Annotated in this window: 53 protein-coding genes, 2 tRNA genes, 3 rRNA genes, 1 other RNA gene and 1 other annotated feature (1 of these 60 running past the window's edge); of the genes, 9 read left to right on the top strand and 50 right to left on the bottom strand. The window is 45.0% G+C overall.

The window, feature by feature from the left end; translation table 11 throughout:
* The 3 genes from ACJA3J_RS00295 to metG form a co-directional block, all read right to left on the bottom strand.
* A protein-coding gene (locus ACJA3J_RS00295; protein WP_115895237.1) for a G5 and 3D domain-containing protein crosses the window boundary here: on the bottom strand, positions 1 to 289 show its start. Its footprint begins 971 nt before the window's first position; 289 of the gene's 1,260 nt are visible here — the first part of the coding sequence; its start codon is at positions 287 to 289; its stop codon lies off the left edge, out of view.
* Positions 290 to 499: 210 nt separating this feature from the next.
* Positions 500 to 1,273 carry a TatD family hydrolase gene (locus ACJA3J_RS00290; protein WP_115895238.1) on the bottom strand — a complete coding sequence of 258 codons (774 nt, stop codon included), beginning with the start codon at positions 1,271 to 1,273 and terminating at the stop codon, positions 500 to 502.
* An 81-nt stretch (positions 1,274 to 1,354) separates the two neighbouring features.
* A complete protein-coding gene (metG, locus tag ACJA3J_RS00285) occupies positions 1,355 to 3,310 on the bottom strand; it encodes a methionine--tRNA ligase (RefSeq protein ID WP_115895239.1) in 1,956 nt (651 codons plus the stop codon).
* 415 nt (positions 3,311 to 3,725) lie between these two features.
* On the opposite strand from metG, the gene ACJA3J_RS00280 reads away from it, so the two are divergent.
* A complete protein-coding gene (locus tag ACJA3J_RS00280) occupies positions 3,726 to 4,001 on the top strand; it encodes an AbrB/MazE/SpoVT family DNA-binding domain-containing protein (protein WP_075038313.1) in 276 nt (91 codons plus the stop codon).
* 122 nt (positions 4,002 to 4,123) lie between these two features.
* Here the strand turns inward: ACJA3J_RS00280 and rsmI are convergent, their stop codons facing one another.
* The 21 genes from rsmI to tadA form a co-directional block, all read right to left on the bottom strand.
* Positions 4,124 to 4,999 (bottom strand): 16S rRNA (cytidine(1402)-2'-O)-methyltransferase, encoded by an 876-nt coding sequence (rsmI, locus tag ACJA3J_RS00275; RefSeq protein WP_406945251.1) that lies wholly within the window; start codon positions 4,997 to 4,999, stop codon positions 4,124 to 4,126.
* Positions 4,968 to 5,267, bottom strand: a complete 300-nt coding sequence (locus tag ACJA3J_RS00270; RefSeq protein ID WP_115824781.1) for a GIY-YIG nuclease family protein — start codon at positions 5,265 to 5,267, stop codon at positions 4,968 to 4,970. Before ACJA3J_RS00270 ends, rsmI begins: the two co-directional genes overlap by 32 nt.
* On the bottom strand, positions 5,257 to 6,000 hold the full coding sequence (locus ACJA3J_RS00265) for a tRNA1(Val) (adenine(37)-N6)-methyltransferase (RefSeq protein ID WP_115895241.1): 744 nt from the start codon (positions 5,998 to 6,000) through the stop codon (positions 5,257 to 5,259). Before ACJA3J_RS00265 ends, ACJA3J_RS00270 begins: the two co-directional genes overlap by 11 nt.
* 673 nt (positions 6,001 to 6,673) lie before the next feature.
* Positions 6,674 to 7,018 (bottom strand): DNA replication initiation control protein YabA, encoded by a 345-nt coding sequence (gene yabA / locus ACJA3J_RS00260; RefSeq protein ID WP_115824783.1) that lies wholly within the window; start codon positions 7,016 to 7,018, stop codon positions 6,674 to 6,676.
* 15 nt (positions 7,019 to 7,033) lie between these two features.
* Complete coding sequence (locus ACJA3J_RS00255) at positions 7,034 to 7,861, bottom strand: stage 0 sporulation family protein (protein ID WP_089654613.1); 828 nt, start codon at positions 7,859 to 7,861, stop codon at positions 7,034 to 7,036.
* Positions 7,862 to 7,868: 7 nt separating this feature from the next.
* Entirely contained in the window at positions 7,869 to 8,855 is a 987-nt protein-coding gene (holB, locus tag ACJA3J_RS00250; protein ID WP_406945250.1) for a DNA polymerase III subunit delta', read from the bottom strand.
* A 13-nt stretch (positions 8,856 to 8,868) separates the two neighbouring features.
* Positions 8,869 to 9,309, bottom strand: a complete 441-nt coding sequence (locus ACJA3J_RS00245) for a YaaR family protein (RefSeq protein ID WP_089654615.1) — start codon at positions 9,307 to 9,309, stop codon at positions 8,869 to 8,871.
* Between the two features lie 18 nt (positions 9,310 to 9,327).
* Positions 9,328 to 9,657: a cyclic-di-AMP receptor gene (locus tag ACJA3J_RS00240; protein WP_089654616.1), complete on the bottom strand. Its 330-nt coding sequence runs from the start codon at positions 9,655 to 9,657 to the stop codon at positions 9,328 to 9,330.
* Positions 9,658 to 9,711: 54 nt separating this feature from the next.
* Positions 9,712 to 10,341, bottom strand: coding sequence for a dTMP kinase (gene tmk / locus ACJA3J_RS00235; RefSeq protein ID WP_406945249.1), 630 nt, complete (start codon positions 10,339 to 10,341; stop codon positions 9,712 to 9,714).
* A gap of 2 nt (positions 10,342 to 10,343) precedes the next feature.
* Positions 10,344 to 11,759, bottom strand: coding sequence for an aminotransferase class I/II-fold pyridoxal phosphate-dependent enzyme (locus ACJA3J_RS00230; RefSeq protein ID WP_406945248.1), 1,416 nt, complete (start codon positions 11,757 to 11,759; stop codon positions 10,344 to 10,346).
* A gap of 271 nt (positions 11,760 to 12,030) precedes the next feature.
* Positions 12,031 to 12,213 (bottom strand): sigma factor G inhibitor Gin, encoded by a 183-nt coding sequence (locus ACJA3J_RS00225; RefSeq protein WP_089654619.1) that lies wholly within the window; start codon positions 12,211 to 12,213, stop codon positions 12,031 to 12,033.
* A gap of 177 nt (positions 12,214 to 12,390) precedes the next feature.
* Positions 12,391 to 12,504 (bottom strand): 5S ribosomal RNA (rrf, locus tag ACJA3J_RS00220).
* A 91-nt stretch (positions 12,505 to 12,595) separates the two neighbouring features.
* Positions 12,596 to 15,511: ribosomal RNA gene (locus ACJA3J_RS00215) — 23S ribosomal RNA — on the bottom strand.
* A gap of 171 nt (positions 15,512 to 15,682) precedes the next feature.
* Positions 15,683 to 17,249 (bottom strand): 16S ribosomal RNA (locus ACJA3J_RS00210).
* The 16S, 23S and 5S rRNA genes sit together here, the layout of an rRNA operon.
* Before the next feature lie 445 nt (positions 17,250 to 17,694).
* The gene (locus tag ACJA3J_RS00205) at positions 17,695 to 17,958 is read right to left on the bottom strand and encodes a pro-sigmaK processing inhibitor BofA family protein (RefSeq protein ID WP_089650776.1); all 264 of its coding nucleotides are present in this window, start codon (positions 17,956 to 17,958) and stop codon (positions 17,695 to 17,697) included.
* A 71-nt stretch (positions 17,959 to 18,029) separates the two neighbouring features.
* On the bottom strand, positions 18,030 to 18,245 hold the full coding sequence (locus ACJA3J_RS00200; protein WP_089650775.1) for a YaaL family protein: 216 nt from the start codon (positions 18,243 to 18,245) through the stop codon (positions 18,030 to 18,032).
* A 15-nt stretch (positions 18,246 to 18,260) separates the two neighbouring features.
* Positions 18,261 to 18,857 carry a recombination mediator RecR gene (gene recR / locus ACJA3J_RS00195; protein WP_406945247.1) on the bottom strand — a complete coding sequence of 199 codons (597 nt, stop codon included), beginning with the start codon at positions 18,855 to 18,857 and terminating at the stop codon, positions 18,261 to 18,263.
* 11 nt (positions 18,858 to 18,868) lie between these two features.
* The gene (locus ACJA3J_RS00190) at positions 18,869 to 19,186 is read right to left on the bottom strand and encodes a YbaB/EbfC family nucleoid-associated protein (protein ID WP_089650773.1); all 318 of its coding nucleotides are present in this window, start codon (positions 19,184 to 19,186) and stop codon (positions 18,869 to 18,871) included.
* Positions 19,187 to 19,211: 25 nt separating this feature from the next.
* A complete protein-coding gene (gene dnaX / locus ACJA3J_RS00185) occupies positions 19,212 to 20,939 on the bottom strand; it encodes a DNA polymerase III subunit gamma/tau (protein ID WP_089650772.1) in 1,728 nt (575 codons plus the stop codon).
* A gap of 135 nt (positions 20,940 to 21,074) precedes the next feature.
* An RNA gene (ffs, locus tag ACJA3J_RS00180) (signal recognition particle sRNA large type) lies at positions 21,075 to 21,340 on the bottom strand.
* Positions 21,341 to 21,390: 50 nt separating this feature from the next.
* Positions 21,391 to 21,873 (bottom strand): tRNA adenosine(34) deaminase TadA, encoded by a 483-nt coding sequence (gene tadA, locus ACJA3J_RS00175; RefSeq protein WP_089650771.1) that lies wholly within the window; start codon positions 21,871 to 21,873, stop codon positions 21,391 to 21,393.
* A gap of 81 nt (positions 21,874 to 21,954) precedes the next feature.
* Here tadA and ACJA3J_RS00170 point away from each other — a divergent pair, with 81 nt between their 5' ends.
* Positions 21,955 to 23,241, top strand: a complete 1,287-nt coding sequence (locus ACJA3J_RS00170; RefSeq protein WP_406945246.1) for a glycosyl hydrolase family 18 protein — start codon at positions 21,955 to 21,957, stop codon at positions 23,239 to 23,241.
* Between the two features lie 72 nt (positions 23,242 to 23,313).
* Here ACJA3J_RS00170 and ACJA3J_RS00165 read toward each other — a convergent pair whose 3' ends face one another.
* The 5 genes from ACJA3J_RS00165 to acsA form a co-directional block, all read right to left on the bottom strand.
* The gene (locus ACJA3J_RS00165; RefSeq protein WP_406945245.1) at positions 23,314 to 24,081 is read right to left on the bottom strand and encodes a DUF3891 family protein; all 768 of its coding nucleotides are present in this window, start codon (positions 24,079 to 24,081) and stop codon (positions 23,314 to 23,316) included.
* Between the two features lie 483 nt (positions 24,082 to 24,564).
* Positions 24,565 to 25,077, bottom strand: a complete 513-nt coding sequence (locus ACJA3J_RS00160; protein ID WP_089650799.1) for a type 1 glutamine amidotransferase domain-containing protein — start codon at positions 25,075 to 25,077, stop codon at positions 24,565 to 24,567.
* 94 nt (positions 25,078 to 25,171) lie between these two features.
* Complete coding sequence (locus ACJA3J_RS00155) at positions 25,172 to 26,491, bottom strand: lysine N(6)-hydroxylase/L-ornithine N(5)-oxygenase family protein (protein WP_406945244.1); 1,320 nt, start codon at positions 26,489 to 26,491, stop codon at positions 25,172 to 25,174.
* A gap of 30 nt (positions 26,492 to 26,521) precedes the next feature.
* On the bottom strand, positions 26,522 to 27,829 hold the full coding sequence (locus tag ACJA3J_RS00150) for a purine/pyrimidine permease (protein ID WP_406945243.1): 1,308 nt from the start codon (positions 27,827 to 27,829) through the stop codon (positions 26,522 to 26,524).
* 159 nt (positions 27,830 to 27,988) lie between these two features.
* Entirely contained in the window at positions 27,989 to 29,698 is a 1,710-nt protein-coding gene (gene acsA / locus ACJA3J_RS00145; RefSeq protein ID WP_089650766.1) for an acetate--CoA ligase, read from the bottom strand.
* A 368-nt stretch (positions 29,699 to 30,066) separates the two neighbouring features.
* Between acsA and queF the strand changes: the two genes are divergently transcribed.
* Positions 30,067 to 30,561: a preQ(1) synthase gene (queF, locus tag ACJA3J_RS00140; protein ID WP_089650765.1), complete on the top strand. Its 495-nt coding sequence runs from the start codon at positions 30,067 to 30,069 to the stop codon at positions 30,559 to 30,561.
* Between the two features lie 38 nt (positions 30,562 to 30,599).
* Here the strand turns inward: queF and aldA are convergent, their stop codons facing one another.
* The 4 genes from aldA to ACJA3J_RS00120 all read right to left on the bottom strand — a co-directional run bounded on the left by aldA (position 30,600) and on the right by ACJA3J_RS00120 (position 33,970).
* On the bottom strand, positions 30,600 to 32,051 hold the full coding sequence (gene aldA / locus ACJA3J_RS00135; RefSeq protein WP_089650764.1) for an aldehyde dehydrogenase: 1,452 nt from the start codon (positions 32,049 to 32,051) through the stop codon (positions 30,600 to 30,602).
* A 687-nt stretch (positions 32,052 to 32,738) separates the two neighbouring features.
* A complete protein-coding gene (locus ACJA3J_RS00130) occupies positions 32,739 to 32,990 on the bottom strand; it encodes a hypothetical protein (RefSeq protein WP_115822960.1) in 252 nt (83 codons plus the stop codon).
* Positions 32,991 to 33,098: 108 nt separating this feature from the next.
* Positions 33,099 to 33,209, bottom strand: a complete 111-nt coding sequence (locus ACJA3J_RS00125) for a YjcZ family sporulation protein (RefSeq protein WP_089650761.1) — start codon at positions 33,207 to 33,209, stop codon at positions 33,099 to 33,101.
* A gap of 104 nt (positions 33,210 to 33,313) precedes the next feature.
* Entirely contained in the window at positions 33,314 to 33,970 is a 657-nt protein-coding gene (locus ACJA3J_RS00120; protein WP_406945242.1) for a M50 family metallopeptidase, read from the bottom strand.
* A 95-nt stretch (positions 33,971 to 34,065) separates the two neighbouring features.
* Here ACJA3J_RS00120 and modA point away from each other — a divergent pair, with 95 nt between their 5' ends.
* Positions 34,066 to 34,851 (top strand): molybdate ABC transporter substrate-binding protein, encoded by a 786-nt coding sequence (gene modA / locus ACJA3J_RS00115; protein WP_406945241.1) that lies wholly within the window; start codon positions 34,066 to 34,068, stop codon positions 34,849 to 34,851.
* Positions 34,848 to 35,522: a molybdate ABC transporter permease subunit gene (modB, locus tag ACJA3J_RS00110; RefSeq protein WP_406945240.1), complete on the top strand. Its 675-nt coding sequence runs from the start codon at positions 34,848 to 34,850 to the stop codon at positions 35,520 to 35,522. Before modA ends, modB begins: the two co-directional genes overlap by 4 nt.
* 32 nt (positions 35,523 to 35,554) lie before the next feature.
* Here modB and ACJA3J_RS00105 read toward each other — a convergent pair.
* Positions 35,555 to 35,627 (bottom strand) — tRNA-Arg (locus tag ACJA3J_RS00105).
* A gap of 196 nt (positions 35,628 to 35,823) precedes the next feature.
* On the opposite strand from ACJA3J_RS00105, the gene ACJA3J_RS00100 reads away from it, so the two are divergent.
* Complete coding sequence (locus ACJA3J_RS00100) at positions 35,824 to 36,465, top strand: deoxynucleoside kinase (protein WP_089650757.1); 642 nt, start codon at positions 35,824 to 35,826, stop codon at positions 36,463 to 36,465.
* Entirely contained in the window at positions 36,462 to 37,145 is a 684-nt protein-coding gene (locus tag ACJA3J_RS00095) for a deoxynucleoside kinase (RefSeq protein ID WP_089650756.1), read from the top strand. The genes ACJA3J_RS00100 and ACJA3J_RS00095 overlap by 4 nt, the downstream gene beginning before the upstream one ends.
* 26 nt (positions 37,146 to 37,171) lie before the next feature.
* Here the strand turns inward: ACJA3J_RS00095 and ACJA3J_RS00090 are convergent, their stop codons facing one another.
* Together ACJA3J_RS00090 and ACJA3J_RS00085 are read right to left on the bottom strand one after the other, a co-directional pair.
* Positions 37,172 to 37,636: an NUDIX hydrolase gene (locus tag ACJA3J_RS00090; RefSeq protein WP_089650755.1), complete on the bottom strand. Its 465-nt coding sequence runs from the start codon at positions 37,634 to 37,636 to the stop codon at positions 37,172 to 37,174.
* A gap of 76 nt (positions 37,637 to 37,712) precedes the next feature.
* Positions 37,713 to 38,921, bottom strand: a complete 1,209-nt coding sequence (locus ACJA3J_RS00085; protein ID WP_406945239.1) for an MFS transporter — start codon at positions 38,919 to 38,921, stop codon at positions 37,713 to 37,715.
* A gap of 277 nt (positions 38,922 to 39,198) precedes the next feature.
* Here ACJA3J_RS00085 and ACJA3J_RS00080 point away from each other — a divergent pair, with 277 nt between their 5' ends.
* Positions 39,199 to 39,543, top strand: a complete 345-nt coding sequence (locus ACJA3J_RS00080; protein ID WP_089650753.1) for a helix-turn-helix domain-containing protein — start codon at positions 39,199 to 39,201, stop codon at positions 39,541 to 39,543.
* Positions 39,544 to 39,705: 162 nt separating this feature from the next.
* On the opposite strand, the gene ACJA3J_RS00075 is transcribed toward ACJA3J_RS00080, so the two are convergent.
* The 6 genes from ACJA3J_RS00075 to guaB all read right to left on the bottom strand — a co-directional run bounded on the left by ACJA3J_RS00075 (position 39,706) and on the right by guaB (position 46,161).
* A tRNA-Ser gene (locus tag ACJA3J_RS00075) sits at positions 39,706 to 39,798 on the bottom strand.
* 244 nt (positions 39,799 to 40,042) lie between these two features.
* Positions 40,043 to 41,317 carry a serine--tRNA ligase gene (gene serS, locus ACJA3J_RS00070; protein ID WP_089650752.1) on the bottom strand — a complete coding sequence of 425 codons (1,275 nt, stop codon included), beginning with the start codon at positions 41,315 to 41,317 and terminating at the stop codon, positions 40,043 to 40,045.
* Between the two features lie 67 nt (positions 41,318 to 41,384).
* Positions 41,385 to 41,606: a binding site (T-box leader), on the bottom strand.
* A 37-nt stretch (positions 41,607 to 41,643) separates the two neighbouring features.
* Complete coding sequence (gene pdxT, locus ACJA3J_RS00065) at positions 41,644 to 42,234, bottom strand: pyridoxal 5'-phosphate synthase glutaminase subunit PdxT (protein WP_089650751.1); 591 nt, start codon at positions 42,232 to 42,234, stop codon at positions 41,644 to 41,646.
* A gap of 17 nt (positions 42,235 to 42,251) precedes the next feature.
* Positions 42,252 to 43,136 carry a pyridoxal 5'-phosphate synthase lyase subunit PdxS gene (gene pdxS, locus ACJA3J_RS00060; RefSeq protein WP_089650750.1) on the bottom strand — a complete coding sequence of 295 codons (885 nt, stop codon included), beginning with the start codon at positions 43,134 to 43,136 and terminating at the stop codon, positions 42,252 to 42,254.
* 119 nt (positions 43,137 to 43,255) lie between these two features.
* On the bottom strand, positions 43,256 to 44,587 hold the full coding sequence (locus ACJA3J_RS00055; protein WP_374189702.1) for a serine hydrolase: 1,332 nt from the start codon (positions 44,585 to 44,587) through the stop codon (positions 43,256 to 43,258).
* Positions 44,588 to 44,691: 104 nt separating this feature from the next.
* Positions 44,692 to 46,161, bottom strand: coding sequence for an IMP dehydrogenase (gene guaB, locus ACJA3J_RS00050; protein ID WP_089650749.1), 1,470 nt, complete (start codon positions 46,159 to 46,161; stop codon positions 44,692 to 44,694).
* A gap of 173 nt (positions 46,162 to 46,334) precedes the next feature.
* Here guaB and ACJA3J_RS00045 point away from each other — a divergent pair, with 173 nt between their 5' ends.
* Positions 46,335 to 47,051 carry a YaaC family protein gene (locus tag ACJA3J_RS00045; protein WP_089650748.1) on the top strand — a complete coding sequence of 239 codons (717 nt, stop codon included), beginning with the start codon at positions 46,335 to 46,337 and terminating at the stop codon, positions 47,049 to 47,051.
* Between the two features lie 17 nt (positions 47,052 to 47,068).
* On the opposite strand, the gene ACJA3J_RS00040 is transcribed toward ACJA3J_RS00045, so the two are convergent.
* The 8 genes from ACJA3J_RS00040 to dnaA all read right to left on the bottom strand — a co-directional run bounded on the left by ACJA3J_RS00040 (position 47,069) and on the right by dnaA (position 57,671).
* Positions 47,069 to 48,166 (bottom strand): HD-GYP domain-containing protein, encoded by a 1,098-nt coding sequence (locus ACJA3J_RS00040; protein WP_406945238.1) that lies wholly within the window; start codon positions 48,164 to 48,166, stop codon positions 47,069 to 47,071.
* A 210-nt stretch (positions 48,167 to 48,376) separates the two neighbouring features.
* On the bottom strand, positions 48,377 to 50,932 hold the full coding sequence (gyrA, locus tag ACJA3J_RS00035; protein WP_089650746.1) for a DNA gyrase subunit A: 2,556 nt from the start codon (positions 50,930 to 50,932) through the stop codon (positions 48,377 to 48,379).
* 79 nt (positions 50,933 to 51,011) lie between these two features.
* Positions 51,012 to 52,934 (bottom strand): DNA topoisomerase (ATP-hydrolyzing) subunit B, encoded by a 1,923-nt coding sequence (gene gyrB / locus ACJA3J_RS00030; RefSeq protein WP_089650745.1) that lies wholly within the window; start codon positions 52,932 to 52,934, stop codon positions 51,012 to 51,014.
* A gap of 65 nt (positions 52,935 to 52,999) precedes the next feature.
* Complete coding sequence (remB, locus tag ACJA3J_RS00025; protein WP_089650744.1) at positions 53,000 to 53,284, bottom strand: extracellular matrix regulator RemB; 285 nt, start codon at positions 53,282 to 53,284, stop codon at positions 53,000 to 53,002.
* A gap of 9 nt (positions 53,285 to 53,293) precedes the next feature.
* Positions 53,294 to 54,412, bottom strand: a complete 1,119-nt coding sequence (gene recF, locus ACJA3J_RS00020) for a DNA replication/repair protein RecF (protein ID WP_115822970.1) — start codon at positions 54,410 to 54,412, stop codon at positions 53,294 to 53,296.
* A 15-nt stretch (positions 54,413 to 54,427) separates the two neighbouring features.
* Positions 54,428 to 54,649 (bottom strand): S4 domain-containing protein YaaA, encoded by a 222-nt coding sequence (gene yaaA, locus ACJA3J_RS00015; RefSeq protein WP_089650742.1) that lies wholly within the window; start codon positions 54,647 to 54,649, stop codon positions 54,428 to 54,430.
* A 352-nt stretch (positions 54,650 to 55,001) separates the two neighbouring features.
* Positions 55,002 to 56,141, bottom strand: a complete 1,140-nt coding sequence (gene dnaN, locus ACJA3J_RS00010; protein ID WP_089650741.1) for a DNA polymerase III subunit beta — start codon at positions 56,139 to 56,141, stop codon at positions 55,002 to 55,004.
* A 174-nt stretch (positions 56,142 to 56,315) separates the two neighbouring features.
* Positions 56,316 to 57,671 (bottom strand): chromosomal replication initiator protein DnaA, encoded by a 1,356-nt coding sequence (dnaA, locus tag ACJA3J_RS00005; RefSeq protein WP_089650740.1) that lies wholly within the window; start codon positions 57,669 to 57,671, stop codon positions 56,316 to 56,318.

Below are 57,671 nucleotides of genomic sequence, written 5' to 3'. Positions count from 1 at the left end.
ACTTAGATGCTATGTACGTGACATCCATTCCATATTCAACCGGATCGGATAAGTTATGCGATAATTCATCATGTTGTTGGACAGTGACATCGAGCTCTGATAATAATTCATCGATTGTATCAGCATGAGTGCGTATCAGTTCTTTTTGCCCATTTTGTGTCACTTGAACAGAAGCTTTAGTAGCTTCATACGAAACGGTTACTAAAAAGGCGATGCATAGGACGGCAATCACAGTTGCCCATACCATCATGTGACTAATGGCTGATTTTAACAGGTTTCCTATTTTCATCCTTTGGCCTCCTTTCTAAAGCACGCGTTTTATTGTAGTCAAGTGACAAACACATGTCAAACGGACCCTCTTTACACAAAAATAGAGGAGCCAGCGTGACCATCACTGACTCCTCTATTATGCTATTTTACCTAGACGATTAACATAACAAACATGTTACAGTTCCCATACAATTGGATGAGTTTTGTAATATACCTTCCAAGGTCCCCTTTATTGCGACTGGATTCCAAAGAATTCGAGGGCATTCGAGGTCGTGGTTTCGCTGACCTCTTCATAGGAAATCCCCTTCAATTCAGCGATTTGTTCCGCAACGAGCTTCACATATGCAGGTTCATTTCGCTTCCCGCGGTTCGGATGCGGAGCAAGGAACGGGCAGTCCGTTTCTACTAACAAATGCTCAAGGTTCACCGCTTTGGCCACTTCTTTTGGTAATTTTGCATTCTTGAAAGTGACAGGACCTCCTAAGGAAATCATAAAGTTCATATCAATGCATTCCTGCGCCGTTTCGACAGGCCCACTGTAACAGTGCATGATGCCGCCGACATCCGCCGCATTCTCTTCCTTAAGAATTTCAACGATATCATCGGTTGCCTCACGATTGTGGATGACAATCGGCATCTTCACTTTCTTTGCCAGACGGATCTGTTTACGGAACACTTCTTTTTGGACGTCTTTCGGTGATTTATCCCAATGATAATCCAGTCCCATTTCCCCGATCGCGACGACTTTAGGGTGCTGAGACAATTCCTCGATCCATTGAAGATCCTCATCCGTCATATCAATGGCATCGACTGGATGCCAGCCTACAGCGGCATAGATGTTCTCATACCGCTCGGCAATTTCCATAGCTTTCGGAATCGTTTTCCTGTCGAAGCCTACAACGGTCATATACTGGACACCAGCTTCTTGTGCTCTTTCAATTGTTTCTTCCATGTCCTCCTCGAACTGATCTGCATTCAAATGGACGTGCGTATCAAACAACATTCATTCTCCCACCTTCATCAAGTAATCATCATGTAAAAAAAGGGAAAGCACTATGGAGAGCTTTCCCTTTTTATTGGTGTGTTATTTCACTTTCGTGCCATTCTTCAACGTCTGGTCCACGGATGCTAAAGATAGGCCATTGTCATCTTCACCCGCAAGAATCATCCCTTCAGACAATTCTCCACGGAGTTTGACCGGCTTCAAGTTGGCTACACAAATGACTTTTCTTCCCACAAGATCTTCCGGAGTGTAATGTTCAGCGATGCCAGAAACGACTTGGCGCTGCTCATATCCGAGATCCAGTTGGATTTTCAGCAGCTTATCTGCTTTTTTCACCTTGTCGACTTTCAGGACTTCTGCGACACGGAAATCAAGCTTCATGAAATCATCAATCGTTACTTCTTCCGCTTCATCCTTTTTCTCCTCTTTCTTCTCTTCTTTTTGAGGACCTGATTTTTTCATCATGTCTTTAATGATTTGAGTCTCTTCTTCCGCATCAAGACGCGGGAAGATCGGCTGGTCTTTTTGAACCTTCGTTCCTGCTGGAAGGATGCCGAATTCGCTGAGGCTCTCCCATGCTTTATGCTCATCTGCTGTGACACCAAGCTGCTGGAAGATGCGCTCAGGCGTCTGCGTCAAGAACGGCTGAAGCATGACGGCGATTTGACGAAGAGATTCAGCCAGGTGAGCCATCACATTACCAAGGCGTTCTTTGTGGTTTTCATCTTTAGCCAGCACCCAAGGCTGTGTTTCATCAATATATTTATTCGTACGGCTGACGAATTTCCAAAGATCTGCAAGAGCCACAGAAAACTCCATGTTTTCGAGGGAATCTTCTACAGATATTCTCGTCTCTTGGGCAAGTTTTTCAAGGCTTTGGTCAAATTCATCTTCACCTAATGTCAGTGCTGGAATTTCACCATCGAAATATTTACTGATCATCGCGACCGTACGGTTCAACAGGTTCCCTAGATCATTCGCAAGGTCATAGTTCGTGCGCTCAACGAATGCTTCTGGTGTAAAGACTCCATCAGAACCGAACGGTACTTCACGAAGCAAGTAGTAACGCAGCGCATCCAGACCATAACGATCACTCAGTTGGACCGGGTCCACGACGTTTCCCTTGGATTTGGACATTTTTCCGTCTTTCATCAAAATCCAGCCATGGGCAAATACCTGCTTTGGTAAAGGGAGATCCAGAGCCATCAGCATGATCGGCCAATAGATCGTATGGAAACGTACAATTTCCTTCCCGACAAGCTGGACATCTGCCGGCCAGTATTTTCGGTATTTAGAATCATCACCACTATCGTAACCTAGCGCTGAAATGTAGTTACTCAAAGCATCGATCCAAACGTAAATGACGTGCTTTTCATTTCCTGGTACACCAATTCCCCAATCGAATGTGGTCCGGGATACCGCCAAGTCTTCAAGGCCTGGCTTAATAAAGTTGTTGATCATTTCATTCTTCCGGCTTTCCGGCTGGATGAATGTAGGGTTCTTATCGTAGAACTCAAGCAATTGATCCACATAGTTGCTCATCTTGAAAAAGTAGGATTCTTCTTTTACTTTTTCTACCTCCCCGCCACAATCCGGGCAGCGGCCGTCTTCCAGCTGACGCTCTGTGAAAAAGGATTCACAAGGAGTACAATACCAACCTTCGTACTCATCCAAATAAATGTCGCCCTTTTTCATTAAGTAATCGAAAATTTTCTCTACCACTACTTTGTGGCGATCCTGCGTTGTACGAATGAAGTCATCATAGGAAATATCGAGTTTATCCCATAATTGCTTAATTCCGCTCACAATATCATCAACGTAAGCTTGTGGGGACACTCCTTTCTCCTCTGCCTTTCGCTGGATCTTCTGTCCATGCTCATCCGTTCCGGTCAAATACATGACATCATAGCCCCGCAAACGTTTGTAGCGTGCCATCGCATCACCCGCTACGGTCGTGTAGGCATGTCCAATATGCAAATTACCACTAGGGTAATAAATAGGTGTCGTTATATAAAATGTCTTGTTTTCCTCAGGCATCCTGTTCCCTCCTCAAAATCTTCATACCATAAGTCATAAAAGGTCATGGTATCATTCTATCGATTTATCTCCTTTATTTCCATTCCTAACATTAAAATATACCGAATTTTACGTAAAACTGTCAAAAGAACCAAACATTATAATTTCACATCTGTAAATACTCTGGTAAAATAAAATGTATATAGACAGGTTGGATAAACCAACCAGATATGGGATGAAAGGGATGGGTTGAGTTGGAAAGAGGCCTGGATGAAACGCTACACTCACCCATTTTCAATACCTGCACCAGTATGTGGAGTTGGAAATTCTTATCCCTTTTTAAGTAATTGACACGTCTGGGAATGGTTGGTACTATATTGTCGAGACATATGTCGAAACATGACAGCTAAACTTTTGATTGAGGGGAGACAGAAATATGAAATCTACAGGTATTGTACGTAAAGTCGACGAGCTCGGTCGCGTGGTTATTCCGATCGAACTTCGCCGCACACTAGGAATTAACGAAAAGGACGCGTTGGAGATTTATGTGGACGATGACCGCATCGTTCTAAAAAAATATAAGCCCAACATGACTTGCCATGTCACAGGGGAAGTTTCAGATGAAAATATGAAACTGGCAAACGGCAACCTAGTCCTAAGTAAGGAAGGCGCGCAAATGCTCCTTTCAGAACTACAAGACAACCTAAAATAAATTAGATTTAGAGATAAATAGAAAAGAGACGATTGACTGGTAAAAGAGAGAAAAAAGACATATGTTAAAGCAACCCCTTACTGTTCACAGGCCTGACAGTAAGGGGTTTTTTGATGCTTTTTTTATTTTTCTTCTACATGATAAGCCTGATAGACATCCCGTTTCGGGAGCTTCCGGTCTAAAGCCGTCTGCTTGATCGCTTCTTTATTCCTCATTCCATCGTTTTCGATATAGTGCTCGACGTGATCGACGACCGATAAGCTGGCCCACCACTGGCCATCCGCAGATTCTACATCGTCGGCCCCTTCAATCACTACACAAAATTCCCCACGAACTTGTTCAGAATGAGACCAATCGACTAATTCTCCCAAATCCCCACGGACATATTCTTCATACCGTTTCGTCAGTTCCCGGACTAACGAGGCCTTTCTATCCCCAAGCACTTCATGGACATGGCTCAACATCTCTTTTAATCGGTGGGGGGATTCATAAAAGATCAGAGTAGCTTGAATGGATTGAAGCTGCTCTAAAACGGCAGCGCGATCTTTCTTTTTCCTAGGAAGAAATCCATGAAAATAAAACCCTTCTGTGGAAAGCCCTGATCCGGCGAGGGCAGGCAAGGCGGCATTCGCTCCAGGTAGAACAACGACTGGCACATCTGCTTCCACTGCTCTTTGGACGAGGTCTGTTCCAGGATCTGATATTCCCGGCATGCCGGCATCACTGACGATGGCGATATTTTGCCCATCGCGAAGTCTCTCCATCAACTCCGGCCCTTTCGTATGTTTGTTATGTTCGTGGTAACTAACAAGTGTTGTAGAGATCTCAAAGTGATTGAGCAATTTTCTAGAATTTCTCGTATCCTCAGCGCCAATCATATCCACTTCTTTTAAAGTGTGGACGGCACGGAAGGTCATATCTTCCAGGTTCCCAATGGGAGTGGGTACAATATAAAGCGTCCCTTGTTCATGATCCATGAAACTTTTTTGTACATTCATCCACGCTCACCCCTTCCTTTCTTTGTTCAATCCAGTATTCTTTCTCTTTCCTTGTCATCCGTTTCAGCCGATATTCTTGTTGTAAGGCTTCTGACTTCGTTTCATACACCTCATACGCTTCTAATACTAGTGGGCCCCTTCCTCTCGTGTACTTGGCTCCTTTGCCTCTCTGATGCTTATCTAGTCTAGCTTCCAAATTGTTGGTGTAACCGGTATAAAGGGTCCCATCTTTACATTTGAGCATATAGACGAAATGACTATTCTCCATAAAGAATTTCCCTTAGTTCCTGGGTATATTCGTCATCATTCGTAAGGGCGTACAATGGAGGTAAAAATTTCAGTCCTGGCTTTCCGTCCCGGACTCCTTCAACCAGCAGAATGTTCGCCTCTTTTCCTTCTTTCGGATATACGAGCCGCATCCGTTTCGGTTCCAACTTGTACTTCTTGAATAGTTGAATAATTTCTACCATGCGCTCAGGGCGATGAACCATAGATACTTTTCCCCCGGACTTGGCAAGCCTGCTGCAAGCCTCTACAACGTCTTCTAAACTGCAATGGATTTCATGCCTGGCAATCGCCAAATGCTCATTCAAGTTCTGTTCATCTGCTTTTGGAGTAGGAAAATAAGGAGGATTGCATGTGACAAGATCGAATTTGTCATTGCCGTAATGGCCGGGCATGTCCTTTAAATCCCCATGAATCATATCAAGTTGATCTCCGAGGTCATTCAGGTCTATATTACGGAGGGCCATGTCATAGAGCCGCTCCTGAATTTCCACCCCGGTAATTGGAACATTTGAGCGGGTGGAAAGAAAAAGAGGAACGACCCCATTCCCTGTACATAAATCAAGGATTTTCCCGCGCGTTTTTGGTACGTAAGTAAAGTCAGCGAGTAACACCGCATCCAACGAAAAAGCGAATACGCTCGGGCTTTGTATAATCCGCATATTTTCTTTTGCTAATAAAAAGTCAATTCTTTCATCTCCATATAATTGAACCATTTCCGCTTTCCTTTCTATTTCTCGCTTTATTTTCTATCACTATTAGCTCCCTATTCTGGAAGACTCAATTTGGTGATAACCGGGGTTCGTTTGCCGTATTTGGGGTCAGGGGTGGTTGGGAAGCCACTCGCTTTCCTGTGGGGGAGCGCCGAGCTTCCTCGGACTTCGTCCTGCGGGATCTCGTCTATCTCCTTCTCCCACGGGAGTCTCGCAGCTTCCCAACAACCCCATTCCATGTGGAAGAGAAACGAACCCCTATACCAAGATGGTGCGTCTTCCACACCCTCCTCAGAAGCAGGCATAAGGGGCTCTATTTCAGGCTTTCGAACTTGAAATGACTACTAGGTAGAGTATTATATTTGCTTGCAGCGTTTCCAGAAATCGTTTCGAGACAATTACATGGCAAAGGGGCGGAGGGGAAGGGAGAGACTCCTGCGGGAAAAAAGTGCATGGTGAGACCCCGCAGGACGAAGTCCGAGGAGGCTCACCGCGCTCCCGCGGAAAGCGAGCAATTCCCCGCAGCCCCCATCCACTCAACAAAAGTCTCGAAACTGAGTCTTCCACAATCCTGCCAGATTATTTAATAATGCTCTTATGAAAAAATCAACCGAACTCAGCCATGATATAAAGAGAGCCCTTCCTCGAACGAGCAAGGAAAGGCTTGGACCTGGAATTATTTCTTTTTGTTCAAGAAAGATAAGCAAAACAGACAATCTTCGTCTCTCGGGCTGCCAAAATGAAGATTACAAATATGAAAGCCTTCTTCGTATAGCCTCGCGAGGTTATCATAGCCTTCCCCGACGACCGCACCCTTGTCCTGTTTGGATCCTGAGGAGGATTGTTCTTTTTCATTCTCTTTCTCTAACCGTTGTCGCAAGTGATGATTTTCAAGCGATAAATGCTGGTTTTCTTCTAAGAGATAGGCCAGCTGTTTTTTTAAATCGCCGAGCTGTTCATAGAGCTCACCGATTTGACTTTCAAAATGGGATACTTGTTCAAATATGGCTTTCTTCTTCACGCTCGACTCCACCCTTTATTCTGAGGCTTCGGTTTGAAGAACTCCTTCATCGATCAGCTCTTGCAGAGAGTATTCAAGGACGCGCTCTTTGTCGCGGAATTCAATCTGCACCATACGCTCCAGCATATTAAGCCCGACGACTTTTCCTTTACCGAAGGAAGTCGCAATGCTTTCACCGAGGTCAGGAAGCTCTTTCTTCGCATTTTCGTAATCATCATTTTCGTACTTGAGACAACACATCAAGCGGCCGCAAAGCCCAGAAATTTTCGCTGGATTCAAGGATAAATTCTGGTCCTTGGCCATTTTTATAGAAACAGGTTCGAAATCACCTAAAAACGTTGAGCAACAAAGCATCCGTCCACATGGACCGATCCCCCCGAGCATTTTCGCTTCATCCCTGACACCGATTTGGCGCAGTTCGATCCTCGTCTTGAAGACTGACGCAAGATCTTTGACTAATGTACGGAAGTCCACACGGCCATCAGCCGTGAAGTAAAAAATGACTTTGTTACGATCAAACGTGTATTCGACATCCACAAGATTCATGTCCAATTTATGTTCACGGATTTTCTTTTCGCAAACCCGGTAAGCTTCTGCGGCGTTGTCTTTGTTTTCATCCACCGTCACTTTATCTTTATCATCTGCCATACGGATGACTTTTTTAAGAGGTAAAACAACGTCTTCTTCATCTATGGATTTATTAGCAATGACAACTTTTCCGAATTCGATCCCGCGTACGGTTTCGACGATGACATAATCATCCGTCGTCATCCGCAGTCCCCCCGGATCGAAATAATATACCTTACCCGCCTGCTTAAATCGGACACCTACAACTTCGATCATTCGATCATCACCTCTGTAGTTGAAGGGTAAGTTGTTCCATCACTAAATTAGGATGGACATTTTGATTTATCTTTCGTTTCGCCTCAAGAATATCCGTTAAGCTCCGCGCTGCTGACTGACGTGACCAACGCATCGCTGCCTGGTTCAAATTTTCTCTCTCTGTCGTAAAAATGATCGATTCTTCCCGGTCCAAAAGTTGGTTGATCACATCCTGGAACCAGAGCATCAATACATCCAGACCACGTTGCAGCTGCGTTCGCTCTTTGAAATGAGGCATCCACTGATGGTTGATAAACAAAAGTCCTTCATTTGGTTTATTTTGAAGCACTTCAATTAATTGTATCACTAGTTTTCGCACATTCGCAAACCACTCATCTTCATTCATCTCGAGGGCTTCTGTCAAGTTATTCGTTAACGATGACAAAAGTCTCGCATTCGATTCAGAGACGCCTTCTTCGACCAGTTTCTCCCGAACACGCAAGGGATTCAGAGGCTGAAAGGCGAGCAATTGACAGCGGGACCTGATGGTATCGAGAATGGTCGGACCGCTCTCTGTGAGTAGCATCGCTGTCGTCTGCTGGTTCGGTTCCTCTAAAAATTTCAATAACCGGTTCGAAGCGTTGACCGTCATTTTTTCTGCATCGACGATGATATAGACTTTCCGATTTGACTCCAGACCTGTGTACGTAAATTCTTTTTGCAAGTGAAGAATTTGTTCTTTTTTAATGGATTGCCCCTCAGGCTCTATCCAATGTAAGTCAGGATGGTTCCCTGAATCGATTCGGTGGCAGTCCCGACAACTCTGGCAAGGTTCCGCCCCTTCTCTGTTTTTGCAAAAAATGCTTTTCGCAAAAAGGATGCTCATCTCCCGTTTACCGGTTCCGCGATTCCCCTGAAATAAGTAAGCATGTGAAATCCGATCCTTTTTGAAACTGTTCATAAGCATTTGGGCAGCTAGAGGCTGGATGTCTTTCATTTGTGTCCAAGTCTGCATACTACTTCCGTCCTTACGTATATAAATTAATGAGCAAACCTTTGATTTCACCGATCAGCCCAAGCAGATCAACCGTACGCTTTTCTTGATCCATGACTGCCTCTGTCAGTTCAGAAAGCTTCTCATCGACTGATTCTACAATCGTCAACTTACGGGTCTGCCCATGTGCATTCCAACTGTGAGAATGCTTCAGATTCATCCCATATTGAACGGATTCTTTCATGAATTCTTTGATGAGACGCTTATATTTAGCCAAATCACGAAAGGACCGAGCCCTTGCCACCCGTTCCCCCTGTGCCGTTATACTATTCATCAGCCGGTTTAATTGGGCTTCTTGAAGCTGCCGTGATTGGGACTGCACCATCGCATCAAAACTAGGCTTCCCGTTCGTCTGATGAGAGGAATGTTTTTTTGCCGCATCCATCTGTGTCCGTATCTCTTGATTGATCTTCATTCTTGTACCCCTTCTAAGTTAAAACTGAAAAAAGGAATCGACCGGCAAAATAAATACAGTGGCTCCTCCTACCTCGACCTTTACTGGTTTTGGAATGTAAGAGTCCGCATTCCCCCCCATTGGTGAAATCGGTGCAACCATCTGTTCACGCTGGCTGCAATTATCTTTAATAATATCTAAAGCATCATCCACTTCATCATCATTACAACCGATCATGAACGTTGTATTTCCTTCTCGTAAAAATCCACCTGTCGTTGATAGTTTGGTCGTTTTAAAATCATTCTCCGCTAAGGCATCCGTCAAACGATTGCTATCCTTGTCCTGAACGACCGCAATGATCATCTTCATGCAATCATACCCTCCTGTTGGGTGTTTTCTCCTATTATAACAAATGGCTGGAAATTATGATGGCAAGTGACCACATAAAACGTGGTACGCATCTTTTTTGACCGACTCGAACTGCTGATCAGCATCAATCACCTTGATGCGGTCCTTACTTTGCGCAGCGAGTCGTTGGTAGGCATCATAAACTTTTTCGTGAAAATCGATATGTTCAAGGTCAAGACGGTTTTTCTCTCTTCCCTGGTTTGCAGCAATCCTCTCCAACCCTCGTTCAGGCTTAATATCAAACAACAAAGTCAAGTCCGGCATATGATCATCGATTGCGAATTCGTTAATTTTAAAAACTTCATCCATACCCAGGTCTCGGGCCACTCCCTGATAGGCAAGACTGGAATCCACAAACCGGTCACAAAGCACAATTCTCCCTTCGTTTAATGCTGGTATGACTTTTTCCACGAGATGCTGCCTGCGCGCAGCTGCATAAAGCAGAGCTTCTGTACGACCATCCATTTCTGTGTGAGAAGGATCAAGGATCACTTCTCTTATCTTTTCTGCGATGCGGATCCCGCCAGGCTCTCTCGTTTCCAGCACGGAATACCCTTGCTCTCTCAATTCTTTTCCAATCTCACGCAAGATGGAAGATTTACCAGCCCCATCGCCACCTTCGAATGTTACAAACAATCCTTTCACATCTATTCTCCTTTAAAAACAAGAACGCCTTGTTCCATACCTGTATTTTGAAAGCGTGCACCCTGACTCAGCAAGGCATGCACCTGAGCTATGTGTTGCTCATCCAACCGCTCCCCCTTCATGACTAAAGGAATGCCGGGTGGATAGGGGATAATCGCTTCTGCTGCGACATACCCTGCAGCTTCCTGCCAACCCACTCTCACCACATCCATTCTTTGCATGAGCGAATAGCTGTATTCCAGCTTTTGAACCGCTGGAAATTGGATTTGATTCTCTATTATTGTAGCACGGTTTGTTTGCTTTTTTAATTGGGAATCCAAGGTCTTGAGCCGTTCTTCCAATAGCAGCAGATCCACACTCGGAGCGAGCCCGAACACGAGTAAAACTTGATTCGTTGTTGCAAGTTCCGGTACGATTCCCACGGCATCCAGGGCATCCGCCCATTCAAACCCTGTACCGCTTAGAACCTCCAACGTAAGCTTCAACGGATCATCCGTAGCTTTCACATCCCAATAATTATACGACCTGAACAAGGACTTCACTTGTTCTAAGAAAGAAAATAGATCCTCCTTATCAGAGGCATTCCATGAAGCTAAATAAGCCCTTGCCACATCTAAACTCGCCATCAGTGGATAGGAAGGACTGCTCGACTGCAGCATTTGCAAATAATGACGGACCCGGTTCAGGTCAATTCTGTTTCCTTGTACGTGAAGGAACGAAGCCATGGTCATCGCAGGAGCCATTTTGTGCGCAGACTGGGCCACACCATCTGCGCCTGCAGTTAAGGCAGCCTGCGGGAAGGGGGGTCCGAGTTGAAAGTGAACCCCATGGGCCTCATCAATCAGTAAGGGTACACGGTAGCGATGAACGACTTCTGCGATTTTTTTCAAATCATACGTCCTTCCGAAGTAATCCGGGTAAGTCAAAAATACGGCTTTACTGTCAGCGTGGTCCTTCAAAGCTTGCTCGACGTCCTCTGCAGAAACGTGACTATGTCGCCCTGTTTCCCTTTCATACCTTGGAGAGATAAATACAGGAGATGCACCCGAAAGTTCGAGAGCATTCAGTACGGACTTATGACAATTTCTCTGTACAATAATTTCATCCCCAGGATGACAAACAGATAAGATCATTGCCATATTGCCGACCGTCGTACCATTTATCAAGAAAAAGGTATGATCACTATGAAAAAATTCACTCGCTAACTGCTGAGCTTCTTGGATCACACCTTCTGGAGCATGCAGATCATCTAGTCCTTCTACTTCAGTAGCATCCAACTGCAGGATTGATTGAAACTTTTCATAGGCCTGCTTCTCAAACACTTTTCCATACTTATGGCCAGGCACATGGAAAGATAAAGGTTTTTGTTCTATATTCCGTTTAAGCGCTTCGTACAGCGGTATATATGTAGAAACCATATGAATCACCTTCTTCCATGTTCAAGCTTACATAAATAGCCTCAGACAAGCAATACACCCTTCGGCATAGAACAAAGGCTCAGAGCCCCTGGTAGATACGAAATGTATATATAACGGCTGGATATAGGTGCCCTTCCGCAAGACGCATAGCTTTTGGCGCTAGTGTCTGACGTTGGATATCCGTATACGGGTTCCCGCGCCAATAAAAAAATCCATCCTACATACAAGGATGGATGTGTATTCTTCTTCATAGCTGCTACGCTCATTTATATTAAGACGGAATCATAGACCGATGGGCTTTGGCCATACGCTTCACAAAGTAATCATACTTTGGGTCATCGGCAGGTGTGTCGATCATTTCTTCCTCACAATCTTCACAAATAAAAACCCTTAATAGATAAATTCCCTTTTCTGTTTCTTTTTCACATATACTGCAATGATCTTTACGACTCACTCGTTCTCCCCCTCCCTTTAATCACTACGTCTTTACACTTAGTATCTCCGAATCTATCAACCTTATACATTAAATTTAAAGAAAGTAGATTTTCATGGAACAGAAGAGAATGGATGAGTTTTAATATTAAAGTACAAAAAAAACCTTCAGGAATCAATCCTGAAGGTTTTCTAAATGACGTGGCGGCGTCCTACTCTCACGGGGGTAAACCCGACTACCATCGGCGCTGAAGAGCTTAACTGCTGTGTTCGGCATGGGAACAGGTGTGACCTCTTCGCCTTCACCACCACATCAATATAAAGTTTGAGGTGAACCCTCAAAACTGGATAAGGAAACATCTTGTTTGAAAAAGGACGATCTTTTCACGAATGATTTTCATCAGATAGATAAGTCATCGATCCATTAGTATCCGTCAGCTCCACGTGTCACCACGCTTCCACCTCGGACCTATCAACCTCATCGTCTCTGAGGGATCTTATTTGCTTAAAGCAAAGGGAAATCTCATCTCAAGGGGGGCTTCATGCTTAGATGCTTTCAGCACTTATCCCGACCACACGTAGCTACCCAGCGATGCTCCTGGCGGAACAACTGGTACACCAGCGGTGTGTCCATCCCGGTCCTCTCGTACTAAGGACAGCTCCTTTCAAATTTCCAACGCCCACGACGGATAGGGACCGAACTGTCTCACGACGTTCTGAACCCAGCTCGCGTACCGCTTTAATGGGCGAACAGCCCAACCCTTGGGACCGACTACAGCCCCAGGATGCGATGAGCCGACATCGAGGTGCCAAACCTCCCCGTCGATGTGGACTCTTGGGGGAGATAAGCCTGTTATCCCCGGGGTAGCTTTTATCCGTTGAGCGACGGCCCTTCCATGCGGAACCGCCGGATCACTAAGCCCGACTTTCGTCCCTGCTCGACTTGTAGGTCTCGCAGTCAAGCTCCCTTGTGCCTTTACACTCTGCGAATGATTTCCAACCATTCTGAGGGAACCTTTGGGCGCCTCCGTTACCTTTTGGGAGGCGACCGCCCCAGTCAAACTGCCCACCTGACACTGTCTCCGGACCGGATCACGGTCCTGGGTTAGAATGTCCGTACAGCCAGGGTAGTATCCCACCAGCGCCTCCACCGAAGCTAGCGCTCCGGCTTCTAAGGCTCCTACCTATCCTGTACAAGCTGTACCAACATTCAATATCAGGCTACAGTAAAGCTCCACGGGGTCTTTCCGTCCTGTCGCGGGTAATGTGCATCTTCACACATAGTATAATTTCACCGGGTCTCTCGTTGAGACAGTGCCCAAGTCGTTGCACCTTTCGTGCGGGTCGGAACTTACCCGACAAGGAATTTCGCTACCTTAGGACCGTTATAGTTACGGCCGCCGTTTACTGGGGCTTCGGTTCAACGCTTCGCATAAGCTAACGCATCCCCTTAACCTTCCAGCACCGGGCAGGTGTCAGCCCCTATACTTCGCCTTACGGCTTCGCAGAGACCTGTGTTTTTGGTAAACAGTCGCTTGGGCCTTTTCACTGCGGCTCCTCGGCAGAGGAGCACCCCTTCTCCCGAAGTTACGGGGTCATTTTGCCGAGTTCCTTAACGAGAGTTCTCCCGCTCACCTTAGGATCCTCTCCTCGCCTACCTGTGTCGGTTTGCGGTACGGGCACCTCTTTCCTCACTAGAGGATTTTCTTGGCAGTGTGAACTCAGGAGCTTCGGTACTCTATTTCCCTCCCCATCACAGCTTGACGTTGCCGGACGGATTTGCCTATCCGACCGTCTCACTGCTTGGACGCGCACATCCAGTGGCGCGCTCTCCTTATCCTCCTGCGTCCCCCCGTCGTTCAAACGGAAAGGAGGTGGTACAGGAATATCAACCTGTTGTCCATCGCCTACGCCTTTCGGCCTCGGCTTAGGTCCCGACTAACCCTGAGAGGACGAGCCTTCCTCAGGAAACCTTAGGCATTCGGTGAAAGAGATTCTCACTCTTTTTTCGCTACTCATACCGGCATTCTCACTTCTAAGCGCTCCACCAGTCCTTACGGTCTGACTTCACGGCCCTTAGAACGCTCTCCTACCACTGATCATAAGATCAATCCGCAGCTTCGGTGGTGTGTTTAGCCCCGGTACATTTTCGGCGCAGAGTCACTCGACCAGTGAGCTATTACGCACTCTTTGAATGATGGCTGCTTCTAAGCCAACATCCTGGTTGTCTAAGCAACTCCACATCCTTTTCCACTTAACACACACTTTGGGACCTTAGCTGGCGGTCTGGGCTGTTTCCCTCTCGACCATGAACCTTATCACCCACGGTCTGACTCCCAGAACAAAGTCTATGGCATTCGGAGTTTGACTGAATTCGGTAACCCGATAGGGGCCCCTCGTCCAATCAGTGCTCTACCTCCATGACTTTCTATTCTGAGGCTAGCCCTAAAGCTATTTCGGAGAGAACCAGCTATCTCCGTGTTCGATTGGCATTTCACCCCTACCCACACCTCATCCCCGTAATTTTCAACTTACGTGGGTTCGGGCCTCCAGTCAGTGTTACCTGACCTTCACCCTGGACATGGGTAGATCACACGGTTTCGGGTCTACGACCGCATACTCACTCGCCCTATTCAGACTCGCTTTCGCTGCGGCTCCGCTTCTGCTGCTTAACCTCGCATACGGTCGTAACTCGCCGGTTCATTCTACAAAAGGCACGCCGTCACCCATTAACGGGCTCCGACTACTTGTAGGCACACGGTTTCAGGTTCTCTTTCACTCCCCTTCCGGGGTGCTTTTCACCTTTCCCTCACGGTACTGGTTCACTATCGGTCACTAGGGAGTATTTAGCCTTGGGAGATGGTCCTCCCGGATTCCGACGGAATTCCTCGTGTTCCGCCGTACTCAGGATCCACTCCGGAGAGAGAAAGATTTCGACTACAGGGCTGTTACCTGCTCTGGCTGACCTTTCCAGATCGATTCGCCTATCTTCCTCTTTGATAACTCCAATGGAGTGTCCTACAACCCCAGAAAGCAAGCTTTCTGGTTTGGGCTGATTCCGTTTCGCTCGCCGCTACTTGGGAAATCGCATTTGCTTTCTCTTCCTCCGGGTACTTAGATGTTTCAGTTCCCCGGGTGTGCCTGCCTATACCTATGTATTCAGTATAGGATACTGTTCCATTACGAACAGTGGGTTTCCCCATTCGGAAATCTCCGGGTCAAAGCCTACTTACGGCTCGCCGGAGCATATCGGTGTTAGTCCCGTCCTTCATCGGCTCCTAGTACCAAGGCATCCACCGTGCGCCCTTATTCACTTAACTATCTTCGTGAAAAGACGTTTACAATTTCAATTAGATGTCTTGTCATCAATTGTCTCATCGTTAGATGAAGACAATGATTCCTTATCCAGTTTTCAAGGTTCACAAGTTGAAAGATCGTTTGATCTCTCAAAACTGAACAACCAACACAGTACGTTTCCGTTATATCCTTAGAAAGGAGGTGATCCAGCCGCACCTTCCGATACGGCTACCTTGTTACGACTTCACCCCAATCATTGGCCCCACCTTCGGCGGCTGGCTCCAAAAAGGTTACCTCACCGACTTCGGGTGTTGCCAACTCTCGTGGTGTGACGGGCGGTGTGTACAAGGCCCGGGAACGTATTCACCGCGGCATGCTGATCCGCGATTACTAGCGATTCCGGCTTCATGCAGGCGAGTTGCAGCCTGCAATCCGAACTGAGAATGGTTTTATGGGATTTGCTACACCTCGCGGCTTCGCTGCCCTTTGTACCATCCATTGTAGCACGTGTGTAGCCCAGGTCATAAGGGGCATGATGATTTGACGTCATCCCCGCCTTCCTCCGGTTTGTCACCGGCAGTCACCTTAGAGTGCCCAACTGAATGCTGGCAACTAAGATTAGGGGTTGCGCTCGTTGCGGGACTTAACCCAACATCTCACGACACGAGCTGACGACAACCATGCACCACCTGTCACTTGGTCCCCGAAGGGAAAGCCCTATCTCTAGGGATGTCCAAGGATGTCAAGACCTGGTAAGGTTCTTCGCGTTGCTTCGAATTAAACCACATGCTCCACCGCTTGTGCGGGCCCCCGTCAATTCCTTTGAGTTTCAGCCTTGCGGCCGTACTCCCCAGGCGGAGTGCTTAATGCGTTAACTTCAGCACTAAGGGGTGGAAGCCCCCTAACACCTAGCACTCATCGTTTACGGCGTGGACTACCAGGGTATCTAATCCTGTTTGCTACCCACGCTTTCGCACCTCAGCGTCAGAAACAGACCAGAGAGTCGCCTTCGCCACTGGTGTTCCTCCACATATCTACGCATTTCACCGCTACACGTGGAATTCCACTCTCCTCTTCTGTCCTCAAGTTCCCCAGTTTCCAATGACCCTCCACGGTTGAGCCGTGGGCTTTCACATCAGACTTAAGGAACCGCCTGCGCGCGCTTTACGCCCAATAATTCCGGACAACGCTTGCCCCCTACGTATTACCGCGGCTGCTGGCACGTAGTTAGCCGGGGCTTCCTCGTTAGGTACCGTCAAGGTACCGCTCTATTCGCACGGTACTTGTTCTTCCCTAACAACAGAACTTTACGATCCGAAGACCTTCATCGTTCACGCGGCGTTGCTCCGTCAGACTTTCGTCCATTGCGGAAGATTCCCTACTGCTGCCTCCCGTAGGAGTCTGGGCCGTGTCTCAGTCCCAGTGTGGCCGATCACCCTCTCAGGTCGGCTACGCATCGTCGCCTTGGTGAGCCGTTACCTCACCAACTAGCTAATGCGCCGCGGGCCCATCTGTAAGTGATAGCAAGAAGCCATCTTTCAACTTTCCTTCATGCGAAAGAAAGTATTACCCGGCATTAGCCCCGGTTTCCCGGGGTTATTCCGATCTTACAGGCAGGTTGCCCACGTGTTACTCACCCGTCCGCCGCTCGTTCCACGAGCTTCACCTCAGATGAGGATCCACTCGCTTCCCGCGCTCGACTTGCATGTATTAGGCACGCCGCCAGCGTTCGTCCTGAGCCAGGATCAAACTCTCCATAAAAGTTAAGTTTGACTTGCTCATTTGCACACCGAATGTGCTTGTTTCAAATCTCTTCTATAAAGAAGAAATGTTTTGACGTACTGGTTGGTTCGTTCAGTTTTCAAAGATCAAATGTTTTGTGCGCCGCTTCAAAACAGCGACTTAATTAATATATCATGTGTAGTTGTTTTCGTCAACAACTTTTTTATGATTTATTTTGTTAAGCCGTTTGCGGCTGGCCGCTCTGTTAACGCGACAAGTAATAATATATCATGGCATTTCGAATGACGCAATAGATTTATTAAAAAAATATACATATTTTCAAAGAATGTTTCTTCTATAGAAGTTGTTCCATTCATAGAGGTTCTCCTTAAGCTCCAAAAAGGTAAATCATATAATAAGGAAAGTTCTAATCAAAAGGGCTTTTTCCGCAAAATAAAAAGGCGAAGCATAAAACTTCCCCCTTTTAAATAATCCAAAAATGAATAGCTGTTAAAGATAATACTCCAGGAACCCCCAGGATAGCTGATACGATTGCCGTAAAGCCATTGATCGGAACATGTAACCCAAATTGGGCACCGAACAGATTTACAAAAAACAACAGAATGACAGCTACAATCAGCCTGGTCATGACCTGACCCACCACCTTCAACGGTTTGGTCGGCATGCCTATAATGAGTAATAATGGGATGGCTAGTCCTAGTAAGAGAATGACGAGTACCGGATCCATAAAAAACCCCCCTTGTCCAAGAACTGTTCTATCAACAGCCTATGCTCGTAGACAAGAGGGTAGTACATCGATTAAGACAAAGCATTGATTCCTCTGAATCTCGCTTCTCTTAATAAGTAGAAATATTTCGCTTTGACGACCGCTAAATCATTCAAACCGTCTTCGCTCGGTTCGATGCTCTGTTCAATGATCGTGTTTAAATTTTCCCACTCCCGCTTCAACTCTTTAATGTGAATGAGGAGTTCTCGATCCATTTCTTTTTTCACTGTTTTTTTCCTGCCAAACAAATCTTCTCCCCCCTCCTAAAGTTCTCTTCGTCCTTCAAGAGCTTTGGAAAGGGTCACTTCGTCTGCATATTCAAGGTCGCCCCCAACCGGCAGACCATGAGCAATCCTCGTCATGCGAATACCAGAAGGCTTCACGAGACGGGAAATGTACATCGCTGTCGCTTCCCCTTCAATGTTCGGGTTCGTTGCGAGAATCAATTCTTCAATTCCCTCATCTTTCAACCGGTTGATCAGGCTTTCTACATTGATATCTTCCGGGCCGATGCCATCCATAGGCGAAATCGCTCCGTGAAGCACGTGATACTTCCCACTGAATTCTTTCATTTTTTCCATTGCAATGACATCTTTTGGATCCTGAACGACACAAATGAATGTTTGGTCTCTCGTTTCATCCTGACAGATGGAGCAAGGGTCCTGGTCTGTTATGTGCCCACAAACGGAACAATGGGTAAGTTCCCTTTTCGCATTTACAAGTGATTTGGCAAAATCGAGGACATCATCCTCTTCCATTTCTAAAACGAAAAAAGCCAGGCGAACAGCCGTCTTCGGTCCGATTCCTGGCAGTTTCGTAAAACTGTCGATCAGTTTTGATATAGGTTCCGGGTAATACATGAAAATTCCTCCTAGAACATTCCACCAGGCATACCTTTCGTGAATTCTCCCATAGTGTCGTTCGTCTTATCGTCTACTTGCTTCAGTACATCGTTTGTTGCTGTAATGATTAAATCCTGAAGCATTTCTACATCATCAGGGTCTACAACCTCTTCATCAATTGCAACGTCCGTAATCTCTTTCTTACCGTTAGCTGTTACTTTCACCATACCGCCACCAGCAGAAGATTCGAAGGTCATTTCATAAAGCTCTTCTTGAGCCTTCATCATTTTCTTCTGCATTTTTTGCATTTGTTTCATCATGTTATTCATGTTTCCTCCACCACGCATGGAGCATTCCTCCTTTAAATAGCTGTTAATCTTGGACTTCTATTAAATCATCTCCGACTAGTTTACGGGCTTCTGAAACTAAGGGGTCCTCTTCACCCGCTTGGGATGGAGACGTTTCACTTTCTTCCCCATCTACTCCAGGCTCTTCGTCAGATGATTGTTTCTGTTTCCGGACGTATTCTTCCCTGATTTCCTGCCAGTTCTGTTCAGGAATCGGAATGATCGTCATCGGTTTCCCAATGAATTCCGTCAGCAATGGCTCAATTGTCTTCTGGTGTTCCGATGCCAATGAACAATGGATATCGTACCGGAAGGCAAGCACAAGCGCCTTCGAAGAGGCAGCTCTCGGCTTACTGTTCAAAAGCGTTGCATGAGCCGGAGCGTTCGTCCGCTTCAAAGCTTCCATAAAGTCCGCCCAGCGTCCCTGAACGTTCTTGATGTCTTCTTTAGACGCTTCGTTCAGCACTTGACGAATACGTTCATAAGGAACATTATACCCTTTTTTCCCGGATTTTGCAGGGGCCCGCTTTTTCGCCGGTGTCTGTGGCTGTGTTGCTGCACTGACCCCTTTTTCTTTCAGACTTGCCAGCTCCTTTTCAAGGCCTTCAATCTTTCTTGCCAGCTGATCTACAGCTTCTGATTGGACCGGTTGTCCTTGGGGAGGTCCCGCCTGGACTTCCACCATATTCAGCATAGCGATTTCTATGAAAACTTTCGGGCTCGTCGTCCATTTCATTTCCTGTTGGCAGCGATTCAGCTCACGAATGGCTTGCTGAATCCAAACCGGAGACAATTCGCCTGCTAAGCTTTTGAAAGCTTCATCAGGAATCGCTCTTTCTAAATTATGCTCAAGGTCTGGTGCACTTTGGAATAATAGCAGATCCCTTAAGTAATAAATCAGATCGAAAACAAAGCGGCCAGGGTCTTTTCCTTGTTGAATCAAGTCATCCACCGCTTCAAGAGCTGCTCTTGCATCCTGGTTGTGAAGCGACTGCAAAACCGCTGTTAACTTACTTTGAGAAACGGAACCTGTCACTGCAAGAACGTCTTCAATCGTCACTTCATCATCACTGTAGGAAATCGCCTGATCGAGAAGACTCAAGGCATCACGCATTCCACCTTCTGCTGTGAGCGCTACAATCTCCAGCGCTTCTCTTGCGATAGCGATTCCTTCAATCGATGTAATTTTTTCCATCCGTTCAACCATCGCTTTTTGCGAAATCCGCTTGAAATCGAATCGTTGACATCTGGAAATAATCGTTAATGGAATTTTATGAGGCTCCGTTGTTGCAAGTATGAATATGACGTGCTTCGGAGGTTCTTCTAATGTTTTTAATAAGGCGTTAAAAGCCCCCATGGAAAGCATATGAACCTCATCGATGATGTACACTTTGTAAGGCACCGCACTAGGAGCATATTTCACCTTGTCCCGGATTTCCCTGATTTGCTCGACACCATTGTTTGAAGCGGCATCAATTTCTATGACATCTGAAATCGATCCATCCTGAATACCAAGGCAAGCATCACACTCGTTACACGGTTCCTTCACAGGGGAACGCTCGCAGTTGACGGCTTTGGCGAAAATTTTGGCAGCACTCGTTTTCCCTGTCCCCCTCGGTCCAGAGAATAGATACGCATGCGAAAATTTATTCTGCTCAATCGCATTCTGCAGTGTCCGTGTAATATGCGTTTGTCCGACGACTCCTTCAAAATTTCGCGGGCGCCATACGCGATATAAAGCCTGATAGCTCATAAAACCGTTCTCCCTTAATAGTCTCTTCCTCATTATACCTGATTCAAGGTTGTGATGTGAACCTTGGAAAATAGGTATAAAAAAAGAGCTGCTATGAACGGATCATAACAGCTCCTTGTGTTTGCATATGTAATGCCGTGCACCCATCTTCGATGATGTGGCCCCAAGCGTTACTTATGGTTGTGGCTCGACCCAGGCACTCCCACGGCACACGGGAGAGACAGCTTACTGCTGCTTCCTTCCGGACCTGACAGGATTCACTGGTTCCCGTTGCGCAGGACCTGGGTGTCAACACCACTCACATAAGGCAGACCTTGAGGCCGCACCACCTCGGATGGGGATTCGGCCTCGCTATAGCGGATTGCGAGTACAGGGCACCGCTACCTCCCCGCTTAGCACGGCATTAACAAGTATAGCGAGTTTTCGAGAAAAATGCAATGATAAAACACTGTTAATTATTAGTCGATGGCTTATTTTTCTTACGATCCCGCAGGTTGCGGAAGAAATCCGTCAGTATTTTTCCGCATGTTTCTTCCATAACTCCCGGTAGAACTTCTGATTTATGATTGAAGCGATCGTCGTTTAATAGATTAAGAAGCGTACCTGCACAACCTGCTTTCGGATCCTTGGCACCATAAACAACCCTTGGAATTCTCGATTGCAAGATTGCACCCGCACACATTGGACAAGGCTCTAAAGTGACAAACAACGTACATTCTTCAAGCCTCCAGCTTCCTACTTGCTGGTTCGCCCTTTCAATCGCAATGAATTCAGCGTGGGACGAGGCCAATTGGGATGTTTCCCTCTGATTGTACCCTGTCGCAATCACTTTTCCATCTTTTACGATGACAGCACCAATCGGAACTTCTCCATCCACCTCTGCTTTTTCTGCTTCTTCTAAAGCAAGTTTCATATAATATTCATCGTCAAGCATGATGTTCCTCCTGTGATTTTCAAGAATAATTCCGTTTTCCTCTTTCATACATTATTAAAGATGAGAAAGGAGCGAATCCATATGCAAATCCACGTCGTTCAAGAAGGAGATTCGGTATTCTCCATTGCTGGTCTCTACGATAGTACGCCAAATGCCATTATCGAAGCAAATGAATTGGAGACCCCGGGGGACCTTGTCATCGGTCAGGCTCTTGTCATACCGATTGTCGGTCAATTTTATTTTGTCCAGCAAGGGGACAGCTTATATTCCATTGCTCAAAAGTTCAACACCACGGCTGAAAAACTTGCTCAAGTCAATGGCCTTCAAGTCGGGGGCCCTCTTCCTGTCGGTTTACGTCTCTACATTCCAGATGAGCCACCAAGACCGATTACGGCCAATGCTTATATAGAGCCCTATGGTGGGGAAGTCTCCGACACGCTTCGTGCTTCTGCTGAAAACAGGGCGGGGTCACTGACCTACCTGGCTCCGTTCAGTTATGAAATTCAGGAAGACGCTTCGTTAAAAGCACCGCCGCTTGATAATTTCAAAGAGATTGCTCAACAAAACGATACGGCTCTTATGATGGTCGTCACAAACCTGGCGGAAGATGGATTCAATGCTGAATTAGGCAGGAAAATTCTTTCCGATGAAGCCCTGCAGGATAAACTGCTCGACAACATCATTCAAACCACCAAGCAAGTAGGTTTTAAGGACGTCCACTTTGATATGGAGTTTCTCCCTCCTGAAATGAAAGAGAACTATAACCAGTTTCTGAGAAAAGCAAAGCAGCGATTATCGGCTGAAGGCTTACTCATATCTACTGCCCTTGCTCCTAAAACGAGTGCCGATCAAAAAGGAGCTTGGTACGAAGCCCATGACTACAAAGCGCACGGAGAAATTGTAGACTTCGTCGTTTTAATGACGTATGAATGGGGATACAGCGGCGGCCCTCCACGTGCCGTATCTCCTATTGGTCCGGTCACAGAAGTAGTCGATTATGCGTTGTCAGAAATGCCGGCAGAAAAAATTCTACTCGGTCAAAATTTATATGGATATGACTGGACCCTTCCTTACGAGCCAGGTGGAGAGTTTGCAAAGGCGATCAGTCCACAGCAGGCCATTCAAATTGCGAGAGAGAACAATGTGCCGATTTCCTATGATCAAGAAGAGCAGGCCCCTTACTTCACTTATACAGATAACGCCGGAAAAAAACACGAAGTATGGTTTGAAGATGCACGCTCGATTCAAAAGAAATTTGACTTAATCAAAAATCGCGGCCTTCTCGGAATCAGCTATTGGAAACTGGGACTTTCCTTTCCCCAAAACTGGGTGTTGCTCGATGGACAATTCAGTATTGATAAGAAATAAAGAGATACTTTTGCCGGAGAAATATCAGGCAGAACATAAAACAGTCGCTTACACCATTGGAAATGTAAGTGACTATTCTTTTTTCACAAAAGTAATGACGTGCTTTTGAACCTCTGTATCGTGAAACGCTTGAGACAGACCTTTTTCATCAATCTCCTTTTTTGAAACAGGACGGTAAGGAACCTCTATGCTGAATGGCTTTTCAAATGGAAAAGGGTAAACGGAAACTTTCTTTTTATCTTCCCAATGGGCGATCATGCCAGCCGGGGCGAAATCAAAGGACTGTCTGAAGCCGTTTTTGAACCATGGAACTTCTTTTTCCTTCGGTATTCCAGGCTCCTGCATACATACATAAAGGGAGAGATCATCACAAAATTGCAACCGACGAAAATGAAGGTCATAGATATCATAGGGAATGTCCATTTCCATCGATTCGAACAGATCCTGCTGCCGTGTTTTTTCTTCGGCTAAAAACGTCTGTACAACCGGATCCTTGTCATCCTTAGAAAAGAATGACGCATAGTGCATACTGCAGAGCATACCGGCATACAAAGAGCGGTCAGCTACCTCTTTAATCCCGCGTTGATAGGCCTGCAATTTTTTCTCTAAAGGATAATCAACGAACGTATAAGGGCGCTGCTTTTCTTCATTCCATTCAGGATAATCATCCAGTTGGATCCAGGCTCTGTCGTGCTGCTGAATCGCCCAATCCGCTTCTTCTCTCAATTTTGAGCGCAATAAAAAATTGTTCTTCCAATGGGCGACGATTTGTGCTGATATTTTGGCGTGCTCATGCTGAGGAATCATGTGAAAATGGTGTTCTTTTTCAATGACAATCATCGTTTGGTCCTCCTTCTATACGTATGCATGTATGTAATATAGAACGATCTATGGTCTTCCTTTCATTATATAGGAAGTTTCTTCTCCTCTCTACAATAGCAGGTTACAAAATTGGTACTGTTATGGTAATCTCTCTTCAACAATATGGCAGGATTGTGTAAGACTAGATTTCGAGACTTTTGAAAGAGTTTAGGGGCTCCGGGAAAAGGTTCGCTTTCCGTGGGCGAGTGATGAGCCTCCTCGAGCTAACGCTCTGCGGGGTCTCATCTACCACGCACTTCCCACAGGAGGCTCTCCGTCATCCCCGCAGGAAAGCGAGCTGCTTCCCAACCACCCCTGACTCTCAATATGGCAAACGAACCCCGGGGTTACCTCAAAACCGATTCTTCCACAATCGGGAGCTTATGTGACACAAAGCAGTTGATTTATTAAGACGATGAAAAAGGCCATGAGGGAGAAGTTCCCTCATGGCCTTTCTGTTTATTATTTCAAGAGTTTTAGAGCCTCACGGTTGAAGGCTGGAATATCATCGGGCTGGCGGCTTGTGACCAGCTGGTCCTGACAAACGACAACTTCTTTATCTTGATAGTTGACGCCTGCATATTCCATATCGACGGAAATGGATTTGAACCCGGTTGCTGTGCGGCCTTCGAGAGTTTTAGCCGTGATCAAAAGCTGGGGACCATGGCAGATCGCAAATACTGGTTTCTTTTCATCCATAAAATGTTTCGCGAAGGAAACGAATTTGTCATCTCCGCGCAGAATATCAGGTGAAAAACCACCAGGGATGAACAACGCATCAAAGTCTTCAGGTTTCACATCATCGATGGATGTATCAATTTTAACGGAAGCTTCTCCCTGTTTTCCTTCCACTTCTTTGCCAGCTTCCCATTCAATGGTCGTTACTTCATGACCTTCGTTTGAGAACGCTTCTGCCGGTTGTGTATATTCTACATCTTCAAACATGGACGTCATAACACAAGCAATCTTACTCATATCTAAATCATCTCCTTGAATGTATGGGTTATATTTGAACACATAGCATATTTTCCCCTATGAAATGATTTTAAACCTATTTTCCACTTAATGGTTATTGGAACTCTTTCATGGAAAACTGCTGGAAGGTTGTATCCGATTGGTTCCGATATACTTCTCTTCCTGCAATCGTATTGATGATATGCACATTCCGGTGTACGGATAATCCTAAATTCGTAGCTCCTGCTCCGTGTGAGTGGACGAGGTTAGTCAACGTAAAGAAGTGATGGTCACGATCATCGTTGAAGAGAAGCTGATAATCGCGCGATACTTTATACATCCCTTCCTCTTCCCATTCGATTTTTTCTTTGAAACGGTTCATGAACCAGCCAGGAAAATGAGGTTTATATCCTGTGGCCAGCACAACTTTTTCCGTAGGATACGTGTACTCGACTTCTTCCTGCCACTGTTTACATTGAAGGTGATACCCGTCTTCGTTCGCTTCAATCCCTGTAATTTCAGTCATCGGTTGAATAAGAACACGACTATCCTTCATGCCGGCTGTTCGATGATATAGCTTCGTGTACAGTCGTGTGAGTGTATCAGGATCGATCCCTTTCCGAAGCGGGCCGAGAGTATCCAGTGCATCTTTCCGTTGATGGAGACTCAAGGCATGAAAGTAATCGACGAATTCCGGTGTAAACATTTCTTGAGCAAACTTAGCCGTATCCAATTGAAAAAGCCCTCCGGATCTCGTAAAGAGGCTCAATGTCATATCCGACTGTCTGTCTTGCTCTTCTAGTAAATCAAGGAAAACCTCTAAAGCACTCTGACCCGATCCGACGATAGTCACATGTTTTGCTTTCAGTAAATGATCTTTTTCAAAAAGGTAGCGACTCGTATGCATCACGTCTTCGTTAGGTAACCGATCCATACCGTCCAAAATCAGCGGTTCGCTGCCAGTCCCCATGACAATGTGCTTGGCTTGGTAATATTTTTCTTCACCCGTCGCTGTTTCTTTGACCACCACTTCATAATGGGGGACATCGGCGTCTTTATGGTCCATCACGTCAACGACAGTATGGCCGAAAAACAGACCACCCAGCTGCTTGGCCACCCACTGCATGTAATGATTGTATTCCTGACGCGGTATTTCAAAATGACGATGGAAGAAGAAAGGGAACATCCGGTCATGCTCGTGCAAATAATTCATAAAGGTATAAGGGCTTTTCGGGTCCGCGAACGAGACCAGGTCCGCCAAAAAAGGGACCTGTAGATCCATCTTTTCAATAAGCATGCCTGGATGCCAGACAAACTCAGGGCTCTTGTCAAAAAAGACAGCATCCAAATCTTCGGTCTGATCAAGTAATGCGGCCATTCCTAAATTATAAGGACCGATTCCGATCCCGATGACATCATATATTTTATTTTCCATTCCATCACTTCCTTGTACCATCAATTTTCCCTATGATGACGTGTTTGATTCTTTCCAAAGACGGTCCAGAACAATGACGAGTACTGTTCCGACCAGCAATCCATTACTCAGTAAGTTTTGTAAAATCGCCGGAACACCACTGAAAGCTTCTGGCGGGAGGAACATGAGTCCAATTCCCAGTAAGAAAGACAGTCCTAAAATGGTAAGTCTCCGTTCATCCAGGGTTTCACTCGTCATGTTAGATAATCCAAGCCCCATTAATTGGACAAAAGTTGCGAGCAAAGCTGCGTTAGCTACCGGTGCGGGAATGCCAGAAATAAACGCCACCACCGGGGGGAAGAACGAAAACAACACCAATAATAAAGAAGCATATAAAAAAGGACGTTTCTTTTTTTGCCCAGTCAATTGCATGAAACCCGAAGATGATGCAAGCGAAACGTTAGCCACTGCAGAAAAAATGGCTGTAATTCCATGGTTAATCCCTAGAAAACTGCTTCCTTTATTGACCTGATCATATGTATACTGTGGTTTTCCATAGACGGTATGGCTGACCGCAATAATGGATGCCACAAGATTCGACAATAAGATCACAGCGGTAATAAATCCTAAAGGGAGCGTTCCCCACGTCAGTTGGGGTGGGCCCCATGCAAAGATATCGGGTAAGGAAAAAGGTGAGGTCTCCCCTGTATCATTGGCATTTCCATTGAAAGTTATGGCATACAATACCCATCCCACGCCAATTCCAATCAGAACAGCAAAACTTTTCAACCAGCCTTTTCCCATTACTGATAAACCAATGACAAGCGCAAGCGTCACAAAAGCGACAAGCGCCTGTTTTCCATCCACCGCTTCTGTCGACTGCTGGATGCCTAACATTCCTTGAAGAAATGTCCCGCTCAATTGAACGGTCAGTAAAAATAAAAAAGCACCCGTAACGAGTGGCGTGAACACAAAAAGCACCCGGTGCGACAAGCGGAATACGCCAAACAAGAACAGAAAAATTCCAGTCCATATCATCGTCCCCTGGAGAACTTGTAATGTTTCCATATAGCTGTCGCCGGACTGCGCCCCACTATAGGCCATGACAGCAAAAATACTGATCCAGAGGCCGGCGGGTCCTTCCATAATCGGAAGGCGATGTCCGAAAATCCCTTGTAGGAAGGAAGCGATGCCGACGACAAAGAATGTCCGTTGCATCAAGCCTGCCACTTCATTGAAATTCAATTCAAAAATAGAACCGATAACAATGGGCAGGGCAACTGCACTCGCCAACAGAAATACGAACCATTGAATGGTCTCTAATGAGCCATCCAAAAACCGTGTAGATTCTTCTTTCATCATTGTGCCACCTGCAATCTATGTAATATCTCTCCATATCTTACCATAGGATACATGAAAATTATGTCCCCACGCTTGGTCGTTTCACGTGAAACAAACTCCCAAACGAGAACCAAAAAAAGAAAAGCACAACCCTAAAGCGGGCTGTGCTTTCGTCTATTACTCTTCGAGAGTAGAAGTATCGCCAGTCGGTAATCCAAGCTCCCAGGACTTCAGGAGACGTCTCATAATTTTACCACTACGTGTTTTAGGAATCGTGTCCTTAATTTCGATTTCCCTTGGAGCTGCGTGAGCGCTCAACCCTTTTTTAACGAACTGACGGATGTCCTCGAGCAGTTCATCGGATTGTTCATGTCCTTCTCTGAGGGTGATGAACGCTTTAATGATTTCCCCACGTTCAGGGTCCGGTTTACCGATGACTCCCGCTTCCGCTACCGCTTCGTGTTCGATCAGCTTACTCTCCACTTCAAATGGTCCCACACGTTCACCGGAAGTGTTGATGACATCATCAAGACGGCCCTGGAACCAGAAATAACCATCTTCGTCTTGGTAAGCACTATCGCCGGAAACGTACCAGCCATTCAAGAAATAGCTCTCATATTTCCCTGGGTTCTTCCATACCGCACGCATCATGGACGGCCATCCCTGTTTGATCGCAAGGTTCCCCATTTGATTGGCAGGGAGTTCATTCCCTTCATTATCGACAATGGCCGCTTCGATGCCAGGGAACGGTTTACCCATGGAGCCAGGACGCATATCCATCGCTGGGTAGTTACAAATCAACATACCCCCTGTTTCCGTCATCCACCATGTATCGTGGATACGTAAGTCAAAGGCTGAAAGCCCCCATGTTACAACTTCAGGGTTCAATGGCTCTCCTACACTCAACACGTGGCGAAGGGAAGATAGGTCATGCTTTTTCGCCACTTCCTCCCCAGCGCTCAACAGTTTACGGAAAGCAGTCGGAGCGGAATACCAGACGGAAACATTTTTCTCGGCAATCGTTCCATACCAATCATCAGGACTGAATCGTCCACCTCGAATGACGTTTGTCACCCCGTTTAACCATGGAGCAAAGATACCGTAACTTGTGCCTGTTACCCAACCTGGGTCTGCTGTACACCAGTACACATCATCCTCTTTAAGGTCCAAAACCCATTTACCTGTCTGGTAATGTTGAAGCATAGCATTATGGACGTGATAAACTCCTTTCGGCTTGCCTGTTGAACCAGACGTATAGTGAAGGAGCATGCCGTCTTCAAGATCCACCCACTCGATTTCAAATTCATGCGAAGCTTTCTCCATTTCTTCTTCATAAGAAATGTAGTTACCCGGTGCATCACCGCCTACAAGCACGACTTGCTTCAAGTTCGGAAGCTCATCTGCAGGTACACGCTCAAGCAATTCAGGCGTCGTAATGAGCATCGTCGCTTCACTGTCCTCCAAGCGATCTCGTACGGCTTGTTCCATGAATGCCTCAAAAAGAGGACCAGCAATCGCTCCTACCTTAAGAATACCAAGGAAGGTTGCATAAAACTCAGGACTTCTCGGCATGAAAAGAAAGACACGATCGCCCTTTTCTATATTGTGTTTTTTAAGTACATTCGCGAATTGATTACTTTTCAGCTTCAAATCTTCAAAAGTAAGGGTCTCTTCTCTATCCGGTGCAGAGTAGATCAGAGCTGCCTGATCTTTCTTATCAGGATTTTCTGCATGGCGGTCGACAGCTTCATATGCAATGTTTACTTTGCCTGTCTCGTTCCATGAGAACTGTTTCTTCACTTCTTCCCACTGGAAACTCTCATACGCTTCTTTGTAGTTTTCCATGTTGTGATTGCCTGATCGAGCTGGAATTGGTTTCATGTCCATATTCATCATCACCTCATAAGAATGTTTTGTAAACGTTTTCCCTTTGTGGCTGAAGAAAGCTCTGATCCTTTCAGAGCCACGAACTGCATACTTTTCTGAAAATTTTATGAATTACTTCTATTGTAGGGGATTTCTATTCATATTTAAAGTGTTATCTCCAAAGATTTACAGAATTAGGACAAGGGAACGAGGTAAATTGACAGCATTCTCCTCTGTTTATATAATGAAACAAGCATGAAAGCTTCATAGAAGAGGTTTCTTAGCCCACCCCTCTATAAAAAACTAAGGACCACGTCTTATGATAAGCCGCAGCCCTTAGCCGCTGCGGCTTTTTTTATTGAAAATACATTCAAAAAGGAGCATGACCCATGCCAGGACGCAACGATCAAGACCTTGATTTATCTCTCCTTGGTAACCAAGGAAATTCCTATTCTTTCGAGTATGACCCGGATGTCCTCGAAACGTTTGATAACCAACACCCGAACCGTGACTATTTCGTAAAGTTCAATTGTCCGGAATTCACAACCCTTTGCCCAAAGACACGCCAACCTGATTTTGCAACGATCTACATCAGCTACATTCCGGACGTTAAGATGGTGGAAAGTAAATCACTTAAACTCTATCTATTCAGCTTCCGGAACCACGGCGATTTTCATGAAGACAGTGTGAATACGATTATGAACGATTTGATCGACTTGATGGATCCCCGTTACATCGAAGTTTGGGGCAAGTTCACCCCTCGTGGGGGGATTTCTATTGATCCTTACTGCAATTACGGGAAACCTGGCACAAAGTTTGAACAAATGGCGGACCATCGCTTGATGAATCACGACCTTTACCCCGAAAAAATCGATAACCGATAAAAAAAGAGCTGCGACAAGTATCGCAGCTCTTTTGCTTCTTATTTTTTATCATCTTTATATTGCATATAAACAACTTGTGTGACAAGGAAATCTTCCATTCCGTGTTTTCCGTCCGCTCCACCAAGTCCTGACTTTCTCATTCCTGCATGATAGCCCTGAACAGCTTCGAAGTTCTCACGATTAACGAATGTTTCACCGAACTTCAGTTCATTCACGACACGCATCGCTTCATTCATGTCATCGGTATAAACAGAAGAGGATAATCCATAATCTGTATCATTACCTTTTTCAATCGCCTCATCCAATGTTTTGAATGTCGTCACAGGAATCACAGGACCGAAAATCTCTTCCTGCATAATCTGCATATCATGGTCTACATTTGTGAGAATCGTCGGCTTATAAAAATACCCTTTGTCTAAGTCGCCTCGTTCTCCACCAATTTCAACCTTCGCCCCTGAATCAATCGCTTCTTTTACCATGCTCTCCACTTCTTCAAGACGATCTTTACTTACGAGAGGACCGACATCGGCTTCCTTATTTTCACGGGGGTCTCCCATAGTCAGTGATTCAAATTTATGGCGTAATTTAGCTAGAAGCTCATCCGCCACACTTTCATGAACATAGACACGCTCAGCGTTCGTACAGGCTTGTCCGTTGTTAGCGAGACGGGAAGTCGTAATGCTTTCAGCTGCAACATCAAGGTCAGCATTAGCGGTGACAATGGCAGGCGCTTTACCTCCAAGCTCTAAGTTCACTTTCGTAATATTTTGCGCCGCCGCTTCCATCACTTTTGTACCTGCTGGCACACTTCCTGTCATGGTTACCATGTGTACGTTCGGGTGAGAGGCAAGCCTGTTTCCTATTTCTGAACCTGTACCAGTTACCACGTTATACACACCTTTTGGAATTTCGTCCATCGAATCAATGATTTTTGTAAATTCCATCGCTGTATTCGGTGTTTGCTGACTTGGTTTCAATACTAATGTATTACCTGTCACAAGTGCTGTGGCTACTTTGCGGGCTAAAATGAACACAGGGAAGTTCCAAGGAACGATACCAGCGACTACCCCGATTGGCTTTTTATAAATGAAGATGTTCTCATTCTTACGATCACTTGGTACAATTTCTCCTTCAATTCTACGTGCCCACTCGGACATATAACGGAAGTAATCGATCGCAAGGTCCACTTCTCCACTGGCAAGCTCATAATCTTTCCCTTGCTCTTCTTGTAATAGATCAATAAAAGTGGCTCGGTTTTCTTCTATTCGGTCACCAAGCTTCCTTACGATTTTTCCGCGTTCAATATTAGGTGTAAGCTCCCACCCTTTTTGAGCTTCAAATGCTGCTTTCACCGCACGATTCACATCGTCTTCGGTACCTTTAGGTATTTGAGAAACGACCTCCTCGGTCGCCGGGTTCAGGATATCAATCCATTCTGATCCGTTTGACTCTGTATATTCTCCGTTAATGTAAAGTTTATGTTGTTGCATGCAAAATGACCTCCTGTTGGGATTTACCATTTTCATTCCCCTTGTGATTCAAAATAAACAAACCAGTATTCAACAATATGGCAGGATTCTTGAAGACTCAGTTTCGAGATGTTTTTTGAGTGGATGGGGCTGCGGGGAATGACTCGCTTTCCGCGGGAGCGCGGTGAGCCTCCTCGAGCTTCGCTCTGTGGGGTCTCACCAAGCACTTTTTTCCCGCAGGAGTCTCCCCATTCCCCTCCGCCCCTTTGCCATGGAAGATTCTCGAAACCACTTCTGGAAAAATCAGCTTGTATGATTGAGGGAAGTGGATAATATCCCCCCCTCCACAGCTAGTATTCACAACGTAAAAACTTGATACAGAGCGCTTTATGCATGCTTAGGAGAGAAGGGTGGGAGAAACTCCTTCTCGGTATAGGGGTTCGTTTCTCCCTTATATGGAATGGGGTTGTTGGGAAGCTGCGAGACTCCCGTGGGAGAAGGAGATAGGCGAGATCCCGCAAGGCAATAGCCTGAGGAAGCTCGGCGCTCCCCCACAGGAAAGCGAGTAGCTTCCCAACAACCCCTGACTCCAAATACGGCAAACGAACCCCGGTTATCTTGAAACTGAGTCTTCCAGAAAAGGGAGCTTATCTGTAATTGGTATATTTTAATTTGGGCATTAAAAAAAGCCCTGTGAGGACAGGACTTTTACCATTCGAGGATGAAACCTTTGATTTTCTTGCCATCTCCAGACTCTGATTGCTGCTCTGCTTCGAAATAAGGATCCTCTTCCTTAAAGTGATAAGAAATACTTTCAGGCTTGAGATAAAGCTTGTACTCTAAATCCGTTACCTTTGGCAGGGAAATGTCGGCAACTGTTGATTGGTCGCCCTCTTCATCAATAAGAAGAATATCAATGTGGTCATACCCATGTGCAATTAAGTGTTCTTTTAAATCCATAAACGACTCCTCCGTCCAATTATTCTAGTTTCATGATACCCTTTTCCAAACTTCGAGAAACGTTTGATTTTATGTATCAGCGGGAAAAGATTCCCGCCTTCTTATTTATTAGTATCCATAACCGTATCCACGGCCACCCATATAAGATGCACCGATGATGATCAAAAGGATGAACAAAACAACCAATAGCGCGAAACCGCCACCGTATCCTCCGCTCATTCCATTCCCCCCTCTCTTACTTACTTTACTACCTTATTCAGGAGGACTTAAGAAGGCAGGGCATGAGCGGATTTTATTCTTTTTTCTTCTTTTTATTCACACCGTCAGAAAGGAAAGACACGCTTAATGGAAAGGAGAGCAAAGTATAAGGCCTGAACGAAAAAGGCCAATCCCCATAAAGGGGCGGGGATGAATGCCGTCGCTTTTGCCAAGTTTGCTGCGTCACCGGCTTGTCCTGGAGATACAAAGCTGATCCACATCACCTCAAACGCACTGGTCACAGACTCAACAAGTACGAGTGAAGCTAGAAACAATAAGACATATTGGACGACTTGTTCATGACCGGTTCTCAAAAGCCATAGAAACCCTGCTCCAAAGGTGAGGATCCAGAATAGTCCATACACATTCCTCACCCAGAATAGGAGATTGATCGCAAGGAACGCCATTAAAATATAAATCATCCATTTATATTGACCACGACTGATTAGGAAAAAGAAGACGAAGGCGAAGAAAGAAGCAAATACATAGCCGGCCATGCTTGTTAATACTTGCCCGATCCAAGATGTATGTCCGGTCAAAGCAAAACCGGATGTGTTGGGAAACAGGGAGATTCTCCTTACTTCTCCCCCTGTAATCAGCGCCATCAGGGAATGACCACTCTCATGGATCATTGTGTTCAAGATAGCGAAGTATTTCCCTACGACAGGGAGTTGTGTGAGCAGTAAAGCAAGGATAAGAGTTGAAAAAACCTGTAATTTCATAGAGAGCACTCCTTTCTTCGTGACCTTTTAATCGCTTTCGACTTACATATGACGTATCTTTAGAATAGAACCAATGGGAACAAAGGAGAATCGACATGCGAAAGTTGATATGGATATGGAGTTCGATGATCTTACTATTTTTATGCAGTTGTGCTTCTCCATCGGATTCAAGTGAAACGAGTATAAGAATTGCGGCTGCTGCAAGTTTGAAAGATGTGATGGAAGAGCTAACCCCTCTTTTTGAGGAACAATACAATATAGAAATAAAAACCATATACGGAGGCTCAGGTAAACTGGCAAGACAGATCGAACAAGGAGCTCCTGTAGATGTATTCTTGTCTGCGGATCTTCGTTGGATCGAACTTCTCAAGGAGCAGAACCTTGTCGAAAAGGATACGTACATAGAATATGCCACCAACCGGATTGTCCTTATTGGTGATGATTCCACGAGTCACTTGGATACCATCCAGGAACTGAATCTTAAGGAAAACGAACAGCTTGCTGTTGGCAATCCAGAGAGCGTGCCTGCTGGTACTTATACGAAACAAGCATTGGAAAGGATTCAACTTTGGAGCAGGTTAGAAGATCAGATGGTATTCGGAAGCGATGTTAGACAAGTCCTTGCATATGTTGAATCTGGTCAGGTGGACTATGGCTTTGTCTATGCCAGTGATGCCATGATTTCAGACAAGGTAATCACTCTTACAAAAGTTGACCATAACCTCCATGATTCGATTGTCTATCCAGGAATCGTGATTTCAAAAAGCCGGTCTAAGGAACAAGGGCAGAAATTTCTCACCTTTTTAACCAGTGATCCAGCGACAGAAATTTACAATGCTTATGGATTCAATCCTATGAGAGGTGGAAAGATAGAACAATGAACGTCGAACCTCTTCTTTTGTCTCTGAAAGTAGCAGGGATCGCTACTTTCATCGTATTTATAATCGGAATCATCAGCGCACGAATCATTTCCAGAAAATTATTTCCCGGGAAAAGTATCTTAGAATCGATTCTTTTACTCCCTCTCGTCCTTCCTCCGACAGTAATCGGATTTGGCCTGCTTTATTTATTTGGCAAAAACGGCTGGATCGGACAATGGCTCATGGACTGGTTCGGTTTTCAAGTGGTTTTTTCCTGGACTGGGGCAGTCATTGCGTCTGCCGTCGTCTCATTTCCTCTTATGTATCAGAGTGCATCGGCAGCTTTTCAAAATTATGATCAAAACCTGGAGAATGCAGCTTTGACGATGGGGGCTTCGAAAATAAAGGTATTCTTCACCATATCACTTCCGTTAGCTTGGCCCGGATTGCTGGCGGGGCTAGTCATGACTTTCGCTCGTTCTCTTGGCGAGTTCGGGGCTACATTAATGATTGCAGGCTATATCCCTGGTGAAACAGACACCATTCCTCTAGCCATCTACTTTGCTGTCGAATCAGGTCGAATGGAAGAAGCACTCATGTGGGTGATTGTCATTCTCTGCCTCGGATTCAGTGCGGTATTATGGCTCAACACGTGGAGCCGAAGGAAAATCATTTTTGTAAGAAAAGCATAAAAAAAGCTGAAGCTCCAATCAGCTTCAGCCAGCGCCCCCGGCAGGATTCGAACCTGCGGCACACGGTTTAGGAAACCGATGCTCTATCCCCTGAGCTACGGGGGCGTATGAACGTACGAGTAATATTATACAAAATAAACCAAAGATTGAAAAGCAAATGCACCTTAAAAATATCGCTCGGATGTTACTTCCAACGTATGTATGTGATAAAATATTATTTGTCTGTCTAAAAGTATCGTATTTTTTAAGTGAGTGATGAACACTCACGTTTTTTTTAATTGAGTTTGAAGGAGGAAAAGAGATGGGAGATTTACCTTTCATATCCGTTGAAGGGCCCATTGGGGTTGGGAAAACGTCTCTGTCTAAAAAGCTCGCCTCCCAGTTTGATTTTCATTTGCTGAAGGAAATCGTTGAGGAGAACCCATTTTTAGGCAAGTTTTACGACAATATTGAAGAATGGAGCTTCCAAACGGAGATGTTCTTCTTGTGCAATCGTTTCAAGCAGCTCGAAGACATCGACCGCAAATATTTGCAATCGGGGAAGCCGGTGGTCGCCGATTACCATATATCGAAGAATATGATTTTCGCACGACGTACGTTAAGAGAAGATCAATTTGACAAGTATGCGCAGATTTTTGATATATTGACACACGATATGCCTAAACCGAATATGGTCGTCTATTTACATGCGAGTTTAGATACACTGCTCGAACGCATCCGCATGCGTAATCGTGATGTAGAGGCAAATATTCAACCCTCTTATCTTGAACAACTCTCTCAAGACTACGAAGACTTCATGAGACATTTTGAAGCCACTCATCCAGAGATTCCTGTGATCCGTTTGAACGGGGATCATATAGACTTCGTAAAACATCAAGACGATTTAAATTATATTGTTGATCAAGTAGAGCAGCATTTAAATAAAGGAGAAGTTATCAAATGAATGCACGTGAACGCTATGGAATTCCACATGACAGCGTCATAACGATTGCAGGTACGGTCGGTGTCGGCAAGTCAACGATGACCAATGCTCTCGCTGATGCCCTCAACTTTCGTACCTCTTTTGAAAAAGTCGACACAAATCCTTATCTCGACAAATTCTATCAGGATTTTGAACGCTGGAGCTTCCATTTACAGATTTACTTCTTGGCGGAACGCTTCAAAGAACAAAAGAAGATTTTTGAATATGGCGGTGGTTTCATCCAGGACCGCTCCATTTATGAAGATACCGGCATTTTTGCACGGATGCACTACGAAAAAGGGACGATGTCCGCAACCGATTATGAAACGTACCGGAACCTGTTTGATGCGATGGTGATGACACCATACTTCCCTCATCCTGATCTTTTAATTTATTTAGAAGGTTCGTTTGATGACATCCTTTCCCGCATCAAAGAACGTGGACGTCCGATGGAACAAGAAACACCAATTGAATATTGGGAAGAGATGTTTACGCGTTATGACAATTGGATTGATAATTTCAATTCGTGCCCTGTCCTGCGCCTCAATATTGCCGACTACGACGTATTGAATGACAAAACAAGCATCGAACCCGTTCTTGAAAAAATCGGTCACTTCATCCAACAATCACGTAAATGGCGCTCCAGTCATTTATTAACGTAATAACAAGCGAAAAAACTCCTGAACGCTTAGCTGGCGTCAGGAGTTTTTTGTATATAATCCTCTATCATCATCCGGTGACTGCCAATCATTTTCTCAGGTAAATCATGAAACTCGAAAAACTTCACCTGCACAGTTTCTTCGGGATCAAAAACATAGTCCCCACTAAAATGACTGGTGAAATAAGCCGTTGTCACCACGTAAAACTCATCTCCATTCGGAGCTCGACTGAACTGATCCTCTCCAGAGTAAACATTCAATAATTGTAAGTCCTCGATTTCTAATCCAGTCTCTTCGAAAGCTTCACGCTTCGCGACTTGTTCGGTGCTTTCTCCAAGCTCCATCAAACCCCCCGGCAATCCCCATACACCTTCAGGAGATGTTCGTTCCTGCAGCAATATACGTCCCTCTTCATCAAGGATCATCACAACAGATCCAACTAATATAATGGGCCGATGACCGATGATTGCACGTAAGTCCTCGACATAACCCATGCCATCCCTCCTTTCTCTCCCATACTATTATAACAAGAGAAAAGGACCCCTTTGAAAAAGGAGTCCTTCTCGGAGATTATCTTTCCATCGTATTCAGCAGCTTTGTTAAGATAACAGCGCCACCCACCATCACTACACCGATCCATGGTGTGTGAACAAGACCAATCGTATCAACGATCACACCACCAACAGTAGATCCAATAGCGATTCCCACATTGAATGCGGCGATATTCAAAGCGGAAGCTACATTGACCGCAGATGGAACATATTTCTCAGCTAATTGAACGACCAAAATCTGCAAAGCAGGTACGTTCATGAAAGCAAATAATCCCATAAAAAACAATACAACCAAACTCAACACTTTAAATGGAATAACGAAGGCCAAAAGGAGCAATACGATTGCCTGCAACACAAACATCCAAAACAGCGCTTTGATCGGCCTTTTATTGGAAACTTTCCCGCCAATCGTATTTCCGATCGCCACCGCAACTCCATAAATGAGCAGGATGACACTGACATATTTCGGATTGAAACCTGTCACTTCTTCTAGTAAAGGAGCAAGATACGTGAATGCCACAAACGTCCCGCCATATCCTAGTCCTGTAATGGCGAAGGATAGCAGAATTCTTCTTTCTGTTAAAATTTTTAATTGATCACGAAAACTTGCCGGTGGTGCTTCTTCCAGGTTTTTCGGGACAAGCAAAGCACTTGCGATGATGCCGATCACGCCGAGCAGGGCTACACCTGCAAATGTCGCCCTCCAACCAAAGGTTTGTCCAATGAAAGTTCCTAGAGGCACACCGGTCACTGTTGCAACCGTCAATCCCGTAAACATAAAGGCAATGGCACTTGCCCGTTTATGTTCAGGGACTAAACTTGCAGCAATGGTCGAACCGATCGAAAAGAAAATTCCGTGAGAAAAAGCGGTGATGATCCTCGCTATTAACAGCAGCGTAAAACTTGTCGAAACGGAAGCCACCAAATTACCAAGAATGAAAACAACCATTAGAGCCAACAATAAACTTTTCCGACTCATCTTATTTGTGAGAGCCGTCAAAACAGGTGCTCCCACAGCAACACCGACCGCATAACCGGATATTAATAGACCCGCAAGCGTAATGGATATTGAAAGGTCATCAGCCATCGTTGATAACAAACCTACGGGTACGAATTCTGTCGTTCCTATTCCGAACGCACTAATGGCAAGAGCTAATAAAGCAAACGGAAAACTTTTTGATTTATGGTCAAGAGATATTTCCTGGGTATTTTCTACGTGTGAACTCATCATTTTCCTCCTAACAAAAATAGATAAGAATGAATACTGAAATCTATATCTCCAGGGCGCCTCTGGATGACAAATCTTATTATGAGGGCGAATCGAATACTTGAGAAGTACGCACTTCTATGTGCTATAGGCACCTGGGAGTAACTATTGTATAAAATAGGCATTGAGGAAAGCTGTTCGTGCGAAATCTTTTTAACTTAACTATCTTTCGTGTATAGTGAATCAACGGATATACATGCTAAAAAGAAACTTAGAGGATCCAGAGGAGGTAAATCTCATGCCCAAATATAATATTCCGGTTGAAGCCGCACTTGAAGTGATCGGGGGCAAGTGGAAGGTCGTCATCCTTTGTCATTTGATCGAAAATAAACGACGGACAAGTGAACTGAAACGGTTAATGCCAGGAATTACACAGAAAATGTTGACCCAGCAGCTGAGAGAATTGGAAAGGGATGGAGTCATTAAGCGAATCGTCTATAACCAAGTACCACCTAAAGTGGAGTATGAATTGACGGAATACGGATGGACATTAAAAGGGGCATTAGACATGCTGTGTGCCTGGGGGGAGCAGCATATTGAAAAGACCTATCCCAATAAAGGAGAGGTATTATTGGATTCCTAAAAAAAGTATAAAAAATAGCCCTCACCGATCCTGTCGCGTGAGGGCTTTTCTTTGTTTTCATTCTACGAAAGTAAAGAAAACAAAATAAAAAATCGTTACACGAAGTAACGATTTCTGTTCTATAAAATCTCCAATATTTATGCGCTATTGTTGATAATAATATGGCGGAGGAGGAGGGATTCGAACCCCCGCGGGGCGTAAACCCCCTGGCGGTTTTCAAGACCGCTCCCTTCAGCCGGACTTGGGTACTCCTCCGTGTGACCGACAATGAATATAATATCATGGTTGTCCGAATCCGTCAACAAAATCCTTTAATTTTTTTAAAAAGAAGTTGTTGTCGAACAATCACGAAAAAATGTCACCTCGTAATTATACAAATTCCCTTCAACAGAGTCAAGAGCGACCCTAAAGCTTTGTCTCCAAAAAACGAAATCAAAAAAAACGTCTGGAATCATCAATAGGATCCAGACGTTCTTCCTTTTTTCTCTATTTGTTTTAGTTACTTGATGACTTCTTTTCCGCCCATGTATGGACGAAGAACTTCTGGTACGATGACCGTCCCGTCTTCCTGCTGGTAATTTTCAAGAATGGCTGCAACGGTACGACCGATGGCCAGGCCAGAACCATTCAACGTGTGTACAAATTCAGGCTTTCCTTTTTCTTCTCTACGGAAGCGGATGCCTGCACGGCGCGCCTGGAAATCTTCGAAATTAGAGCAAGAGCTGATTTCACGGTAGGTCTCCTGGCTCGGGATCCACACTTCAATGTCGTATTTCTTCGCTGCTGTAAATCCTAGATCTCCAGTGCACATGCTCATCACACGATAAGGAAGTTTCAACAGCTGAAGGACTTTTTCTGCATGTCCGGTCAGTTCTTCCAGAACATCATAAGACTCTTCCGGCTTTGCCAGCTGGACAAGCTCGACTTTATTGAATTGGTGCTGACGGATCAATCCTCTTGTATCACGACCGGCAGACCCTGCTTCAGAACGGAAATTCGTGCTGAAGGCTACGAACTTTTGTGGAAGGTCTTCAACAGATAGAATTTCTTCTCTGTGGAAGTTCGTTACAGGTACCTCAGCTGTTGGTACAAGGAAATAATCCCAGTCTTCAATTTTAAAAGCGTCTTCTTCGAATTTCGGTAATTGACCTGTTCCTGTCATCGCTGTGCGGTTAACCATTTGTGGTGGCAGCATTTCCTGATAGCCGTGTTCATCTGCATGCAGGTCCATCATGAAATTAAGTAACGCACGCTCTAAACGAGCACCTAGTCCTTTGTAGAAAACGAAGCGGCTTCCAGTAACCTTGGACGCTCTTTCGAAATCAAGGATGCCTAAATCTGTCGCTACATCCCAGTGAGGTTTAGCTTCGAAACCAAATGTCGGAATCTCTCCGTCTTTTCGTGCTTCGATATTGTCTTCTTCATCCCCACCGACAGGTACACTTTCGTGAGGGATGTTCGGGATAGATAATAGAAGTGTTTCGAGTTTCTCTTCTACTTCTTTCAGCTCTGTATCAAGCGTTTTTATGCGATCGCCGACTTCACGCATTTCTTTAATTTTATCATCCGCGTCTTCCTTCGCTTTTTTCAGCTGGGAGATTTCCTTGGAAACTTCATTACGCTTTGCTTTCAATTCTTCCGTTTCCTGAATCAGCTCACGGCGCTTGCTATCCAAATCGCCGAAGGCATCCAAGTCAGAAAGGTCTTCTCCCCGGTTTTGCAGTTTTCCTTTTACTTCATCAAAGTTCTGGCGTAAGTATTTCATGTCCAACATGTTTACTTCCTCCTTTATATACTCATTTCAATTGATTTGAAGCTAAACAAAAAGCTCCCGTCCCTAAATAAGGGACGAGAGCTTTGGTTTATGCTTCCCGCGATACCACCCAAGTTGAAGGTACATATGACCTTCCGGCTTCACTCATAACGGTGAGTACCGGTCTGACCTACTTCATTCAGTCAGACACTCGAGGATGGATTCACATGGCTTCTCCGTCAGTTCACACCAGCCACTGACTCTCTTTGAGAAGAAGGGACATGTTACTATTTCCTGTCATCGCGTTCAATTATGGTTTGTGTTACATAAGATTAGCGGATTCAGAATTATAATGCAAGTGTTTTTTTAGCTTCTTCTACCATTTTCACAAAATGGTCCGTTAAACGATGGTCGTCTGTCAATTCCGGATGGAAGGAACAGGCTAAATAGTGACCTTCTTGAGCGGCTACGATATGACCGTCGTAGCGTGCCAACACTTTCGTATTTTCTCCTACCCCTTCAATGTAAGGAGCACGGATGAATACGGCATTGAATCCTTCTGCCACACCTTCGATATCCAGATCGGCTTCAAAACTTTCTCGCTGACGCCCGAAAGCATTACGACGGACTTTGATATCCATGACCCCTAGATGGACGTCATAAGAACCATCGATTTCTGAAGCGAGTAAGATGAGCCCCGCACACGTACCGAAAATCGGGTTGCCGCTTTTTCCGAATTGTCGGATTGGCTCTAGAAACTCGTACTTATCGATCAGTCTGCGGATGGTCGTACTTTCTCCACCAGGGATAATCAAGCCATCGATCTCTTTCAGCTGTTCTGTTCTTTTGACGACGACGGCTTTGGCACCTGTCGCTTCGACAGAACGCACATGCTCACGGAAAGCGCCTTGAAGGCCTAATACACCGATTGTAGTCATGCTGCATTCTCCTTTATTTACTGGCTGCGATCCTGCATACGCTGTTCAGGAGTAAGGGTGGACATTTCCATCCCTTTCATGGCTGTTCCAAGACCTTTGGACAATTCACCAATCAACTTGTAATCGTCATAGTGAGTCGTTGCTTCAACAATTGCACGTGCAAACTTTTCAGGATTGTTGGATTTGAAAATACCAGATCCAACGAATACTCCGTCTGCTCCAAGCTGCATCATCAAGGATGCATCAGCAGGAGTTGCAATACCACCGGCAGCAAAGTTGACGACAGGCAGACGTCCTTCTTCACGGATCTCCATCAATAGATCGAATGGAGCGCCATTATCTTTTGCATAGACCATCACTTCATCTTCGGAAAGTCCGCGCAAATGACGGATTTGAGACTGAACCTGACGCATATGGCTGACAGCCTCTACAATGTTTCCTGTTCCTGGTTCGCCCTTCGTACGAAGCATGGATGCACCTTCACGGATGCGGCGTGTCGCTTCACCAAGGTTACGGCAGCCACATACGAATGGAACTGTGTACTCATCTTTTTTGATGTGATAGATTTCATCAGCTGGAGTAAGAACTTCACTCTCATCGATATAGTCAACGCCCATCGCTTCAAGGACGCGTGCTTCTGTAATATGCCCGATACGAGCTTTTGCCATAACTGGAATAGAAACGGCATTCATCACTTCTTCAACGATCGTAGGATCAGCCATACGAGCGACCCCGCCTGCTGCGCGGATGTCTGCTGGAACTCGTTCAAGAGCCATTACGGCTACTGCTCCTGCTTCTTCAGCGATTTTTGCTTGTTCTGCGTTTACGACGTCCATGATGACGCCACCTTTTTGCATTTCTGCCATGCCGCGTTTTACGCGATCCGTACCTGTTTGTGCCATGTTGATTCCTCCCTAACAGCTCTATAGTTTAAGCATTTTATTTCGAATCATAGATTCTTATCCTCTATTGTAACGCATTACTATATTAAATCCCACTGGTTATATAGGGATTTTTTCACCTAAAACCAGCCTTTAACCATATCGACCGCGCCTGTGAAGATATCACTGAAAAATTCACCGATGGCACCGAGGGTAAGCATGAACCAGTTTGCTTTTTCCACGCTGGAAGAAGTGACGATCTCGACGGTTTGTCCACCTTCAGAAAGGATATTTCCATAGTCTTCTTCCCCGTTGTATACAAGTTTCGCTGTCCCGACTTTCTGGCCTTTTTCTACAGGCGCGACAAGGTTACCTTCGTCATCCAACTGATCCTCAGAAATGTTGAACTGAATCTCATATTGATCTTCTTCTCCGCTTTTCAACAGTGTGCTTAAGGCTGCACTCGTTTCAATCGCTACTTCCTCTTCTTTTCCTTTTGCGACAGGAAGCGTCGACTTTTCTTCAGGAGTGGCTCCTGCTGCGAAAAGTTCCTGTCGTGAGAATTGATTGAAACCGTAGTCCAGCAGCTTCTCTGTTTGGTCGAAACGGGAGGCCCTGGATTCGGATTTCATGACGACTGAAATGAAGCGTTGTCCGTCTCGTTCTGCCGTCCCTGTAAATGTGTTTTGAGCAAGTTCTGTGTATCCTGTTTTCAATCCGTCCATACCTTCGTACTCGAACTGCTTCAAGTTCTGACCCGGCATGCCTGGAAGCATCCAGTTCCAGTTCGTCACGGTTTCTCCAGCAAATTCAAGTGTCGGTTTGCTTGAGATTTCAAGCGCTTCCGGATAGTCGTTCGTCAAATGGTAAGCGAGAAGCGCTGCAGATTTTGCAGAAAGCATGTTTGTTGCATCCGGATCTGTTCCTTCAGGATAGTTGTCTCCTAAATGAGAGTTATTCAATCCAGTAGAGTTTACGAAATCGTAATCAGGAAGACCCATTTCCGCTCCCTTTTCGTTCATCATTTGAACAAATTCAGCTTCACTGCCAGCAATCAATTCCGTAAGCGCAATAGTTGTTGCATTATCTGAATTAATTGCCATTGCTTCATAAAGTTCACGTACCGTATATTCTTCATCCAATCTCAGGCCAACTCCTGAAAATTCAGGATTCGCCGATATATCAAAAGCGTATTGACTAATTTGTGTTGTCGTATCCCAGCTGATTTGACCTTCCTCAATCGCTTCCATGACAAGATATTCAGTCATCATCTTCGTCATACTGGCAGGAGGTAATGTCAAATCTGCCTCTTTTTCAAATAAAATCTTCCCTGTTTCCGCGTCCACGAGTATTGCCGATTCTGCGCCAACATCTACGCTTGCGTATGTATGTCCAGGATTCATGGACACAGCAAAGAACCCCATAAGCAATGCCACCATCAAGGCCATAGATGTTTTTATTCTTTGTGTCACTTTCTCAACCTCCACCCTTAAAATATGCATCTTTGTTATTTTATCACATGCTTATATAAAAGAATAGACAGGGAAAAGTCCCTGTCTATCACTTTTTATACGGGTCAAACGGAGTAGTTTGGCGCTTCTTTTGTAATTTGAACATCATGTGGATGGCTCTCTCTTAAACCAGCCCCTGTAATTCTTGTGAATTGTGCGTCTGTACGTAAAGCACTGATGGTTGGTGTTCCACAATACCCCATACCCGAGCGGATACCTCCGAGAAGCTGATGGATGGAGTCTGCCAATGGTCCTTTATATGGCATGCGTCCTTCAATCCCTTCAGGCACAAGTTTCTTCGCTTCTTGGTCATTTTGGAAGTAACGATCTTTGGATCCGGATTCCATGGCACCGACAGATCCCATCCCCCGGTAGACTTTGAACCGGCGGCCTTGGAAGATTTCCGTTTCGCCAGGGCTTTCTGAAACACCGGCTAGTAAACTTCCGAGCATAACGGCATGTCCACCTGCAGCAAGAGCTTTCACGATGTCACCTGAATATTTGATTCCTCCGTCGGCAATGACCGGCTTATTGTATTTCTCCGCTTCCTTCGCACAGTCATAGACGGCAGTGATTTGAGGAACACCGACACCTGCAACGACACGGGTCGTACAAATCGATCCTGGTCCAATACCTACTTTTACAACGTCCGCCCCTGCTTCGATCAATTCGCGTGTCGCTTCTGCTGTCCCTACGTTTCCTGCAATGATATTCACTTTTGGATGACGGTCACGGATCCGCTTCACCTGATCAATCACACCCTGAGAGTGACCATGGGCGGTATCGACGACAAGAGCATCGACCCCTGCTTCCACTAATTTATCAATACGCGTCATCGCATCTGCCGTGACACCGACAGCTGCCGCACAGAGGAGACGACCTTGTTCATCTTTTGCTGATAATGGGAATTCGATCACTTTCTCTATATCTTTGATGGTGATCAATCCTTTGAGGATCCCATTGTTATCTACCATCGGTAGCTTTTCAATCTTATATTGCTGCAAGATTTTTTCTGCTTCATCCAGTGTCGTTCCTACAGGTGCTGTGACAAGGTTCTCACGGGTCATGACGTCACTTATTTTAATCGAATAATCTTCGATGAAACGGAGGTCACGGTTGGTGATGATTCCGACAAGTTTCTGTTCTTCCACAGTATTAACGATCGGCACACCGGAAATACGGAATTTCCCCATTAAATGTTCAGCATCAAATACTTGGTGTTCCGGAGTCAGAAAGAACGGGTTCGTAATGACGCCGCTTTCGGAGCGTTTCACTCGGTCGACATGTTCTGCTTGCTCTTCAATCGACATATTCTTATGAATGACGCCAAGTCCTCCTTGACGTGCCATACCGATCGCCATTTTAGCTTCCGTCACCGTATCCATTCCGGCACTGATGATCGGCATATTCAGACGTAATGTCGGAGATAATTCTGTTGCCAGCGAAACATCACGGGGCAAAACATCGGACTTAGCAGGCAAAAGTAGTACATCGTCAAACGTTAAACCTTCTTTTGTAAACTTGTCTTCACGCATGCTTGACCTCTCCTTTTCTTCTTAAAATAGTTTGGGTGAAAGTGGGTAAAATAAGTGGTATATTCTCGTAACACCATTTCTTATTGTTATTTACAATACGACAATGGTCGGGCTTTTTCAACCATAAAAAAATGGGGGAGAATTCCTTTTATGTTAGAAAGGAGGAACTTTCTTTGCACTCCACGGATCCGATTCTCACTTATCTTCAAGTGACCGCACATACAAGACCTTTTTTGTTTGCTTGTTATGAAAAGATCAATCATTCAAGAGCCGAACATCATGCTTACAATAATGCAGAACGGTTCATTCACGGTCTCAGCCTCGGTCAAGATTATTGGTCGACCGCTTTACATACACCCTTGAGTGTAAAGCCTCTTCTTTTTTATTATGGAATGAACCATTTCATCAAAAGCTGCCTGTTGACGGTTGATCCTGGATATCCTGCCACCGCAAAGGTTCTCGCCCATGGGCTGTCGACACGTAAAAGAAAAAAACAGCATTACCGTTTTTTAGAAGACGATATCCGTATTCAGCCGCACGGGTTATTCCCGCACGCAGCTGAGCATTTGTTTCAATTTTCTTCAGAAAAAACCAAGATATCCATGGATGAATTGCTCCGTCCCCTCCCTGGAATGGAAGAGCTGTTTCAACTGAAGAACCCGAGTCCTATCACCATTGAAGAAGAATGGCCTGAGCTGTTGGCGTATTTTGCTGTCCTTTATAACTTGAGTATGCTAGTGCGTTATGAAGGGGAATGGTGGGGAGAGATGGAGCAGATGAAAGATCGTGAGGATTATGTATTCATTGTACATTTTTTAAATTCAGCTGCGGAACGTATCCCGAAAATTTTCGCTTCCTGGCTCAAAGACCAGTTTGCATCCATTTCATGACGCAAACTGGTCTCTTTTTATTCATATACTTCTTCAATATGAAGGTCCAGCTGCTCTTTCAACGGGAGAATCTGTCCATCTTCAATGATTCGCACAAGCGGTCTTGTCGGGTTGGTTTTTTCAACGAAAATCACTTCTGCTTCGCGATGATCAGACAAGCGGATTTGGGTCCCCGTAGAATAATTGGTCATTTCTTTAACTAAAGCGCTGATCACTTTATGATCATAGCGGCCGAACTGCTCCTGGAGGATTTCTTCGAGCACTTTATAAGGCGACTGTTTCCTCCGGTACATCCTCTCAGACGTCATGGCGTGGTACATATCACAGACAGCGATAATCTGGCTGAACGGATGGATTTTATTCTGACTGACTCCTAATGGATAACCTGTCCCATCCAATCGTTCATGATGCTGTAAAATAGCGACCTTTGCGTGGTTACTCAACGTAGATATTTTTTCTACGTTTCGGTAACTGTAGGTCGGATGGTTTTTCACCATCTCATACTCCCTCTCTGTTAAAGGGGCCTCTTTCCACGTAATTCGTTCACTGACTTTCGCCATCCCGCTATCAGCAAGAAGCCCGGCTAAACCGACTTGAATCCATTCACCGTAATTGTAGCCCATTTTCGACGCCACATAACTAGATAACAGCCCCATCGCTACACTGTGATGATAGATGTAATCTTTACTGGAGGTATAATGATGGAGCGAGAAAACTTCCCGCCCTGCAGAATCGACAGCTCTCTCAAGGAGGGGAACCATCACTTTGCGGATCGCACTGATGTTTAAAGGCGATCCACCTTGCCATGAAATGAACCATTTTTTATACTCCTGCACAGCAGCTAGGTAGGATTCGAAGAAAGGAAGATCAGGTTCCTCAGAACGCATCTCCTGATGTAGATCTTCTTCTTGGTCTGTCGGCTTGGAAGCTATGAAAAGCGAACCGTCCGACCGACGATTGGAAACTTCAACAATATCAATTTTAAATTTCTTCAGTACATCAATATGGACGGGCTGAATGGTCGTATTTTTAGGCACGATCGGTCGATTCGTCCGACCCATGACGTCTTTCGTCAAGAGACAGCCCGGTTCCAATTGTGATGTAGCTACCCTCATGGCAACGAACCACCTTCCACTAGTTTCTTTTATGTAAAGATCTCTTGAATCTCAAATGATATTTATAGTTCTATATTACCATGAATATTTCAACAAAATAGCAAATATTGAAAAATTTAATGGATAAGTATGAATCTGTTCCTCCGCCCTATAAAAAAAGTCACCTGCCGAAATAAATCGACAGGCGACGGATCATGGAAGTTTGCTTACTTATGATTCATCTGACTCTTCTTCTGTTGGTTCGTCTGATGTTTCTGCACTTTCTTCAGAAATCTCATCTTGAGATTCAGCTTCTTTTTCCAGCGCTTCTTCCACAAGTTCTTCTTCCTCTTTTTCAGACTCGACACGAGCAACGGTAGCGACTTCTTCACCTTCTCCAAGACGAATCAAGCGTACACCCTGTGTGTTCCGTCCTGTTTCAGAAATACTTTCCATCGGCATACGGATTAAGACACCACTGGCAGTGATAATCATGATATCCTCTTCGCCATTGACGGCTTTCGTAGCGACGACTTTACCATTCTTATCTGTCAGATTACACGTAATGATTCCTTTACCACCACGGTTGGTAATCCGGTACTCGTCAGCTGGTGTGCGTTTTCCGTAGCCTTTGCTTGTAACGGTGAGCACTTGCAGGGAATCGTCGAGGATTTCCATGGATACGACTTTGTCGTCTTCACGAAGGGAAATCCCTTTGACACCTGCGGCTGTACGTCCCATCGCACGGATTTGATCTTCATTGAAACGAATCAAGTAACCGTTCTGCGTGCCGATCATGATATCTTTCGTTCCATCTGTCAGTCGGACCGAGATCAGCTCATCATCTTCACGCAGTCCGAGAGCGATCAGACCGCCTTTTCGGATATTCGCGAATTGGGAGAGCGTTGTCCGCTTCGTGATTCCGTTCTTCGTTGTAAAGACGAGGTACCAGTCATCAACGAAATCTTCAACGGAAATCACAGCATTGATCCACTCATCACGTTCAACGTTCAACATGTTGATGATTGGAATTCCTTTAGCCGTTCGGCTGAATTCTGGTACTTCATAACCTTTAGCTTTATATACTTTCCCTTTGTTTGAGAAGAAAAGCAGGGTATTATGAGTCGACGTAGACAATAGGTGTTCGACGAAGTCTTCTTCGTGTGTGCCCATGCCCTGCACGCCTCGTCCACCTCTTCGCTGTGAACGGTAAGTGGATGCTGGAAGACGTTTGACATAGCCCTGGTGAGTGACCGTGACGATGACCGTTTCTTCAGGGATCAAGTCCTCATCCTCGATGAAGTCTGTTCCGCCAAGAACGATTTCTGTACGGCGCTTATCATTATAGCGCTCCTTCACATCAAGCAGTTCTTCACGGATGATTTCAAGAACTTTTTCATCGTCAGCAAGGATCGCTTTCAATTCTTGAATCAATTTCATGACTTCTTGATATTCATCCTCTATTTTTTCACGCTCTAAACCGGTCAGTCGCTGCAGACGCATATCAAGAATCGCTTGTGCCTGCTTTTCAGAAAGACCGAAACGCTCCATCAAACCGGTACGTGCGATTTCAGTCGTTTGCGATTCACGAATAAGTGAAATCACTTCATCCAGGTGGTCAAGGGCAATACGCAGACCAGCAAGGATGTGAGCGCGCGCTTCTGCTTTTCTAAGTTCGTATTCCGTACGGCGGCGAATGACGACTTTCTGGTGTTCCAAATAGTGCTCGAGGCACTGTTTTAAGTTGAGCACTTTCGGGTGCCCATTGACGAGTGCGAGCATATTGATGCCGAACGTTGATTGCAGGGCCGTCATTTTGTAAAGGTTGTTGAGAAGGACGTTCGGATTAACATCCCGGCGTAACTCAATAACGATACGCATACCATTACGGTCCGATTCATCGCGGAGATCTGTGATGCCATCGATTTTCTTATCGCGGGCAAGATCAGCGATTTTTTCAACGAGACGGGCCTTGTTCACCTGATAAGGAAGCTCGTGCACGATTAAACGGCCTTTGCCGTTGGCTTGTTCCTCAATTTCTACATCCGCACGGACTGTGATCGAGCCTTTCCCTGTTTCATAGGCTTTGCGAATTCCACTTAAGCCGAGAATTTTACCAGCTGTCGGGAAATCCGGACCATAGATATGGTTTTCCATCAGTTCCTGGATGGTAATCTCCGGGTCCTTACTAAGAGCGAGTACTGCATCAATAACCTCACCAAGCTGATGCGGAGGGATGTTCGTCGCCATTCCGACCGCAATTCCTGAACCGCCATTGACGAGCAAGTTCGGGAATTTGGCTGGAAGCACTGCAGGCTCCCGCTCTGTTCCATCGTAGTTATCGTTATAATCGATCGTATCTTTGTTGATGTCGCGCAGAATCTCCATAGAAATTTTGGACATCCGTGCTTCCGTATAACGCATGGCGGCTGCGGCATCTCCGTCCACAGAACCGAAGTTTCCGTGTCCATCGACGAGCATGTATCGGTAGTTGAAGTCCTGTGCCATACGCACCATCGTGTCATAGACAGCAGAGTCTCCGTGAGGGTGATACTTACCGATGACTTCTCCGACAATACGTGCCGATTTTTTGTAAGCTTTGTCCGAATGCATACCAAGGTCATGCATCGCATATAATATCCTTCTGTGTACAGGTTTCAGGCCGTCTCTGACATCAGGAAGGGCACGGGCTACGATGACACTCATCGCATAATCCAGGAATGAGGTGCGCATTTCGTGACTGATGTTTACTTCCTGTACGCGCGGACGTTCGGGTTGATCCACCATTCTTTTACCTCCTAGTTACCTAAAAGGGGAAAGGATATGTTCGTCTCCCTTCCCACTCTTTCATGACATTCGTTTTATATTAAACATCAAGGTTTTGTACATATTGGGCGTTCTCTTGAATAAAGTTACGACGCGGTTCGACTTTGTCTCCCATAAGAATATCGAAGGTTTCATCCGCCCCCATCGCATCCTCTAAGCTGACCTGAAGCATCGTTCTCGTTTCAGGGTCCATCGTCGTTTCCCAAAGCTGTTCCGGGTTCATCTCTCCAAGACCCTTGTAGCGCTGAACGCCAGGTTTCGGTGATTTGGACAGCTCTGCAAGCTTCGCATCCAGCTGCTTATCACTGTACGTGTAATAAATCGCTTTTCCTTGCTGGATTTTATAAAGCGGCGGCTGAGCGATATAGATATAGCCATGTTCAATCAATGGACGCATATAACGATAGAAGAACGTCAATAGTAAAGTACGAATGTGTGCACCATCGACGTCGGCATCGGTCATGATGACGATCTTATGATAACGTGCCTTTGAAATATCGAACTCTTCACCGATTCCTGTACCAAGGGCTGTAATGATGGCACGGACTTCGTTGTTGGAAAGGATTTTATCCAAGCGTGCTTTTTCAACGTTGATGATTTTACCGCGCAATGGCAGAATCGCCTGGAAATGACGATCCCGTCCCTGCTTAGCAGATCCTCCGGCAGAGTCACCCTCAACAATGTAAAGTTCAGAGATGTTGGCATCTTTGGAAGAACAGTCCGCTAATTTACCTGGCAGGTTGGAAACCTCAAGTGCATTTTTACGGCGCGTCAGTTCACGTGCTTTCTTCGCGGCCATTCTTGCTCTTGAAGCCATCAATCCTTTTTCAACAATCGTTTTAGCCATGTTCGGATTTTCAAAAAGGAACTTTGTGAAACGTTCCGAGAACAGAGAGTCCGTAACGGTACGTGCTTCACTGTTGCCGAGTTTCGTCTTTGTCTGCCCTTCGAACTGCGGGTCCGGATGTTTGATTGAGATGATCGCTGTCAAACCTTCCCTGACATCGTCTCCTGTCAAATTCGGATCCGTCTCCTTGAACATGTTGTTTTTACGTGCATAGTCGTTGATCACACGTGTCAAACCGGTCTTGAAACCGGATTCGTGCGTTCCGCCTTCGTACGTATGGATGTTGTTAGCATAGGAATAAATATTACTCGCGAATCCATCGTTGTACTGCATGGCGATTTCAATAGAAATCTCATCTTGTTCATCCTCGATGAAGAAGGCATCATGCAGGGTTTCGCGCGTGCGGTTCATGTGTTCGACATAGGAAAGGATTCCGCCTTCGAAATAGTAATTCACAGGCTCTTCATCCGTACGTTTATCTTCAATCGTGATGGTAAGACCCTTGTTTAGAAAAGCGAGCTCACGCAAACGATTAGCAAGAATCTCAAACTTATATTCCTCTGTCTCTGAGAAAATTTCAGGGTCTGGTTTGAATTGGATGCGTGTTCCTGTCTGATCAGTTTCTCCGATCACCTTCAAGTCTTCTTCTGGAACACCACGGTGATAAGCCTGGTAATGAATGTTTCCATCACGGTGGACGAACACTTCTAGTTTCGTAGATAAGGCGTTTACGACGGATGCCCCTACACCATGGAGCCCTCCGGATACCTTATATCCGCCCCCGCCGAACTTACCTCCGGCGTGAAGAACGGTTAGAATGACTTCAACAGCGGGACGTCCCGTTTTCTCCTGGATCCCGACAGGAATACCACGGCCGTTATCGGTAACGGTAATGCTGTTGTCTTTTTCGATCGCGACTTGAATATGATCGCAAAAACCGGCCATCGCTTCATCGATACTGTTATCGACGATTTCCCATACGAGGTGGTGAAGGCCTTTTTCGTTCGTAGAACCAATATACATTCCTGGACGTTTTCTTACCGCTTCTAATCCTTCCAGTACCTGTATTTGACTCTCATCATATGCCTGCTGCTCTTCGATAATATCTTCCTTCATGGTACTCACCTACATTTCTCAAGTGGTTTATCTCTAATCCCTTACGTCTCTCATCTATCGGTATATTAAAAATCGGACTCTTCCGAGAAATCTTCCAGTTTATTCAGTGTTGTCATCATGTTCGCCCGCTTCTTCAATGTATAGACAGATAGTGGGCTGAAATAGATGACATCATTCGTAATTACAATCGCTTTCGCCTGGTGGTCTTCCGTTTCAATGACCTGCTTTTCCTTACGTTGGTTATGAATCATTTCTTCGATGATAGAAGAAGATGAAATCAAACTATGATCAATGATCGCCACGACATCCTTCGACTGGATGACGTGATCATCCCCGATATGAATGAACAATTCGCCACCTCATTTCTCTACGTCTATCGTTCCTTCTTTCACACGGAAAATCTCCGCTTGTTCCAGTGCTTCGTGTTCAATTCCGTCGATACTCGTTGTAGAAACGAACGTCTGGACTTTTCCTTGAATCGTATGAAGCAAATGCGATTGTCTAAAGTCATCCAGTTCACTAAGTACGTCATCAAGAAGCAAAATGGGGTATTCGCCTACTTCACTATGAATCAGTTCAATTTCAGCGAGTTTCAAAGACAATGCCGTCGTCCGCTGCTGGCCCTGTGATCCATACGTTTGGACGTCTTTTCCGTTCACGTAAAAAACCAGATCATCCCTGTGTGGTCCTGCCAACGTCGTCCCGCGTTCCACTTCTTTTGATTCAATTTCTGCAAACTTTTCAGAGAATGTATCTTTTATTGTTTCCAAATTCATATCCTCTGATACTCGCACACTCGCATCATAAGCAATTTCCAGCTTCTCCAACTGCCGACTGATTCCTTCGTGGATCGGTGTCGCCCATGACCTAAGGAGCTGCAGAAATTTGAAACGGCGTTCGACAATCGTCGTTGCATGTTCAATCAGCTGCTCTGTCAAAACACCGAGCATCGTCCGGTCCGCTCCCGGCTTTCGCTGCAAATCTTTCAACAGATGATTTCGTTGTCTGAGAATCTTCTGATATTGACCTAAATGATAAATGTATGTGGGTTGTATTTGGCCGATTTCCATGTCAATAAACCGACGACGCACCTGAGGGCTCCCCTTCACAAGATTGAGATCCTCAGGTGCAAACATCACCACGTTCAAAGCGCCGATGTAGTCGCTCAGACGCTTTTGCTCAATATGATTCAATTTCGCTTTTTTCCCCTTTTTAGAAACGATGATTTCAAGAGGAAAGCGACGATTCCGTTTAAAGATACTCCCTTTTATTTTACCATACTCTGCATCCCACTGTATCAGTTCTTTATCTCTGGGCGTACGATGGGACCTAGTAAAAGCGAGTACATAGATCGCTTCCATCAGATTGGTTTTTCCCTGGGCATTTTCACCAATGATGACATTGATCTTATGGTCGAACGTCAATGAGAGCTCATCATAGTTCCTGAAAGAACGTAATGATAACTCATGGATATACATAGAGGAACGCCTGACCTAAGCTTCTTTGACGACAGTGAAGCTGCCGAATTCTTCAACTTCTACTGTATCGCCCACATACAGTTTGCGGCCACGACGATTGTCAGGTTCTCCGTTTACGTAAACTTCAAATTCCGACAAGAAAACTTTCACCATTCCACCAGATTCGACAATATTGGCTAATTTCAAAAACTTCCCTAATGGAATATATTCTGTACTAATACCGATCTCTTCGTTCATATCATTTCACCCTATTTCATGAATTCACCTATCTTTCATTTTACTAAAGATAGATGTGTAAGGAAAGTGTGAGACAACGAAACAGGTCTGTATGCCTCTTTCATCTCTTGTTTAGTGACATTTCAACCTTCTTATTGCCCCATTCTTCCATCATTCGCTCATTTTCATTTTTCTTTGTCCTCACCAATAAACTTAGGTACCTAAGTATCTAGTGCTGTAAAAACGAACAGTTATTAACAAAGTCATCGCTTCCTTGAAATTCCAAAGGATGATACATAAAAATCTGACCAATAAGAAAAGGTGCTCTATGCAAAACATAAAGCACCTTTTTACCTTTACCTTTTTCGGAGATTTAATAAGTTCTGACTGGAAGAATTAACTGTAAAATCTGGTCGTCATCGACAGGGCGAATCAAGAATGGGCGCATCGCTCCTGTAAATTCGACTTTCACCTGGTCATAATCGACCGCTTTCAGTGCATCCATCATGTATTTGGCACTGAAAGATATTTTCAGATCTTCTCCATCGACATCAGTCGCCATCACTTCTTCGACAACATTCCCTACTTCCGGGGAATTCCCTGTGATTTCAAGATGATTGTCTTCTTTTGTAATCAAACGAACAACATTGTTGCGATTCTCTTTCGCGAGAAGAGATGCGCGATCTACTGATTGCAGCAATTCCTTCGTGTCAATTTTGACGATCGTTTTGCTTTGTTCAGGAATCAGACGAGAAGTTTCCGGATAATTGCCCTCAAGCAAGCGGGAAAGGAAGTACAGGTGTTTCGTACGGAATAAGACTTGATTTTCTGTCACACTGACTTCAATCGTATCTTCGGAATCATCAAGAATTTTGTTTAATTCCGTCAAACTTTTACCAGGAATGACTACAGCCGGTAAAGATTTTCCTTCTGGTTGTTCCAAAGGAATTTTACGTGAAGCTAACCTATGGCTGTCGGTCGCAATGAATTCCAGTCTTCCGTCATCAAGTTTTACATGAACACCCGTCAGGATCGGTCTTGTTTCAGAAGTCGATACCGCAAAAACGGTCTGGCGGATTAAATTTTTTAAAAGGTCAATCGGCAGTTCAAAACTATCTTCTGTATGAAGTTGCGGAAGTTGTGGGTATTCTTCTGGATCTTGGCCATTCAAATGAAATTCTGCATTTCCAGAACGTATCGTGACATTACGAGTATGGTCACTTTCTATTTCTACAGTATTTTGAGGAAGCTTACGGACAATATCAGGGAAATACTTGGCCTGAAGAACGATGCTTCCCGGTTCAATATTTTCTACATAAACAATACCGTCTTCTTCACTAGGAATGAAAGATTCAATAGAGATATCTGAATCACTACCTGTTAATTTGATTCCTTCTTCACTCGCTTCGAGTTTCATTCCTGTAAGAATTGGAATCGTGGTTCTGGAAGAGATGGCTTTCATGACGTTTTGGACACTATTGATCAATTGATCCCTTTGGATAACGAATTTCATTTTGAATACACTCCTCCTACTTGAGCATATATTAATTATTTTTATATAAAATGTAGTAATAGTACTAGTATGGGCTGTGGAAATGTGGATAACAAGGTTAAACGTTTATTTCATAAGGTTATCCACATGTGGATAGGGTGTTGACGAACGTGCAATCACTATTCACATTATCCACTAGTGAGATTTTAACTGTTCTCTGATTTCATCCAATTCTTTTTGCAGCTGTTGATCATCGGCAACCATTTTTGAAATTTTTTCGTGAGCATGAATGACCGTTGTATGATCGCGTCCTCCAAACTCTTCCCCAATCTTCGGCAATGAGAAATCTGTCAGTTCCCTGGATAGATACATGGCAATCTGTCGTGGAAAGGCGACGGATTTTGTCCGTTTCTTCGCTGGGAAATCTTCCAGTCTCACATTATATTTTTCACCGACCATTTCCTGAATGGCTTCAATTGTAATGACCTTAGGTTTTGAGCTAGGAATGATATCTTTCAAAGCTTCTGCCGCAAGTGATGCGTTGATATCACTATTAATTAAAGAAGAATAGGCAACGACACGGATCAGCGCACCTTCAAGTTCGCGGATGTTTGTATCGATTTGATTGGCGATATAAAGCATCACTTCGTTCGGGATATCCAGTCCTTCCGCTTTTGCCTTTTTACGAAGGATCGCGATTCTTGTTTCTAAATCAGGCGGTGTGATGTCCGTGATCAGTCCCCATTCAAATCGTGAACGCAGACGGTCTTCCAGTGTCGGAATTTCTTTTGGCGGACGGTCACTGGAAATGACAATCTGCTTGCTTTCTTCATGAAGTGTATTGAACGTATGGAAGAACTCTTCCTGTGTTTGTTCTTTTCCTGCAAGGAACTGTATATCATCTATTAAAAGCACGTCGACACTACGGTATTTATTTCGGAAATTGACGGCCTTGTTGTCTCTAATGGAATTAATGAATTCGTTCGTAAACTTTTCCGATGATAGATACACCACTTTGGCATTCGGATTATGATCGAGTACATAGTGTCCGATCGCATGCATCAGGTGCGTTTTACCAAGCCCTACGCCACCATAGATAAACAATGGGTTATAGGCTTTGGCTGGTGCTTCTGCCACAGCTAAAGAAGCAGCATGAGCAAAACGGTTGCCTGAACCGATAACAAAGGTATCGAATGTATATTTGGAATTCAGCATGCTTTGTGGTGATTCTTCGTTTCCATTGTTTTTTACATTCGGTACTTTTTTAGACGATAGTTTCACATCTTCTAGTGAGTCGTCTTTAGATTCCGGAATAATGAACTTTGTATCAAGTTTCGCCCCTGTCACTTCATATAAAGTTTCCGTAATCAAGCTCTCATATTGATTTTCAAGCCAATCTCTGGCGAATTCATTCGGAGCAACGATCGTCAGCGTATTTTCATTCAAAGAATCTGCTTTGGTTGCTTTCAGCCATGTTTCAAAGCTCGGTTTGCTGATTTTTTCTTTAATCTGCTCGAGCGTATTGTTCCATAATTCATTGATGTTCTCCAA

It is taken from the genome of Halobacillus sp. SY10, assembly GCF_045401165.1.
GTDB lineage: Bacteria > Bacillota > Bacilli > Bacillales > Halobacillaceae > Halobacillus > Halobacillus aidingensis.
This window is presented reverse-complemented; position numbering and strand designations above follow the sequence as displayed.

Excerpts from the sequence above, each read along its gene's own strand:
- recF (WP_115822970.1), bottom strand. The coding sequence starts at position 54,412 with ATGTATATCCATGAGTTATCATTACGTTCTTTCAGGAACTATGATGAG.
- yaaA (WP_089650742.1), bottom strand. The coding sequence starts at position 54,649 with ATGAACGAAGAGATCGGTATTAGTACAGAATATATTCCATTAGGGAAG.
- ACJA3J_RS00165 (WP_406945245.1), bottom strand. The coding sequence starts at position 24,081 with ATGATTGTCATTGAAAAAGAACACCATTTTCACATGATTCCTCAGCAT.
- ACJA3J_RS00150 (WP_406945243.1), bottom strand. The coding sequence starts at position 27,829 with ATGAAAGAAGAATCTACACGGTTTTTGGATGGCTCATTAGAGACCATT.
- holB (WP_406945250.1), bottom strand. The coding sequence starts at position 8,855 with ATGCAGACTTGGACACAAATGAAAGACATCCAGCCTCTAGCTGCCCAA.
- ACJA3J_RS00245 (WP_089654615.1), bottom strand. The coding sequence starts at position 9,309 with ATGAAGATCAATCAAGAGATACGGACACAGATGGATGCGGCAAAAAAA.
- dnaX (WP_089650772.1), bottom strand. The coding sequence starts at position 20,939 with ATGAGCTATCAGGCTTTATATCGCGTATGGCGCCCGCGAAATTTTGAA.
- ACJA3J_RS00040 (WP_406945238.1), bottom strand. The coding sequence starts at position 48,166 with ATGAGGGTAGCTACATCACAATTGGAACCGGGCTGTCTCTTGACGAAA.
- serS (WP_089650752.1), bottom strand. The coding sequence starts at position 41,317 with ATGTTGGACATGAAATACTTACGCCAGAACTTTGATGAAGTAAAAGGA.
- aldA (WP_089650764.1), bottom strand. The coding sequence starts at position 32,051 with ATGCAACAACATAAACTTTACATTAACGGAGAATATACAGAGTCAAAC.
- ACJA3J_RS00255 (WP_089654613.1), bottom strand. The coding sequence starts at position 7,861 with ATGATCGAAGTTGTAGGTGTCCGATTTAAGCAGGCGGGTAAGGTATAT.
- ACJA3J_RS00170 (WP_406945246.1), top strand. The coding sequence starts at position 21,955 with ATGCAAATCCACGTCGTTCAAGAAGGAGATTCGGTATTCTCCATTGCT.
- gyrB (WP_089650745.1), bottom strand. The coding sequence starts at position 52,934 with ATGAAGGAAGATATTATCGAAGAGCAGCAGGCATATGATGAGAGTCAA.
- ACJA3J_RS00085 (WP_406945239.1), bottom strand. The coding sequence starts at position 38,921 with ATGAGTTCACACGTAGAAAATACCCAGGAAATATCTCTTGACCATAAA.
- ACJA3J_RS00290 (WP_115895238.1), bottom strand. The coding sequence starts at position 1,273 with ATGTTGTTTGATACGCACGTCCATTTGAATGCAGATCAGTTCGAGGAG.
- queF (WP_089650765.1), top strand. The coding sequence starts at position 30,067 with ATGCCAGGACGCAACGATCAAGACCTTGATTTATCTCTCCTTGGTAAC.
- modA (WP_406945241.1), top strand. The coding sequence starts at position 34,066 with ATGCGAAAGTTGATATGGATATGGAGTTCGATGATCTTACTATTTTTA.
- ACJA3J_RS00240 (WP_089654616.1), bottom strand. The coding sequence starts at position 9,657 with ATGAAGATGATCATTGCGGTCGTTCAGGACAAGGATAGCAATCGTTTG.
- ACJA3J_RS00095 (WP_089650756.1), top strand. The coding sequence starts at position 36,462 with ATGAATGCACGTGAACGCTATGGAATTCCACATGACAGCGTCATAACG.
- dnaN (WP_089650741.1), bottom strand. The coding sequence starts at position 56,141 with ATGAAATTCGTTATCCAAAGGGATCAATTGATCAATAGTGTCCAAAAC.
- modB (WP_406945240.1), top strand. The coding sequence starts at position 34,848 with ATGAACGTCGAACCTCTTCTTTTGTCTCTGAAAGTAGCAGGGATCGCT.
- metG (WP_115895239.1), bottom strand. The coding sequence starts at position 3,310 with ATGCCTGAGGAAAACAAGACATTTTATATAACGACACCTATTTATTAC.
- ACJA3J_RS00270 (WP_115824781.1), bottom strand. The coding sequence starts at position 5,267 with ATGGAGAATAGTCATTTCGTCTATATGCTCAAATGTAAAGATGGGACC.
- ACJA3J_RS00155 (WP_406945244.1), bottom strand. The coding sequence starts at position 26,491 with ATGGAAAATAAAATATATGATGTCATCGGGATCGGAATCGGTCCTTAT.
- pdxS (WP_089650750.1), bottom strand. The coding sequence starts at position 43,136 with ATGGCACAAACAGGTACGGATCGCGTAAAACGCGGCATGGCAGAAATG.
- ACJA3J_RS00265 (WP_115895241.1), bottom strand. The coding sequence starts at position 6,000 with ATGGTTCAATTATATGGAGATGAAAGAATTGACTTTTTATTAGCAAAA.
- pdxT (WP_089650751.1), bottom strand. The coding sequence starts at position 42,234 with ATGACTACAATCGGTGTATTAGGCCTTCAAGGCGCTTTCCGTGAGCAT.
- recR (WP_406945247.1), bottom strand. The coding sequence starts at position 18,857 with ATGTATTACCCGGAACCTATATCAAAACTGATCGACAGTTTTACGAAA.
- ACJA3J_RS00080 (WP_089650753.1), top strand. The coding sequence starts at position 39,199 with ATGCCCAAATATAATATTCCGGTTGAAGCCGCACTTGAAGTGATCGGG.
- rsmI (WP_406945251.1), bottom strand. The coding sequence starts at position 4,999 with ATGAATGTACAAAAAAGTTTCATGGATCATGAACAAGGGACGCTTTAT.
- gyrA (WP_089650746.1), bottom strand. The coding sequence starts at position 50,932 with ATGGTGGATCAACCCGAACGTCCGCGCGTACAGGAAGTAAACATCAGT.
- ACJA3J_RS00280 (WP_075038313.1), top strand. The coding sequence starts at position 3,726 with ATGAAATCTACAGGTATTGTACGTAAAGTCGACGAGCTCGGTCGCGTG.
- acsA (WP_089650766.1), bottom strand. The coding sequence starts at position 29,698 with ATGGACATGAAACCAATTCCAGCTCGATCAGGCAATCACAACATGGAA.
- ACJA3J_RS00090 (WP_089650755.1), bottom strand. The coding sequence starts at position 37,636 with ATGGGTTATGTCGAGGACTTACGTGCAATCATCGGTCATCGGCCCATT.
- ACJA3J_RS00230 (WP_406945248.1), bottom strand. The coding sequence starts at position 11,759 with ATGGTTTCTACATATATACCGCTGTACGAAGCGCTTAAACGGAATATA.
- ACJA3J_RS00160 (WP_089650799.1), bottom strand. The coding sequence starts at position 25,077 with ATGAGTAAGATTGCTTGTGTTATGACGTCCATGTTTGAAGATGTAGAA.
- ACJA3J_RS00130 (WP_115822960.1), bottom strand. The coding sequence starts at position 32,990 with ATGGATTTAAAAGAACACTTAATTGCACATGGGTATGACCACATTGAT.
- ACJA3J_RS00205 (WP_089650776.1), bottom strand. The coding sequence starts at position 17,958 with ATGGATCCGGTACTCGTCATTCTCTTACTAGGACTAGCCATCCCATTA.
- ACJA3J_RS00125 (WP_089650761.1), bottom strand. The coding sequence starts at position 33,209 with ATGAGCGGAGGATACGGTGGCGGTTTCGCGCTATTGGTTGTTTTGTTC.
- ACJA3J_RS00190 (WP_089650773.1), bottom strand. The coding sequence starts at position 19,186 with ATGCGTGGTGGAGGAAACATGAATAACATGATGAAACAAATGCAAAAA.
- ACJA3J_RS00100 (WP_089650757.1), top strand. The coding sequence starts at position 35,824 with ATGGGAGATTTACCTTTCATATCCGTTGAAGGGCCCATTGGGGTTGGG.
- guaB (WP_089650749.1), bottom strand. The coding sequence starts at position 46,161 with ATGCGTGAAGACAAGTTTACAAAAGAAGGTTTAACGTTTGACGATGTA.
- ACJA3J_RS00120 (WP_406945242.1), bottom strand. The coding sequence starts at position 33,970 with ATGAAATTACAGGTTTTTTCAACTCTTATCCTTGCTTTACTGCTCACA.
- tadA (WP_089650771.1), bottom strand. The coding sequence starts at position 21,873 with ATGCTTGACGATGAATATTATATGAAACTTGCTTTAGAAGAAGCAGAA.